The 55,543-nt window shown below is 69.0% G+C and carries 62 protein-coding genes and 4 tRNA genes (1 of these 66 cut by a window edge); 58 read left to right on the top strand and 8 right to left on the bottom strand.

The features are described from left to right. The 3 genes from IF43_RS0118735 to IF43_RS0118725 form a co-directional block, all read right to left on the bottom strand. Window positions 1–1,056 carry the 5' portion of an APC family permease gene (locus IF43_RS0118735; RefSeq protein ID WP_267884792.1) on the bottom strand. The gene continues 177 nt to the left of window position 1, outside the view, so 1,056 of the gene's 1,233 nt are visible here — the first part of the coding sequence; it begins with the start codon at window positions 1,054–1,056; its stop codon lies beyond the left edge, outside the window. A gap of 40 nt (window positions 1,057–1,096) precedes the next feature. Beyond that, window positions 1,097–2,614 (bottom strand): SulP family inorganic anion transporter, encoded by a 1,518-nt coding sequence (locus IF43_RS0118730; RefSeq protein ID WP_078910277.1) that lies wholly within the window; start codon window positions 2,612–2,614, stop codon window positions 1,097–1,099. Between the two features lie 200 nt (window positions 2,615–2,814). Beyond that, complete coding sequence (locus IF43_RS0118725) at window positions 2,815–3,303, bottom strand: YajQ family cyclic di-GMP-binding protein (protein ID WP_030201661.1); 489 nt, start codon at window positions 3,301–3,303, stop codon at window positions 2,815–2,817. 201 nt (window positions 3,304–3,504) lie between these two features. Between IF43_RS0118725 and IF43_RS0118720 the strand changes: the two genes are divergently transcribed. Together IF43_RS0118720 and IF43_RS0118715 are read left to right on the top strand one after the other, a co-directional pair. Next, window positions 3,505–3,586 (top strand) — tRNA-Tyr (locus tag IF43_RS0118720). Between the two features lie 210 nt (window positions 3,587–3,796). Then, a complete protein-coding gene (locus IF43_RS0118715) occupies window positions 3,797–4,243 on the top strand; it encodes a DUF3574 domain-containing protein (RefSeq protein WP_030201656.1) in 447 nt (148 codons plus the stop codon). Between the two features lie 29 nt (window positions 4,244–4,272). Here the strand turns inward: IF43_RS0118715 and IF43_RS0118710 are convergent, their stop codons facing one another. Both IF43_RS0118710 and IF43_RS0118705 read right to left on the bottom strand, forming a co-directional pair. Beyond that, complete coding sequence (locus tag IF43_RS0118710) at window positions 4,273–4,929, bottom strand: SDR family oxidoreductase (protein ID WP_030201652.1); 657 nt, start codon at window positions 4,927–4,929, stop codon at window positions 4,273–4,275. A 33-nt stretch (window positions 4,930–4,962) separates the two neighbouring features. Continuing rightward, the gene (locus IF43_RS0118705) at window positions 4,963–6,252 is read right to left on the bottom strand and encodes an amidohydrolase family protein (RefSeq protein ID WP_030201648.1); all 1,290 of its coding nucleotides are present in this window, start codon (window positions 6,250–6,252) and stop codon (window positions 4,963–4,965) included. 271 nt (window positions 6,253–6,523) lie between these two features. Here IF43_RS0118705 and IF43_RS0118700 point away from each other — a divergent pair. The 9 genes from IF43_RS0118700 (at window position 6,524) to IF43_RS42775 (ending at window position 12,156) form a co-directional block, all read left to right on the top strand. Further along, a tRNA-Thr gene (locus IF43_RS0118700) sits at window positions 6,524–6,596 on the top strand. 48 nt (window positions 6,597–6,644) lie between these two features. Next, window positions 6,645–6,717 (top strand) — tRNA-Met (locus IF43_RS0118695). 88 nt (window positions 6,718–6,805) lie between these two features. After that, window positions 6,806–6,970: a 50S ribosomal protein L33 gene (gene rpmG / locus IF43_RS0118690; RefSeq protein ID WP_007265873.1), complete on the top strand. Its 165-nt coding sequence runs from the start codon at window positions 6,806–6,808 to the stop codon at window positions 6,968–6,970. 102 nt (window positions 6,971–7,072) lie between these two features. Beyond that, window positions 7,073–7,525, top strand: coding sequence for a MaoC family dehydratase N-terminal domain-containing protein (locus IF43_RS0118685; RefSeq protein WP_030201646.1), 453 nt, complete (start codon window positions 7,073–7,075; stop codon window positions 7,523–7,525). Between the two features lies 1 nt (window position 7,526). Continuing rightward, complete coding sequence (locus tag IF43_RS0118680; RefSeq protein ID WP_030201643.1) at window positions 7,527–7,955, top strand: MaoC family dehydratase; 429 nt, start codon at window positions 7,527–7,529, stop codon at window positions 7,953–7,955. 207 nt (window positions 7,956–8,162) lie between these two features. Continuing rightward, window positions 8,163–8,732, top strand: coding sequence for a TetR/AcrR family transcriptional regulator (locus IF43_RS0118675; RefSeq protein WP_030201640.1), 570 nt, complete (start codon window positions 8,163–8,165; stop codon window positions 8,730–8,732). 118 nt (window positions 8,733–8,850) lie between these two features. Continuing rightward, window positions 8,851–10,368, top strand: a complete 1,518-nt coding sequence (locus tag IF43_RS0118670) for a DHA2 family efflux MFS transporter permease subunit (protein ID WP_030201637.1) — start codon at window positions 8,851–8,853, stop codon at window positions 10,366–10,368. Between the two features lie 71 nt (window positions 10,369–10,439). Beyond that, a complete protein-coding gene (locus tag IF43_RS0118665) occupies window positions 10,440–11,501 on the top strand; it encodes a UDP-N-acetylmuramate dehydrogenase (protein ID WP_078910276.1) in 1,062 nt (353 codons plus the stop codon). Between the two features lie 16 nt (window positions 11,502–11,517). Next, on the top strand, window positions 11,518–12,156 hold the full coding sequence (locus IF43_RS42775; RefSeq protein ID WP_234332307.1) for a hypothetical protein: 639 nt from the start codon (window positions 11,518–11,520) through the stop codon (window positions 12,154–12,156). Here IF43_RS42775 and IF43_RS0118655 read toward each other — a convergent pair. Continuing rightward, window positions 12,072–13,094 carry an adenosine deaminase gene (locus IF43_RS0118655; RefSeq protein WP_030201628.1) on the bottom strand — a complete coding sequence of 341 codons (1,023 nt, stop codon included), beginning with the start codon at window positions 13,092–13,094 and terminating at the stop codon, window positions 12,072–12,074. The genes IF43_RS42775 and IF43_RS0118655 overlap by 85 nt on opposite strands. 224 nt (window positions 13,095–13,318) lie before the next feature. Beyond that, entirely contained in the window at window positions 13,319–14,545 is a 1,227-nt protein-coding gene (locus tag IF43_RS0118650) for a pyridoxal phosphate-dependent aminotransferase (RefSeq protein WP_030201625.1), read from the bottom strand. 321 nt (window positions 14,546–14,866) lie between these two features. Between IF43_RS0118650 and IF43_RS0118645 the strand changes: the two genes are divergently transcribed. The 10 genes from IF43_RS0118645 (at window position 14,867) to IF43_RS0118600 (ending at window position 28,245) form a co-directional block, all read left to right on the top strand. Next, window positions 14,867–14,939 (top strand) — tRNA-Trp (locus tag IF43_RS0118645). Between the two features lie 105 nt (window positions 14,940–15,044). Then, window positions 15,045–15,326, top strand: coding sequence for a preprotein translocase subunit SecE (secE, locus tag IF43_RS0118640; RefSeq protein WP_030201624.1), 282 nt, complete (start codon window positions 15,045–15,047; stop codon window positions 15,324–15,326). An 86-nt stretch (window positions 15,327–15,412) separates the two neighbouring features. Then, on the top strand, window positions 15,413–16,342 hold the full coding sequence (gene nusG / locus IF43_RS0118635) for a transcription termination/antitermination protein NusG (protein WP_030201621.1): 930 nt from the start codon (window positions 15,413–15,415) through the stop codon (window positions 16,340–16,342). A 181-nt stretch (window positions 16,343–16,523) separates the two neighbouring features. After that, complete coding sequence (rplK, locus tag IF43_RS0118630; RefSeq protein ID WP_030201618.1) at window positions 16,524–16,958, top strand: 50S ribosomal protein L11; 435 nt, start codon at window positions 16,524–16,526, stop codon at window positions 16,956–16,958. Window positions 16,959–17,041: 83 nt separating this feature from the next. Further along, window positions 17,042–17,764, top strand: coding sequence for a 50S ribosomal protein L1 (gene rplA / locus IF43_RS0118625; RefSeq protein ID WP_030201615.1), 723 nt, complete (start codon window positions 17,042–17,044; stop codon window positions 17,762–17,764). A 136-nt stretch (window positions 17,765–17,900) separates the two neighbouring features. Continuing rightward, window positions 17,901–18,815, top strand: coding sequence for an LppX_LprAFG lipoprotein (locus IF43_RS0118620; protein ID WP_063753361.1), 915 nt, complete (start codon window positions 17,901–17,903; stop codon window positions 18,813–18,815). Window positions 18,816–19,121: 306 nt separating this feature from the next. Further along, entirely contained in the window at window positions 19,122–19,652 is a 531-nt protein-coding gene (gene rplJ, locus IF43_RS0118615) for a 50S ribosomal protein L10 (RefSeq protein WP_030201609.1), read from the top strand. 112 nt (window positions 19,653–19,764) lie between these two features. Then, a complete protein-coding gene (gene rplL / locus IF43_RS0118610; protein WP_030201606.1) occupies window positions 19,765–20,148 on the top strand; it encodes a 50S ribosomal protein L7/L12 in 384 nt (127 codons plus the stop codon). Between the two features lie 616 nt (window positions 20,149–20,764). Further along, entirely contained in the window at window positions 20,765–24,247 is a 3,483-nt protein-coding gene (gene rpoB, locus IF43_RS0118605; protein WP_030201603.1) for a DNA-directed RNA polymerase subunit beta, read from the top strand. Between the two features lie 98 nt (window positions 24,248–24,345). Continuing rightward, window positions 24,346–28,245, top strand: a complete 3,900-nt coding sequence (locus IF43_RS0118600; protein WP_030201600.1) for a DNA-directed RNA polymerase subunit beta' — start codon at window positions 24,346–24,348, stop codon at window positions 28,243–28,245. A 77-nt stretch (window positions 28,246–28,322) separates the two neighbouring features. On the opposite strand, the gene IF43_RS0118595 is transcribed toward IF43_RS0118600, so the two are convergent. Next, a complete protein-coding gene (locus IF43_RS0118595; protein ID WP_234332304.1) occupies window positions 28,323–30,851 on the bottom strand; it encodes a YfhO family protein in 2,529 nt (842 codons plus the stop codon). 314 nt (window positions 30,852–31,165) lie between these two features. Here IF43_RS0118595 and rpsL point away from each other — a divergent pair, with 314 nt between their 5' ends. The 37 genes from rpsL to truA all read left to right on the top strand — a co-directional run bounded on the left by rpsL (window position 31,166) and on the right by truA (window position 54,981). Continuing rightward, entirely contained in the window at window positions 31,166–31,537 is a 372-nt protein-coding gene (gene rpsL, locus IF43_RS0118590) for a 30S ribosomal protein S12 (RefSeq protein ID WP_030201594.1), read from the top strand. 2 nt (window positions 31,538–31,539) lie between these two features. After that, window positions 31,540–32,010 (top strand): 30S ribosomal protein S7, encoded by a 471-nt coding sequence (gene rpsG / locus IF43_RS0118585; RefSeq protein WP_030201589.1) that lies wholly within the window; start codon window positions 31,540–31,542, stop codon window positions 32,008–32,010. Between the two features lie 41 nt (window positions 32,011–32,051). Beyond that, the gene (gene fusA, locus IF43_RS0118580; protein WP_030201588.1) at window positions 32,052–34,181 is read left to right on the top strand and encodes an elongation factor G; all 2,130 of its coding nucleotides are present in this window, start codon (window positions 32,052–32,054) and stop codon (window positions 34,179–34,181) included. Window positions 34,182–34,331: 150 nt separating this feature from the next. Continuing rightward, complete coding sequence (tuf, locus tag IF43_RS0118575; protein WP_030201587.1) at window positions 34,332–35,525, top strand: elongation factor Tu; 1,194 nt, start codon at window positions 34,332–34,334, stop codon at window positions 35,523–35,525. 548 nt (window positions 35,526–36,073) lie between these two features. Then, window positions 36,074–36,382 (top strand): 30S ribosomal protein S10, encoded by a 309-nt coding sequence (gene rpsJ, locus IF43_RS0118570; protein ID WP_003948644.1) that lies wholly within the window; start codon window positions 36,074–36,076, stop codon window positions 36,380–36,382. A 14-nt stretch (window positions 36,383–36,396) separates the two neighbouring features. Further along, window positions 36,397–37,041 (top strand): 50S ribosomal protein L3, encoded by a 645-nt coding sequence (gene rplC / locus IF43_RS0118565; protein ID WP_030201586.1) that lies wholly within the window; start codon window positions 36,397–36,399, stop codon window positions 37,039–37,041. Between the two features lie 5 nt (window positions 37,042–37,046). Then, on the top strand, window positions 37,047–37,697 hold the full coding sequence (gene rplD / locus IF43_RS0118560; protein WP_030201584.1) for a 50S ribosomal protein L4: 651 nt from the start codon (window positions 37,047–37,049) through the stop codon (window positions 37,695–37,697). After that, complete coding sequence (gene rplW / locus IF43_RS0118555) at window positions 37,697–38,020, top strand: 50S ribosomal protein L23 (RefSeq protein WP_030201581.1); 324 nt, start codon at window positions 37,697–37,699, stop codon at window positions 38,018–38,020. Before rplD ends, rplW begins: the two co-directional genes overlap by 1 nt. Window positions 38,021–38,059: 39 nt before the next feature. Then, window positions 38,060–38,896, top strand: a complete 837-nt coding sequence (gene rplB / locus IF43_RS0118550; RefSeq protein WP_030201578.1) for a 50S ribosomal protein L2 — start codon at window positions 38,060–38,062, stop codon at window positions 38,894–38,896. Between the two features lie 12 nt (window positions 38,897–38,908). Next, entirely contained in the window at window positions 38,909–39,190 is a 282-nt protein-coding gene (rpsS, locus tag IF43_RS0118545; protein ID WP_007265903.1) for a 30S ribosomal protein S19, read from the top strand. Window positions 39,191–39,233: 43 nt separating this feature from the next. Next, a complete protein-coding gene (rplV, locus tag IF43_RS0118540) occupies window positions 39,234–39,581 on the top strand; it encodes a 50S ribosomal protein L22 (RefSeq protein ID WP_030201575.1) in 348 nt (115 codons plus the stop codon). Beyond that, complete coding sequence (gene rpsC, locus IF43_RS0118535) at window positions 39,581–40,411, top strand: 30S ribosomal protein S3 (protein WP_030201573.1); 831 nt, start codon at window positions 39,581–39,583, stop codon at window positions 40,409–40,411. Before rplV ends, rpsC begins: the two co-directional genes overlap by 1 nt. A gap of 5 nt (window positions 40,412–40,416) precedes the next feature. Further along, a complete protein-coding gene (gene rplP, locus IF43_RS0118530; protein WP_030201570.1) occupies window positions 40,417–40,836 on the top strand; it encodes a 50S ribosomal protein L16 in 420 nt (139 codons plus the stop codon). Next, entirely contained in the window at window positions 40,836–41,060 is a 225-nt protein-coding gene (gene rpmC / locus IF43_RS0118525; RefSeq protein ID WP_030201568.1) for a 50S ribosomal protein L29, read from the top strand. Before rplP ends, rpmC begins: the two co-directional genes overlap by 1 nt. Next, entirely contained in the window at window positions 41,060–41,344 is a 285-nt protein-coding gene (rpsQ, locus tag IF43_RS0118520) for a 30S ribosomal protein S17 (protein ID WP_030201565.1), read from the top strand. The genes rpmC and rpsQ overlap by 1 nt, the downstream gene beginning before the upstream one ends. Before the next feature lie 96 nt (window positions 41,345–41,440). Then, window positions 41,441–41,809: a 50S ribosomal protein L14 gene (gene rplN, locus IF43_RS0118515; protein ID WP_003956455.1), complete on the top strand. Its 369-nt coding sequence runs from the start codon at window positions 41,441–41,443 to the stop codon at window positions 41,807–41,809. Window positions 41,810–41,811: 2 nt separating this feature from the next. After that, window positions 41,812–42,123: a 50S ribosomal protein L24 gene (rplX, locus tag IF43_RS0118510; RefSeq protein ID WP_030201562.1), complete on the top strand. Its 312-nt coding sequence runs from the start codon at window positions 41,812–41,814 to the stop codon at window positions 42,121–42,123. Continuing rightward, window positions 42,123–42,674 (top strand): 50S ribosomal protein L5, encoded by a 552-nt coding sequence (gene rplE, locus IF43_RS0118505; RefSeq protein ID WP_030201560.1) that lies wholly within the window; start codon window positions 42,123–42,125, stop codon window positions 42,672–42,674. The genes rplX and rplE overlap by 1 nt, the downstream gene beginning before the upstream one ends. A gap of 5 nt (window positions 42,675–42,679) precedes the next feature. Next, window positions 42,680–42,865, top strand: a complete 186-nt coding sequence (locus IF43_RS0118500; RefSeq protein WP_003956452.1) for a type Z 30S ribosomal protein S14 — start codon at window positions 42,680–42,682, stop codon at window positions 42,863–42,865. 221 nt (window positions 42,866–43,086) lie between these two features. Further along, window positions 43,087–43,485, top strand: coding sequence for a 30S ribosomal protein S8 (rpsH, locus tag IF43_RS0118495; RefSeq protein WP_030201558.1), 399 nt, complete (start codon window positions 43,087–43,089; stop codon window positions 43,483–43,485). Window positions 43,486–43,505: 20 nt separating this feature from the next. Continuing rightward, on the top strand, window positions 43,506–44,045 hold the full coding sequence (gene rplF, locus IF43_RS0118490) for a 50S ribosomal protein L6 (protein ID WP_030201556.1): 540 nt from the start codon (window positions 43,506–43,508) through the stop codon (window positions 44,043–44,045). Window positions 44,046–44,049: 4 nt separating this feature from the next. Next, window positions 44,050–44,433 (top strand): 50S ribosomal protein L18, encoded by a 384-nt coding sequence (gene rplR / locus IF43_RS0118485; protein WP_030201553.1) that lies wholly within the window; start codon window positions 44,050–44,052, stop codon window positions 44,431–44,433. A 45-nt stretch (window positions 44,434–44,478) separates the two neighbouring features. After that, window positions 44,479–45,084, top strand: a complete 606-nt coding sequence (gene rpsE, locus IF43_RS0118480) for a 30S ribosomal protein S5 (RefSeq protein ID WP_030201551.1) — start codon at window positions 44,479–44,481, stop codon at window positions 45,082–45,084. Continuing rightward, window positions 45,084–45,266 (top strand): 50S ribosomal protein L30, encoded by a 183-nt coding sequence (gene rpmD / locus IF43_RS0118475; RefSeq protein ID WP_005313525.1) that lies wholly within the window; start codon window positions 45,084–45,086, stop codon window positions 45,264–45,266. Before rpsE ends, rpmD begins: the two co-directional genes overlap by 1 nt. A gap of 2 nt (window positions 45,267–45,268) precedes the next feature. Further along, window positions 45,269–45,724, top strand: a complete 456-nt coding sequence (gene rplO / locus IF43_RS0118470; RefSeq protein WP_030201548.1) for a 50S ribosomal protein L15 — start codon at window positions 45,269–45,271, stop codon at window positions 45,722–45,724. A 52-nt stretch (window positions 45,725–45,776) separates the two neighbouring features. Next, entirely contained in the window at window positions 45,777–46,298 is a 522-nt protein-coding gene (locus tag IF43_RS0118465) for a hypothetical protein (protein WP_158939394.1), read from the top strand. 207 nt (window positions 46,299–46,505) lie between these two features. Beyond that, window positions 46,506–47,303 carry a hypothetical protein gene (locus IF43_RS41690; protein ID WP_158939392.1) on the top strand — a complete coding sequence of 266 codons (798 nt, stop codon included), beginning with the start codon at window positions 46,506–46,508 and terminating at the stop codon, window positions 47,301–47,303. 344 nt (window positions 47,304–47,647) lie between these two features. Next, window positions 47,648–48,961, top strand: coding sequence for a preprotein translocase subunit SecY (secY, locus tag IF43_RS0118455; protein ID WP_030201541.1), 1,314 nt, complete (start codon window positions 47,648–47,650; stop codon window positions 48,959–48,961). Next, a complete protein-coding gene (locus tag IF43_RS0118450) occupies window positions 48,961–49,617 on the top strand; it encodes an adenylate kinase (protein WP_030201538.1) in 657 nt (218 codons plus the stop codon). The genes secY and IF43_RS0118450 overlap by 1 nt, the downstream gene beginning before the upstream one ends. 172 nt (window positions 49,618–49,789) lie before the next feature. Next, window positions 49,790–50,641, top strand: coding sequence for a type I methionyl aminopeptidase (map, locus tag IF43_RS0118445; protein ID WP_030201536.1), 852 nt, complete (start codon window positions 49,790–49,792; stop codon window positions 50,639–50,641). A gap of 173 nt (window positions 50,642–50,814) precedes the next feature. Further along, the gene (gene infA, locus IF43_RS0118440) at window positions 50,815–51,036 is read left to right on the top strand and encodes a translation initiation factor IF-1 (protein WP_003956442.1); all 222 of its coding nucleotides are present in this window, start codon (window positions 50,815–50,817) and stop codon (window positions 51,034–51,036) included. Window positions 51,037–51,108: 72 nt separating this feature from the next. Beyond that, window positions 51,109–51,222, top strand: a complete 114-nt coding sequence (gene rpmJ / locus IF43_RS0118435; protein ID WP_003956441.1) for a 50S ribosomal protein L36 — start codon at window positions 51,109–51,111, stop codon at window positions 51,220–51,222. 182 nt (window positions 51,223–51,404) lie between these two features. Then, window positions 51,405–51,785: a 30S ribosomal protein S13 gene (gene rpsM, locus IF43_RS0118430; protein WP_030201533.1), complete on the top strand. Its 381-nt coding sequence runs from the start codon at window positions 51,405–51,407 to the stop codon at window positions 51,783–51,785. A gap of 66 nt (window positions 51,786–51,851) precedes the next feature. After that, on the top strand, window positions 51,852–52,256 hold the full coding sequence (rpsK, locus tag IF43_RS0118425; RefSeq protein WP_003948617.1) for a 30S ribosomal protein S11: 405 nt from the start codon (window positions 51,852–51,854) through the stop codon (window positions 52,254–52,256). Window positions 52,257–52,435: 179 nt separating this feature from the next. Further along, window positions 52,436–53,458, top strand: coding sequence for a DNA-directed RNA polymerase subunit alpha (locus IF43_RS0118420; RefSeq protein ID WP_030201531.1), 1,023 nt, complete (start codon window positions 52,436–52,438; stop codon window positions 53,456–53,458). Between the two features lie 117 nt (window positions 53,459–53,575). Further along, window positions 53,576–54,040, top strand: a complete 465-nt coding sequence (gene rplQ, locus IF43_RS0118415; RefSeq protein ID WP_030201528.1) for a 50S ribosomal protein L17 — start codon at window positions 53,576–53,578, stop codon at window positions 54,038–54,040. An 86-nt stretch (window positions 54,041–54,126) separates the two neighbouring features. Further along, window positions 54,127–54,981: a tRNA pseudouridine(38-40) synthase TruA gene (gene truA / locus IF43_RS0118410; RefSeq protein ID WP_030201525.1), complete on the top strand. Its 855-nt coding sequence runs from the start codon at window positions 54,127–54,129 to the stop codon at window positions 54,979–54,981. The last annotated feature ends 562 nt before the right edge of the window (window positions 54,982–55,543 follow it).

Raw genomic sequence — 55,543 nt, 5'->3', positions numbered from 1 at the left:
AGCGTTCGCGATCGCGTAGTAGGCCAGCACTCCGAAGGACGAGAAACCGATCGCACCGCGCACGTCCACGGTCGCCGCCAGCACCGCCACCACCGCACCGACCGCGAGCTCCGCGTGGTGCGGGACGCCGAACCGCGGGTGCACGGCGGCCAGTCCCCGCGGCAGGTGCCCGTCGCGGGCCATCGCCAGCGTCGTCCGCGACACGCCGAGGATCAGGGCGAGCAGGGAGCCCGTGGCGGCCAGCGCCGCCCCCGCGCGCACCACCGGCACCAGGCCCGGATACCCGGCCGCCCGTACCGCGTCCGCCAGCGGGGCCGTCGCCGCGGCCAGCCCGTCCGCGCCCAGGACGGACAGCACCGCCACCGCCACGGCCGCGTACACCGCCAGCGCGACGCCCAGCGCCAGCATGACGGCCCGCGGGACGGTCCGCCGCGGGTCGCGCACCTCCTCGCCCAGGGTGGCGATGCGCGCGTACCCCGCGAAGGCGAAGAACAGCAGGCCCGCGGCCTGGAGGACGCCGCTCGGGCTCCAGCCGCCCCCGGCCAGCCGCGCGGCGTCCGCCCGCCCGGACGTCAGGCACGCCACCACGACCCCGGCCAGCACGGCCAGGACGGCCGCCACGATCACCCGCGTGACCAGCGCGGACTTCTGCACACCCCGGTAGTTCACGGCGGTCAGCGCCACCACGGCGGCCACCGCCACCGCGTGCGCGTGCCCGGGCCAGACGTACGCCCCGACCGTCAGCGCCATCGCCCCGCACGAGGCGGTCTTGCCGACCACGAAGGCCCAGCCGGCCAGGTAGCCCCAGAACGGTCCCAGTCGTTCGCGTCCGTACACGTACGTGCCGCCGGACGCCGGGTAGCGCACGGCCAGCCGGGCCGAGGAGTCCGCGTTGCAGTACGCCACGACCGCCGCCAGCCCGAGCGCCGGCAGCAGCCCCGCGCCCGCCGCCCGGGCCGCCGGCCCGAGCGCCGCGAAGATGCCCGCGCCGACCATCGACCCGAGCCCGATCACGACCGCGTCGGACACGCCCAGCGTCCGTTTCAGTTCCGCCACGGGGCGCGACCCTATCGGCCCCCCGGCCGGCTTTCCCGCCCTACCCCAGCTCCTCAGCCCTCTCCCCGACCGGCTCCCGCGCCCCCCGCACGCCTCCCGCCGTCCCCTCCCGCTGTCGCTGCCACCCCTCCAGCGCGGTCAGGCACGCATGGTCCAGGTGCCGGAGTCCGCCGAGGTCCAGGCGTACGGGTCGATCGGCGGGCAGCGCCTCCAGTGCGTCCAGCAGCTTCGGCAGCCGCAGGAAGGTCGCGTTGCCCAGCACCCGCACCCACAGCACCCCGCCCTCCGGGCCCTCCGAGCCCTCCCACCGCGTCTCCACATGCACGTGCGACGTCTCCCAGGCCGACTTCGCCACCGCCAGCCCCAGCCCCACGAGCACGCCCTCGAACAGGTTGGTCGCCACGACCGCCCCCGCGGTGACCACCAGGACCACGGCCTCCCCCCGGTGCTCGGCCCACAGCGTCCGGACCGCCCGGCCCGGCAGGAGCTTCCACCCCGCGTAGAGCAGCACCCCGGCCAGTGACGCCAGCGGCACCACCGACAGCGACGCCGGCACCAGGACCGCGAACAGCAGCAGCCAGACCCCGTGCAGCACCCGGGAGGCGCGGGTCCGGGCCCCCGCCTCCACGTTCGCCGCGCTCCGCACGATCACCGCCGTCATCGGCAGCGCCCCCAGGAGCCCGCAGACCGTGTTGCCGGCCCCCTGGGCGATCAGTTCGCGGTCGTAGTCCGTGCGGGGGCCCTCGTGCAGGCGGTCCACGGCGGCCGCGCTGAAGAGGGTCTCCGCCGACGCGATCAGCGCCAGCGCGAGGACGGTCGCCAGCGCCCCGGGGGACCACAGGGCGGCCACCTCCCCGGCCCAGGGCGGGGACACGGCTGCGAGCACCCCGGCGACCTCGACCCGGGCCACGGGAAGCTCCAGCAGCCGGCTCGCGGACGTGGCCAGGGCGACCCCCGCGAGCGCCCCGGGCACCGCGCCGGCCGGTCCGGGCAGCCGGCGCCACAGCACCATCACGGCGATCGTCCCCGCCCCGAGGGCCACCGCGGCCAGGTCGGCCTCGACGCCCAGCCGGCCCAGACCGGCCACCTTGGCGAGGGTGTGGCCCGGGGCCCGCGCGTCCCCCAGGGCGTACAACTGGCTCGCGATCAGCACCAGCCCGATGCCGGCGAGCATCCCCTGCACGACGGCCACCGAGATCGCCCGGAACCACCGCCCCAGCCGGAGGGCGCCCATCACGAGCTGGAGCAGCCCCGCGGCGCACACCAGGGCCCCGAGCGCCCCCACGCCGTACGTGCGAACGGCCTCGAAGACGAGCACCGTGAGGCCCGCGGCGGGCCCGCTGACCTGGAGCGAGCTACCGGGCAGGAAGCCGGTCACGAGGCCGCCGACCACGCCGGTGATCAGCCCGAGTTCGGCGGGCACGCCCGAGGCGACGGCGATGCCGACGCACAGCGGGAGCGCGACGAGCGCCACGACGACCGAGGCGCCGACATCGGCCCGCAGCGTGGCGGGCACGGAAGGGACCCAGGAAGCACCGGAAGTGCCGGGCCAAGGCATGGGAAAGCCCCCTGTCCACGAGGTGACGTGACGTACGTCACTCAGCGTGGTGGGCGCACGGGCCCGGCCCCAAGGGGCCACAGGGGGCTGTCGCGGAGCACACGCCGCACGCGCGCGGCGCACGGCCGCCCCGCGCCCTCCGCGTCAGCGGTCGTTCACGGCGTCAGCAGTGGTCCGCGGCTCAGCAGCGGTCCACGGCGTCAGCGGTAGTTCACGAACTGGATGGCGAAGTCGAGGTCCTTGCCCTTGAGGAGCTGCTGGACGGCCTGCAGGTCGTCGCGGCTCTTGGAGCTGACGCGCAGCTCCTCGCCCTGGACCTGCGCCTTGACGCCCTTGGGGCCCTCGTCGCGGATGATCTTGGCGACCTTCTTGGCGTTCTCCTGGGAGATGCCCTCCTGGATGGACGCGAAGATCTTGTACTCCTTGCCGGAGAGCTGCGGCTCGCCGGCGTCGAGCGCCTTGAGGGAGATCTGGCGCTTGACCAGCTTGGTCTCGAACACGTCGAGGACCGCCTTGACGCGCTCCTCGGAGTTCGCCTCCATGAGGATCTTGTCGCCGGACCAGGAGATCGAGGCGCCGGTGCCCTTGAAGTCGTAACGCTGCGAGAGTTCCTTGGCGGCCTGGTTGAGGGCGTTGTCGACCTCCTGCCGCTCGACCTTCGAGACGATGTCGAAACTGGAGTCGGCCATGCTCTGTGGCTCCTTGAAGTCGCTGGGGGGATGCTCGGGGGCGGGGACCGGTGCCCGGCCGGACCGCTTCGCAAAGCCTAGCCACCGGGGCCGCCGTACGCGCTGCTCAATCCAGGTGGCGGAGCACCCCTGAGCATCGGGTATTGTTTACGTCGTTGCCAGGGAGCACCGCGGAAACGCGGCTCCGAGGCGACATCCCATGGCGGTGTGCCCGAGTGGCCAATGGGAACGGACTGTAAATCCGTCGGCTCTGCCTACCCAGGTTCGAATCCTGGCGCCGCCACACGAGTGAGGCCCCCGTCCACTGCGGAAACGCAGCGGACGGGGGCCTTCTCGCATGTCGCGGGACGCCTCAGAAGTCCGGTCCGCCGTCCGCCGTCCGGCCCTCCGGTCCGTCCGCCGGCCCCGGTCAGCGGGCGACGGGGGCGTCACCGGTTCCGGGCATTGCGCGGGCGGCGCGCATCCCCGGGGGCGGCCGTCTCGTTGGCCCCGCATGACGCGATTCAGCAAGGGCCGGGCCCTGGCCGTGGGCGGTGCGCTGGTGGGCGCGCTGGTGGCGGGCGGCCCCGCCGCGTACGGGGCGCTGGCGGGCGAGGACACCGGGCGCGGGCAGGCGTACGTCGAGACGCACCTGTACTTCGGCACCCAGCGCTCGGACGGCGGGCCCGCCGTGACGGACCCGCAGTTCATGGACTTCATGGACCGGCGGGTCACCCCGGCCTTCCCCGAGGGCCTCACGCTCCAGCAGGGCCGCGGCCAGTGGCGCAACGCGCACGGGGTCATCGAGCGCGAGCGCAGCTACGAGCTGCTCCTGCTGTACCCGGCCGCCGAGGCGAAGGTCCGGGACCAGCGCATCGAGGCCATCAGGGAGGCGTACCAGCGCGAGTACGCGCAGGAGTCCGTCGGCCGCGCCGACGACCGCACCCGCGTGGACTTCTGACGCCGCGTCCATACGGACGCGACGGGTCGTCAGTTCCCGGCGACGGCCTTCACCGCGACCCCGGCCGGGGTCGAGCCCGACACCAGTTCCAGGGTCAGTCCGGCCGTGGCCGGCGTCTCGACCAGCTCCGCCAGGACGGCCGCGACGTCGTCGCGGGGGACCGGCCCGCGGCCCGTGCGCGCCTCCAGCCGGACCAGCCCGGTGCCCGCGTCGTCCGTCAGCTGCCCGGGCCGCAGCACGGTCCACTCCAGGCCGAGCCGGGTCCGTACGTGGTCGTCGGCCGCGCCCTTGGCCCGCAGGTACACGTCGAACACCCCGTCACCCTCGTGGTGGGCGTCCGCGCCCATCGAGGAGACGATGACGAAGCGCCGCACGCGGGCCCGTTCGGCGGCGTCGGCGAAGAGCACCGCCGCCCCGTAGTCCACGGTGTCCTTGCGTGCGGTGCCGCTGCCCGGCCCGGCGCCCGCCGCGAACACCGCCGCGTCCGCCCCCTGCAGGACCGCGGCGACCTGCTCCAGCGAGGCCGACTCCAGGTCGCAGAGGACGGGTTCGGCCCCCGCCTCCCGCAGGTCGTTGCCCTGCGCCGGATCGCGGATGATGCCCGCGACCTCGTAGCCGCGCGCGGCGAGCAGGCGCTCCAGCCGCAGCGCGATCTGACCGTGTCCACCAGCGATGACGATGCGCATGTCCCGACCGTACGACGGCGCGCCCGGCACCGCTCAGGGACCGGGCTCCATCCGGCCCTGCCGGGGCAGGTCCAGCGCCACCGCGACGGCGGAGTCGCAGTACTCGCGCACCGCGCTCGTCCGGGCCACCACGCGCCCCCGGTGGATGACGATGCGGCTGTACGCCAGCGACAGCACCCCCGAGATGCGGTCCCCGCGCACGGCCAGCAGCTCGGCGGGGAATCCGGCCTCGACGCGTACCTCCGGCAGCCCGAGCGCGGCCCGCGCGGCCCCGCTGACGGCCTCGTACGCCTCCTTCGGGCGCAGCCCGCCCTGCGAGGCGAGCAGGTAGGCGGCCTCCAGGGGGTCGCCCCGCCCCACCGGGTTCGCCGCGTCCCGCAGCGCCCCGCTCCCGGCCGCGACCCGTACGCCCGCCGCGCGCAGCAGCCGTACCGGGGCGGCCCGCAGTCCGCGCCGCTCCAGTGCCGCGCAGTCGCCCTGCGGCAGGCACACCACGGTCACCCCGGCGGCCGCCAACTGCTCGGCCGCGCGCGTCGCGACGTCAAGCGGCAGCCGTGACAGGCCCCCGCAGGGCCCGATCGACACGCCGGAGCGCAGCCCGCCGGCCATGGCGGCGAGCCGGGCCAGCCGTGCCGGGTCGTCGCCGTCGGTGTGCAGGTCCACGGGGCAGCCGTGTTCGGCGGCGACCTCCAGCACCGCCTCGGTGTACCCGGCCGGGTCGGGGTCCAGGTCGGGGCAGCCGCCGACGACGGAGGCGCCCATCTTGACCGCGTCGCGCAGCATCGACAGTCCGTCCGCCCCCGCCACCCCGGTCAGCAGCCGGGGCACCGCCACGGCGGTCAGGTCGGTGAGGCCGCGCAGCGACCGGCGGGCCTGGAGCACGGCCTCCATGGGCGCGAGGCCGTGCACGTCGCCGATGCGCACGTGGGAGCGCACCGCCGTGGCCCCGTGGCCGAGCTGGAGCAGCGCGGACTCGGTGGCCCGGCGCTGGACCTCCTCGGTCGTGTACGAGGCCGGGCCCTCGCCGTCGGCGGTCAGCGCGGTGTCGCCGTGGGCGTGCGGCTCGGCGGGGGCGGGCAGCAGCAGGTAGCCGCCGAGGTCCACCCGGGACGAGGCGAGCGGGGGCGGCAGGCTGCCGGCGGTCCCGACCGCCTCGATGCGGCCGCCGCCGAGCCGGACGTCCACCGTCCGCCCGTCGGTGAGGCGGGCGCCGGACAGCAGGAGGGTGCCGAAGTCGGCGGAGGCGCCGGCCCCGCCGCTGCCCCCCGCGCCGCTGCCGCCGCGGGGGGAGTGGGGTGGCTGCTGCGGCTGGCTGTCGGGCATCGCGCTCCTGCGGGGGGCTCGGGCGGCTCCTGGACCGGTCGGAACCCCGGGGGCCACGGCCCAAGATCACGCAGCGTGTTCCGAGCCTAGGGGCCCGTACGGCGCGCTTCGAGGAAGGGCCGAATAGTCATACCGGTGTGGTGCCCCGGCGCGGAGGGGGCGGACGTGGCCCCCGGGAAGGCCCCGGAAGGGGGCCGAACGGGCCTCCCGGAGGCCCTGCGACAACGGATTTGGGCGATCGGCGGAAGGCCGTGTAATGTCTTCCCTGCTCGCCCCAATAGCTCAGTCGGTAGAGCGTCTCCATGGTAAGGAGAAGGTCTGCGGTTCGATTCCGCATTGGGGCTCTGGTGTGAAAGGTTCCCCACCCTCGGGTGGGGGGCGGATCACATCAAAGCGGTGTAGCTCAGTCGGTAGAGCAAGCGGCTCATAATCGCTGTGTCACCGGTTCAAGTCCGGTCACCGCTACACACAGTAGCCGATTGTGGGGTCGGTCTCCCGATCGGCTACTCTTTTATGCGTTCATCCGTCCATCCGTCCGTCAAGGAGCACTCACGTGGCTGCCACCGACGTCCGCCCGAAGATCACGCTGGCCTGCGTGGAGTGCAAGGAGCGGAACTACATCACCAAGAAGAACCGGCGCAACAACCCGGATCGCATGGAGATGAAGAAGCACTGCCCGCGCTGCAACTCGCACACCGCGCACCGCGAGACCCGCTGACACCAGCGAGTCTTCGGACAAAGGCTCTGTCATGAGGTCGTCCCCTTCACGGGGGGCGGCCTCGTGTCGTTTCCGCAGTTTTCTACCAGGAGGTAGTGAGCCATGGCGCTCGACCAGTCCTTCGTGGGGCGCACCTATCCGCCCACCGATCCCTACGAGGTCGGCCGGGAGAAGATCCGCGAATTCGCGGTGGCGGTCGGGGACGCCAACCCCGCGTACACGGATCCGGAGGCCGCCAAGGCGCTCGGGCACCAGGACGTGATCGCCCCGCCGACGTTCGTGTTCGCCATCACCTTCGCGGCGGCCGGACTGGTCGTCGAGGACCCGCAGCTGGGCCTGGACTACAGCCGCGTCGTGCACGGCGACCAGAAGTTCGCCTACAGCCGGCCGGTGCGGGCGGGCGACCGGCTCTCCGTCACCTCCACGATCGAGGCGATCAAGTCGATGGCGGGCAACGACATCCTGGACATCCGGGGCGAGGTGCACGACGAGACCGGCGAGCACGTCGTGACCGCGTGGACGAAGCTGGTCGCGCGCGCGGCCGAGGAGGCCTGAGATGACTGCGAAGATCGCGTACGCGGACGTCGAGGTCGGTACCGAGCTGCCCGCCCAGAGCTTCCCCGTGACCCGCGCCACCCTCGTGCGGTACGCGGGCGCCTCGGGCGACTTCAACCCGATCCACTGGAACGAGAAGTTCGCCAAGGAGGTCGGGCTGCCGGACGTCATCGCGCACGGCATGTTCACGATGGCCGAGGCGATCCGCGTCGTGACGGACTGGGCCGGCGACCCGGCCGCAGTGGTCGAGTACGGCGTGCGCTTCACGAAGCCGGTCGTCGTCCCGAACGACGACGAGGGTGCGCTGATCGAGGTCAGCGCCAAGGTGGCGGCCCTGCTGGACGACAACCGGGTGCGGGTGGACCTCACGGCCACCAGCGCCGGGCAGAAGGTGCTCGGCATGTCCCGCGCGGTGGTCCGGCTCGCCTGACCTCCGGCCCGGTCCGGCCCGCCTGACCTCCGGCCCGGTCCGGCTCGCCTGACCTCCGGCCCGGTCCGGCCCGCCCGGCCTCCGGCTCCTCGGCCCGCTCCCGTTTCCCCGGGTGCGGGCCGAAGTGCTGTCACGGGTCGGAAGCGGGGGAGTCCGGGAGCCGGGCCGGGGGTTGTGAAGTTAGTGATTGAGTACTAACTTGGTTGCATGGTCAGGATGAGTGCGGAGGAGCGGCGCGAGAGCGTCGTACGGGCGGCCATGAGCGAGTTCGCCCGCGGCGGCTACCACGGGACCTCCACCGAGGCGATCGCCAGGCGCGTCGGGGTCTCGCAGCCGTACCTCTTCCGACTGTTCCCCAACAAGCAGGCGATCTTCCTCGCCGCGGCCATCCGCTGCACCGAGGAGATCCGCGACCTCTTCGCCCGCGTCTCCGACGGCCTGTCCGGCGAGGCGGCCAAGGAGGCGATGGCCGGCGCCTACACCCGCCTGATCGCGGAGGAGCCCGAACGGCTCCAGATGCAGATGCAGGTCTCGCTGGCCGTGGCCGACGCCGAGGCGGCCGGCGACCACGAGTTCGGCGTGCGGGTGCGCGCGACCTGGACGGACCTGTACGACACCGTGCGCATCCAGCTCGGCGGCAACGCCCGTGACGCCACGCTCTTCCTGGCGCACGGGATGCTCATCAACACCCTGTCGGCCATGGGCTTCCCGCTGGAGCACCGCGTCTGGGAGGGGCTGGCCCAGCCCGACGCGGCCCGGGGGCGGGTCGAGGGGTAAGGGCGGGCCGGGCGGCGAACCGCCCCCGGCCCTGACAGAGCGGTCCTGTGCCGCGGCTGCCCGCGCGGACGTATGCCCACAAAAGTTAGTCATCAATAACTAATCAACTGGGGGAGTCATGAAGACGCAGCACCAAGCAGAGCCCGACGGCACCGCCGCCCCGGCACCCGACCGGGCCCCCGGCGCCGCCGGACTCGGCCGGACCGCCGTGTGGGCGCTGGTCATCACCAGCGTCGCCGGCTTCATGGCGGCGCTCGACAACCTCGTCGTCACCACCGCCCTGCCCGCCATCCGCGCCGACCTCGGCGGCCGGCTCGAGGACCTCGAGTGGACGGTGAACGCCTACACCCTCACCTTCGCCGTCCTCCTCATGATCGGCGCGTCCCTCGGCGACCGCTTCGGCCGCCGCCGGCTCTTCCTCGCCGGCCTGGCCGTCTTCACCGCCGCATCCGCCGCGGCCGCCCTCTCGCCCGGCATCGACGAACTGATCGCGGCCCGCGCCGTCCAGGGCGTCGGCGCGGCCGTGATGATGCCGCTCACCCTGACGTTGCTCACCGCCGCCGTCCCGGCCGCCCGCCGGGGCATGGCCCTCGGCATCTACGGCGCCGTCTCCGGCCTCGCCGTCGCCAGCGGCCCGCTCATCGGCGGCACCCTCACCGAGCACTTCTCGTGGCAGTGGATCTTCTGGCTGAACGTGCCCGTCGGCATCGCCCTCCTCGTCCTCGCCCGGCTCCGCCTCGACGAGTCCAAGGCCCCGAACGCCCGCCTCGACATCCCCGGCACCCTGCTCGTCAGCGCCGGCCTCTTCGGCATCGTCTACGGCCTGGTCAACGCGAACTCCCACGGCTGGACCAGCGGCCGCGTCCTCACCGCCCTCATCGCCGGCGGCGTCCTCGTGCTGGCCTTCGTGCGGCACGGCACGGTCGCCCGGAACCCCATGCTCCCCATGCGGCTCTTCCGCAACCGCGGCTTCTTCGGCATCAACATCGCCAGCCTGCTGATGTTCCTGGGGATGTTCGGGTCGATCTTCCTGCTCAGCCAGTTCCTCCAGGGCGTCGCCGGCTACTCGCCCACGTCCGCCGGGCTGCACATGCTCCCGTGGACCGCCATGCCCATGGCCGTCGCCCCGCTGGCCGGCTACCTCTCCGACCGCATCGGCGGCCGCCCCGTGGTGGTCGCCGGCCTCGCCTTCCAGGCGCTGGGCCTGGGCTGGTTCGCCATGCTCCTCACGCCCGACGTCTCGTACAGCGCCCAGCTCCCGGGCCTCGTCCTCTCCGGCATCGGCATGGGCCTGTACTTCGCCCCGTCCACCAACATCCTGATGTCCTCCGTCCCCCCGGCCGAACGCGGCATCGCCTCCGGCGCCCTGAGCGCCCTGCGCGAGGTCGGCGGTGCCCTCGGCGTCGCGGTCCTGGCGTCGGTGTTCTCGGCGCAGGGCGGCTACCGCAGCCCGCAGACGTTCACCGACGGCACGGTGCCCGCGCTGTGGATCGGCGTCGCGGCGGTGGGCCTGGGCGCGCTGGCGGCCCTGCTGCTCCCCGGCAAGGCCGGCACCGCGGCCGGCGACCCCGCGGCCGGCGACCCCGCGGCCGGCGACCCGGCGGAGGCCGGCGCCCCCGCGGCCGCCCGCGTGTGACGCGTACGACACCGCGGCCCCGCAAACGGTCCGCGGCCACGCCGGTACGGCGGGCCGCGGACCGTACTCTTGTGCACGTGCAGGTACTCCACGACGCCCCCCTCGCCCCCCTGACCACCTTCCGCCTCGGCGGTCCGGCGGCCCGTCTGGTCACCGCCACCACCGACGCCGACGTGGTCGCCGCCGTCCGCGCGGCCGACGAGAGCGGCACCCCGCTCCTGGTCATCGGCGGCGGCAGCAACCTGGTCATCGGCGACAAGGGCTTCGACGGCACCGCACTGCGCATCGCCACCACCGGCTTCGCCCTCGACGGCACCGACCTCGAACTCGCCGCCGGCGAGAACTGGAGCGACGCCGTCGCCCGCACCGTCGATGCCGGCCTCGCCGGCATCGAGTGCCTCGCCGGCATCCCCGGCTCCGCCGGCGCGACCCCGATCCAGAACGTCGGCGCGTACGGCCAGGAGGTCTCCAGCACGATCACCGAGGTCGTCGCCTACGACCGCACCCTCGGCGAGACCGTGACCCTCACCAACGCCGAGTGCGCCTTCTCGTACCGCCACAGCCTCTTCAAGGACCGGCCCGAGCGGTACGTCGTCCTGCGCGTCCGGTTCCGCCTGGAGGACGCCGGGGGCCTGTCCGCGCCGATCAAGTACGCCGAGACCGCCCGCGCCCTCGGCGTCGGTGCCGGCGACCGCGTGCCCGCCGCCGCCGCCCGCGAGACCGTACTGAAGCTGCGCGCGGGCAAGGGCATGGTCCTCGACCCGGCCGACCACGACACCTGGTCCGCCGGCTCGTTCTTCACCAACCCGATCCTCACGGACGCGGCGTACGAGGCGTTCCTCGGCCGGGTGCGCGACCGCCTGGGCGCCGAGGCCGTACCGCCCGCATACCCCGCGGGCGAGGGGCGCACGAAGACTTCCGCGGCCTGGCTCATCGACAAGGCCGGCTTCACGAAGGGCTACGGCGCCGGCCCGGCCCGCATCTCGACCAAGCACACCCTCGCCCTGACCAACCGCGGCGAGGCCACCACCGAGGACCTCCTGGCCCTCGCCCGCGAGGTCGTGGCGGGCGTGCACGCGGCCTTCGGCGTGACCCTCGTCAACGAGCCGGTCACGGTCGGCGTCAGCATCTGACAGGTCCCCGCCACCGATGCGCTGTCCGCTGCACGGGTCCGGCGCGGACCCCACGCGCCTGGTCGGGCGCACGCTCCGGCGCGTCACGGCCTCCTGGCACAGCGCCGACGGAGAGCGCTCCGAGGCGCCGCTGGACGTCTGGCTGACCGACGGCGAGGGCGAGACGACCCGGATCACCACCGGGTCGGACCACTGCCTGATCGTCGAGCACGCGGCACCCCACGAGCCCTACGACATGGGGGAGTGGGGGCGCATCGAGGTCGGCGAGGACCTCGGCGACCACCCGTTCCTGAGGTGCCTGGGCCGGCCCGTGGTCTCGGTCGCGGAGTTCGCGCTGCCGGAGACCGGGCGCAGCCGCCTCGACGTGGTCTTCCCGGGCGGCCGGGTGATCTGCGACTGCCACGACGGGGACCTGCGGCTCACGTGGGCTCCGGCCCCCGGCGCGGGCGGCGTCCCGGGCGACGCGGCGGCCGGCGTCGCGGGCGACGGCGCGACCGAGGAGGGCCCGGGCGCGACCGAGGTGGGCCCGGGCGTGGCCGAGGACGGCCGGGGCGGGGGCGCCGTCCCGGCTCAGGGCGCCGTCAGCCAGTCGTCGATCCCCGCCAGCAGCTTCGCCCGGACGTCCGCCGGCGCCGCCGAGCCGCGCACCGACTGACGGGCCAGCTCCGCCAGCTCCGCGTCGGTGAACCCGTGGTGCGTCCGGGCGATCTCGTACTGGGCCGCCAGCCGCGAACCGAACAGCAGCGGGTCGTCCGCCCCCAGGGCCATCGGCACGCCCGCCTCGAACAGCGTGCGCAGCGGCACGTCCTCGGGCTTCTCGTACACGCCCAGGGCCACGTTCGACGCCGGGCACACCTCGCATGTCACCTGCCGGTCCGCCAGCCGCTCCAGCAGCCGCGGGTCCTCCGCGGCCCGTACGCCGTGCCCGATGCGCGCCGCGTGCAGGTCGTCCAGGCAGTCCCGGACGGACGCCGGGCCGGTCAGCTCGCCGCCGTGCGGGGCCGCCAGCAGACCGCCCTCACGGGCGATCGCGAAGGCCCGGTCGAAGTCGCGGGCCATGCCGCGCCGCTCGTCGTTGGAGAGCCCGAAGCCGACGACGCCGCGGTCGGCGTACCGGACGGCCAGGCGGGCCAGGGTGCGGGCGTCGAGGGGGTGCTTCATGCGGTTGGCGGCGATCAGCACCCGGATCCCGAGGCCGGTGTCCCGCGAAGCGGAATCCACCGCGTCGAGGATGACCTCCACGGCCGGGATCAGTCCGCCGAGGTGGGGGGCGTACGAGGTGGGGTCGACCTGGATCTCCAACCAGCCGCTGCCGTCGCGGACGTCCTCCTCGGCTGCCTCGCGGACCAGGCGCTGGATGTCCTCGGGACGGCGCAGGCACGAGCGGGCGGCGTCGTAGAGGCGCTGGAAGCGGAACCAGCCGCGCTCGTCGGTGGCGCGGAGCTTGGGCGGCTCGCCGGCGGTCAGCGCGTCGGGGAGCCGGACGCCGTACTTGTCGGCGAGCTCCAGCAGCGTCGAGGGGCGCATGGAACCGGTGAAGTGCAGGTGCAGGTGGGTCTTCGGCAGAAGCGTGAGATCGCGTGCGTGCTCCATTTGGTGATCCTGCCGTACCGCTGCGCTCGGCGGGAGGGGGTTTCCCGATTCGGGGACGTCCCCGAACGCGCTACCGGCTCCCGCGGGCCGGGGCGGAGGTGCCTGTGGCGCTGGTCCCCTCCCCGGCCCGTTCCGAAACCGGGGGCTCCGCCCCCGGACCCGTGCGCCTCGAACGCCGGCGGGGCTGGAGAAGCTCCAGCCCCGCCGTGTCTCGAAGGAGTGCGTCAGGCCTTGGCCTCGCCCAGGAGCTTCTGGATGCGGGAGACGCCCTCGACCAGGTCCTCGTCGCCGAGCGCGTACGACAGGCGCAGGTAGCCTGGGGTGCCGAAGGCCTCGCCCGGGACGACCGCGACCTCGGCCTCGTCCAGGATCAGGGCGGCGAGCTCGACGGAGCTCTGCGGGCGCTTGCCGCGGATCTCCTTGCCGAGCAGGCCCTTGACCGACGGGTACGCGTAGAAGGCGCCCTCGGGGGTCGGGCAGTACACGCCCTCGATGTCGTTGAGCATCTTGACCATCAGCTGGCGGCGGCGGTCGAAGGCCTTGCGCATCTCCGCGACGGCGTCCAGGTCGCCCGAGACGGCGGCGATGGCGGCGACCTGCGCCACGTTGGACACGTTGGACGTGGCGTGCGACTGCAGGTTGGTCGCGGCCTTGATGACGTCCTGCGGGCCGATGACCCACCCGACGCGCCAGCCCGTCATGGCGTACGTCTTGGCCACGCCGTTGACGACGATGCACTTGTCGCGCAGCGCCGGCACGACCACCGGCAGCGAGGTGAACTTCGCGTCGCCGTAGACGAGGTGCTCGTAGATCTCGTCCGTCATGACCCACAGGCCGTGCTCGGCGGCCCACTCGCCGATCGCGCGGGTGTCCTCCTCGCTGTACACGGCGCCGGTGGGGTTCGACGGCGACACGAACAGGACGACCTTGGTGCGCTCGGTGCGCGCGGCCTCCAGCTGCTCCACGCTGACGCGGTAGCCGGTGGTCTCGTCGGCGACGACCTCGACCGGGACGCCGCCCGCGAGCTTGATCGACTCGGGGTACGTGGTCCAGTACGGGGCCGGGACGATGACCTCGTCACCCGGGTCCAGGATCGCCGCGAAGGCGTTGTAGATCGCCTGCTTGCCGCCGTTGGTGACGAGGACCTGGGACGCCTCGACCTCGTAGCCGGAGTCGCGCCGGGTCTTCTCGGCGATGGCCTTCTTCAGCTCGGGCAGGCCGCCGGCCGGCGTGTAGCGGTGGAACTTGGGGTCGCGGCAGGCCTCGACCGCGGCCTCGACGATGTAGTCGGGCGTCGGGAAGTCGGGCTCGCCGGCGCCGAAGCCGATGACCGGGCGCCCGGCGGCCTTGAGGGCCTTGGCCTTGGCGTCGACGGCGAGCGTGGCGGACTCGGAGATGGCGCCGATGCGGGCGGAGACGCGGCGCTCGGAAGAAGGCGTTGCAGAGGTCATGGGGCCAATCGTCCCAGACGCCACAAGGGTGCGCGGCATCGTTTCAAGCAGCGGACGAACCGCTTTCCGACGCTCCTGCGGACGGACTTTCGAAGGCGGGTCCGCAGGGGGCCCGAAAGTCCTGCGGGACCCGGGGCCGGCGGGCCCCGCCGGGCTCCGCGGAGCGGGGCGCGGCAACCGTCGGACCACGTCCGGCCCCTTTCTGTTCGACGCGGCGACCAAGACCACGTACACTCACCTCTCGTTGGCCCTCACCGGGCCGCTCCGACGGCGGGCACTCCGTGCACCCGGCCGGATGCGGTAGGTTGGGGGACGCAACAAAGGGTCGTAGCTCAATTGGTAGAGCACTGGTCTCCAAAACCAGCGGTTGGGGGTTCGAGTCCCTCCGGCCCTGCTCCACACTCCTTCGCCGGATGTGTGCGCAGGTACGTACTTCGATGCACCGCCGTGCGGCTCAACCGGGCGCGGCACGGCCATGACCCGGATTCAGGTGAGAGACGTGACGGACGCCCTGGGCTCCATCGACATGCCTGATGCCGAGGACGAGACCCGCGAGAAGAAGGCCCGCAAGGGCGGCAAGCGCGGCAAGAAGGGCCCCCTGGGCCGCCTCGCGCTCTTCTACCGCCAGGTCGTGGCGGAACTCCGCAAGGTTGTCTGGCCGACTCGTAGCCAGCTGACGACGTACACCACTGTGGTGATTGTCTTCGTTGCCATCATGATCGGTCTGGTTACCGTGATTGACTATGGGTTCCAGGAAGCCATCAAGTACGTCTTCGGCTGATCCCCGCGGAGGGCGGCGCCTTGATGAGGCGACCGCCCGTTTTCGCATGTTCCACCCCTCTTTGTATCCAGGAAGAAGCAGCCACCGTGTCTGACCCGAACCTGAACGTGAGCCCCGACTCCGTCGAGTCCGTCGAGGACGAGCTCGACATCGTCGAGGCGGCGGACGCTGTGGACCCTGACGAGGCCGAGGCCGCCGACGCCGCAGAGGCCGGCGAAGCCGCCGAGGAAGCGGCCCTGCACGTCGAGGACGAGGACGAGGACGGGGACGTCTCCGAGGCCGAGCTCGAGGACGAGGCCGTCGTGGCCGAGGACGAGGCCGTCGAGGCCGACGTCGACGCCGAGGTCGCCGAGGGGGAGGAGGAGGAGGAGGCCGCCCCGGCCGCCCCCGCCGAGCCGGTCGACCCCATCCAGGCGCTCCGCGAGGAGCTCCGTACGCTGCCCGGCGAGTGGTACGTGATCCACACCTACGCGGGCTACGAGAAGCGCGTGAAGGCGAACCTCGAGCAGCGTGCCGTCTCGCTGAACGTCGAGGAGTTCATCTACCAGGCCGAGGTGCCCGAGGAAGAGATCGTCCAGATCAAGAACGGCGAGCGCAAGAACGTCCGGCAGAACAAGCTGCCCGGCTACGTGCTCGTCCGCATGGACCTGACGAACGAGTCCTGGGGCGTCGTCCGCAACACGCCGGGCGTCACCGGCTTCGTCGGCAACGCGTACGACCCGTACCCGCTGACCCTGGACGAGATCGTCAAGATGCTCGCCCCGGAGGCCAAGGAGAAGGCCGAGCGCGCCGCCGCGGAGGAGGCCGGTCTGCCCGCCCCCGCCGTCAAGCGCACCATCGAGGTCCTGGACTTCGAGGTCGGCGACTCGGTCACCGTCACCGACGGCCCGTTCGCCACGCTCCAGGCGACCATCAACGAGATCAACCCCGACTCGAAGAAGGTCAAGGGCCTCGTCGAGATCTTCGGTCGCGAGACCCCGGTCGAGCTGAGCTTCGACCAGATCCAGAAGAACTGAGTCCCTTCGGGACGGATCTTCCGGACCACACGCTTCCGGTCAGGTCAGACAGCCCGTCGAGGGCGGTCTGACCTGCTCGGTTTTAAGCCCCGCACCGATACCCGTTATCGTGGTGCGGTATGCCTCCATCCGGATGACCGGTTGGCGGCTGGAAAACTCTCACTAGGACCCGGAGAGAGCAATGCCTCCCAAGAAGAAGAAGGTCACGGGGCTTATCAAGCTCCAGATCAACGCCGGTGCGGCCAACCCGGCCCCGCCGGTCGGCCCCGCGCTGGGTCAGCACGGCGTCAACATCATGGAGTTCTGCAAGGCCTACAACGCCGCGACCGAGTCGCAGCGTGGCATGGTCGTGCCGGTGGAGATCACGGTCTACGAGGACCGCTCCTTCACCTTCGTCACCAAGACCCCGCCGGCCGCGCGCCTGATCCTCAAGGCCGCTGGTGTGGAGAAGGGCTCCGGCGAGCCGCACAAGACCAAGGTCGCCAAGCTGACGCGCGACCAGGTCCGCGAGATCGCCACCACCAAGATGCCCGACCTGAACGCCAACGACCTGGACGCCGCCGAGAAGATCATCGCCGGCACCGCCCGTTCCATGGGCATCACGGTCGAGGGCTGATCAGCTCTTCGTACGCCCCCAGTGGTAGGGCCGGCGCTGGCCCGCACCACGACTCCACGCCTGAAGAACACACAGGAGCAGAAGTGAAGCGCAGCAAGTCCCTCCGCGCTGCGGACGCCAAGGTCGAGGCGGGCAAGCTCTACGCCCCGCTCGAGGCCGTCCGTCTCGCCAAGGAGACCTCCACCACCAAGTTCGACGCGACCGTCGAGGTTGCCTTCCGCCTGGGTGTCGACCCGCGCAAGGCCGACCAGATGGTCCGCGGCACCGTGAACCTCCCGCACGGCACCGGCAAGACCGCCCGGGTCCTGGTCTTCGCGACCGGTGACCGTGCTGCGGCCGCGGAAGCCGCTGGCGCCGACATCGTCGGCTCCGACGAGCTGATCGACGAGGTGGCGAAGGGCCGTCTGGACTTCGACGCCGTCGTCGCCACCCCGGACCTCATGGGCAAGGTCGGCCGCCTCGGCCGCGTGCTCGGTCCGCGTGGTCTGATGCCGAACCCGAAGACCGGCACGGTCACGATGGACGTGGCGAAGGCTGTCACCGACATCAAGGGCGGCAAGATCGAGTTCCGCGTCGACAAGCACTCGAACCTGCACTTCATCATCGGCAAGGTCTCCTTCTCCGATGAGCAGCTGGTCGAGAACTACGGCGCGGCCCTGGAGGAGATCCTCCGTCTGAAGCCGTCCGCCGCCAAGGGCCGCTACCTGAAGAAGGCCGCCCTGGCCACCACGATGGGCCCCGGCATCCAGCTGGACCCGAACCGCACCCGCAACCTCCTCGTCGAGGAGGACCCGGCCGCGGTCTGAGCCTGACGGCTCGCTTTGTGGCGTGAAGAGGCCCCCCGCTCCCGAAAAGGGAGTGGGGGGCCTCTTCGTGCGTCCGTACCATCGGGTGCGCAGACCAAGATCACGCAGCGTCCGCTGCGAAAGGGGTGGGGGAACGATGAAGGAGTACCGCAGGAAAACCGTGGGCGCCGTCCTGGCGGCCGTCCTGCTGGCCGCCGGCGCCACGGCCTGCGACGACGGCGAGAAGGCCGACACGGGGGCCGTACGGCCGTCGCGGGCCGCCGGCCGGGCCGGGGCGGGGGGAGCGGGGGACATGGCTCCGGTCGCCTACCTGGAGCGCGTCCAGAAGAAGTCGGAGGGAATCACCTCCCTGCGCTACACCATGTCGGGCACCGCGGCCGGGCAGACGATCTCCGGCGAGGTGGCCATGCGGCTCAAGCCGCAGGTGGCGATGTCCATGGTGATGGCCGACCCGCGGAAGGCCGGCGAGAAGATCGACATCCGCCTCCTCGACGGCGCGATGTACATGGGCGCCCAGGGCAAGTGGCTCAAGTTCGACCTCAAGGCCGCGAACCCGCAGGCCGCCGGGCAGCTGGAGGCCCTGTCCAACGCCGGTCAGGGCGCCGAGAACCCCGGGGACCGGGCTGGCGCGCTCAGGGCCTCCAAGGACCTGAAGAAGGTCGGCGAGGAGACCGTGGACGGGCAGCGCACCACGCACCTGGCCGGCACCGTCACCCTGGACCAGATGCGAGCGGCGGCGGCCGCCGCCGCCACGCCCGAGGCCAAGGAGCGCCAGGAGGCGCAGGTCAAGCAGCTCGAGAAGCAGGGCGTGACCAGCCTGCAGATGGACATGTGGATCGACGGCAGCGACCACACCAAGCAGGTGCGCGTGCAGGGCCGGACCCAGCAGGGCCCCATGGACCTGACGATGAAGTTCACGGGCCTGAACGAGCCGGTCCGGATCAGCGCTCCGCCGGCGGACCAGGTCGTGGACCTCTCCGAGGCGATGAAGAAGCGCGGGGCCACGGCCGGCGCCACGGCCGGCGCGGCGTCCGCGGGCGCCGCGGGCTGACCCGCCGCCCCGCCGCCCCGCCGGGTCCGCGACGCCCGCAGGCCCGGCGGGGGGCGATTTGCTTCGGCTCGGGCGCTTCACGTACAGTCTCCGGGAAGCCAAAGACCGCTGGTCGTCGCCTTGCCCCCGGGCATGGCGGCCGAAGGATCCGCTGAAATGCGGACGACCCGCGCAGGTGACACCGGAGAGAAGCTCCCGGATCCTCGTCGATCAGGTTGAGCCACGCCCTGTGCGCCCTGCGCCGGGGCGTTTCGTTTTACATGCCCCTTCCGCGCGGTCCCATCACCCGGAAGGAGGCCGACGCTTATGGCAAGGCCCGACAAGGCTGCCGCGGTAGCCGAGCTGGAGGACATGTTCCGCAGCTCGGGCGCCGTTGTGCTGACCGAGTACACGGGTCTCACCGTCGCGCAGCTCAAGACGCTGCGTCGTTCGCTCGGTGAGAACGCCCAGTACGCCGTGGTGAAGAACACGCTGACCAAGATTGCGGCCAACTCGGTCGGGATCTCCGCGCTGGACGAGCACCTCGCTGGTTCGACCGCGGTCGCCTTCGTCACCGGTGACCCGGTGGAGTCGGCGAAGGCTCTGCGTGACTTCGCCAAGGACAACCCCAAGCTCGTCATCAAGGGCGGTGTCCTTGACGGCAAGGCGCTGTCCGCCGACGAGATCAAGAAGCTTGCGGACCTCGAGTCCCGCGAGGTTCTGCTCAGCAAGCTGGCCGGCGCGTTCAAGGGCAAGCAGTCCCAGACTGCCTCGCTCTTCCAGGCGCTGCCGTCGAAGCTCGTCCGCACCGTGGACGCGCTGCGCGCCAAGGCGGCCGAGCAGGGCGGTGCCGAGTAATTCGGCTCGCGCATTGATCCGCGCCGCCTAGTGCGCGGGTCGTAGCGGGCCGACTACGCCCGCCTTTCGATACATCTCGGCACCAGCCGAATTAGTGGAAGGATCGCCCATCATGGCGAAGCTGTCTCAGGAAGACCTGCTCGCGCAGTTCGAGGAGATGACCCTCATCGAGCTCTCCGAGTTCGTGAAGGCGTTCGAGGAGAAGTTCGACGTCACCGCCGCCGCGGCCACCGTCGCCGTTGCCGCCGGTGTCCCGGGCGCCCCGGCCGAGGCCGTCGAGGAGAAGGACGAGTTCGACGTCATCCTCACCGGCGCCGGCGACAAGAAGATCCAGGTCATCAAGGTCGTGCGTGAGCTGACCTCCCTGGGCCTGAAGGAGGCCAAGGACCTCGTCGACGGCACCCCGAAGCCGGTCCTCGAGAAGGTCAACAAGGAGGCCGCTGACAAGGCCGCCGAGTCCCTCAAGGCCGCTGGCGCCTCGGTCGAGGTCAAGTAAGACCTTCCGAGCGTCCACGCACCGCTGACCGCCCCCTGAGGGCGTCCGGCGGGGACTGCTTGTGACGAAGGGCGATCACCCGCAAGGGTGGTCGCCCTTCGGCGTTCCCGTGACCGTCGGCTTGCCCTCTCGTTCCCGGGGAGTAAGGTGATCTTCGTCGTGCCCCCGCGCACGGCCCGGCGATGGCCCGCACGGGCCCGCTGACGGCCCGTACGGGGCGGGGGGCCTTGACGAACGGCACGCGGCGCGCAATTCTCAGGACGCGTCGCTACGCCGATCCAAGTCCGAGGCATGGATCGGTTACGAAGAGGGCAGTACTGATACGCGCTCTGCACACGAGGGCTGCAGCGTGGACGGTGTGAACAACGTGGGGAAGGGCCTGTTGCCGGACTCCGGAAACCTGGTCTGGACATCAGTGAGCCAAGTGGCTACACTGACCCTTTGCGCTGCCTGTTAGCTGCCCCCTGCCCGTCGCCAGGGGCATGCCCACGCTCGAGCACACCGGATGGATAGTCCCTGACCTGGCCTTTTCCGCCAGCTGAGGGGTACCTCGTCTTCTGTGTCGGCTGGGACCGGTACGCGCGTAGTGAGTCCGAGCCCTCGGAAGGACCCCCTCTTGGCCGCCTCGCGCAACGCCTCGACCAATACGAACAACGGCGCCAGCACTGCCCCGCTGCGCATCTCCTTTGCAAAGATCAAGGAGCCCCTCGAGGTTCCGAACCTCCTGGCGCTGCAGACCGAGAGCTTTGACTGGCTGCTCGGCAACGCCGCCTGGAAGGCTCGCGTCGAGGCCGCTCTCGAGAGTGGACAGGACGTCCCCACCAAGTCCGGTCTGGAAGAGATCTTCGAGGAGATCTCGCCGATCGAGGACTTCTCCGGGTCGATGTCGCTGACCTTCCGCGACCACCGCTTCGAGCCGGCGAAGAACTCCGTCGACGAGTGCAAGGAGCGCGACTTCACGTACGCGGCCCCGCTCTTCGTCACGGCCGAGTTCACCAACAACGAGACCGGTGAGATCAAGTCCCAGACGGTCTTCATGGGCGACTTCCCGCTCATGACGAACAAGGGCACCTTCGTCATCAACGGCACCGAGCGTGTCGTGGTGTCGCAGCTCGTCCGTTCGCCCGGTGTCTACTTCGACTCCTCCATCGACAAGACGTCCGACAAGGACATCTACTCCGCCAAGATCATCCCGTCCCGGGGTGCCTGGCTGGAGATGGAGGTCGACAAGCGCGACATGGTCGGTGTCCGCATCGACCGCAAGCGCAAGCAGTCCGTCACCGTCCTCCTGAAGGCGCTCGGCTACACCACCGAGCAGATCCTCGAGGAGTTCGGCGAGTACGAGTCCATGCGCGCCACCCTGGAGAAGGACCACACCCAGGGCCAGGACGACGCGCTGCTCGACATCTACCGCAAGCTGCGCCCGGGCGAGCCCCCGACCCGTGAGGCCGCGCAGACGCTGCTGGAGAACCTGTACTTCAACCCGAAGCGCTACGACCTGGCCAAGGTCGGCCGCTACAAGGTCAACAAGAAGCTCGGTGCCGACGAGCCGCTCGACGCCGGCGTGCTGACGGTCGACGACGTCATCGCGACGATCAAGTACCTGGTCAAGCTGCACGCGGGCGAGACCGAGACGATCGGCGAGAACGGCACCAGCATCGTCGTCGAGGTCGATGACATCGACCACTTCGGCAACCGTCGTCTGCGCAACGTCGGCGAGCTCATCCAGAACCAGGTCCGTACGGGTCTGGCCCGTATGGAGCGCGTCGTGCGCGAGCGCATGACCACCCAGGACGTCGAGGCGATCACGCCGCAGACCCTGATCAACATCCGGCCGGTCGTCGCCTCCATCAAGGAGTTCTTCGGCACCAGCCAGCTGTCGCAGTTCATGGACCAGAACAACCCGCTGTCGGGCCTGACCCACAAGCGTCGTCTCTCGGCGCTGGGCCCCGGCGGTCTGAGCCGTGAGCGGGCCGGCTTCGAGGTCCGTGACGTGCACCCGTCCCACTACGGACGCATGTGCCCGATCGAGACCCCCGAAGGCCCGAACATCGGTCTGATCGGTTCGCTCGCCTCGTACGGCCGCGTCAACGCGTTCGGCTTCATCGAGACGCCGTACCGCAAGGTCGTCGACGGCCAGGTCACCGACGAGGTCGACTACGTCACCGCCGACGAGGAGGACCGCTTCGTCATCGCCCAGGCGAACGCCCGCCTGGACGAGAACCTGCGCTTCACCGAGAACCGCGTCCTGGTCCGCAAGCGTGGCGGCGAGGTCGACTACGTCGAGCCGTCCGACGTGGACTACATGGACGTCTCGCCGCGCCAGATGGTGTCCGTCGCGACCGCGATGATCCCCTTCCTCGAGCACGACGACGCCAACCGTGCCCTCATGGGCGCGAACATGATGCGCCAGGCCGTTCCGCTCATCAAGGCGGAGGCCCCGCTGGTCGGCACCGGCATGGAGTACCGCTGTGCGGTCGACGCCGGCGACAGCATCAAGGCGGAGAAGGACGGTGTCGTCCAGGAGGTCTCGGCCGACTACGTCACCGTCGCCAACGACGACGGCACGTACACCACGTACCGCGTCGCCAAGTTCTCCCGCTCGAACCAGGGCACCTCGGTCAACCAGAAGGTCGTCGTCAACGAGGGCGACCGCGTCGTCGAGGCCCAGGTCCTCGCCGACGGCCCGGCGACCGAAGAGGGCGAGATGGCCCTCGGCAAGAACCTGCTCGTGGCGTTCATGCCGTGGGAGGGCCACAACTACGAGGACGCGATCATCCTGTCGCAGCGCCTCGTGCAGGACGACGTCCTCTCCTCGATCCACATCGAGGAGCACGAGGTCGACGCCCGTGACACCAAGCTGGGCCCCGAGGAGATCACCCGGGACATCCCGAACGTCTCCGAGGAGGTCCTCGCCGACCTCGACGAGCGCGGCATCATCCGCATCGGTGCGGACGTCGTCGCCGGCGACATCCTGGTCGGCAAGGTCACGCCCAAGGGTGAGACCGAGCTGACCCCCGAGGAGCGCCTGCTCCGCGCGATCTTCGGTGAGAAGGCCCGCGAGGTGCGTGACACCTCGCTCAAGGTCCCTCACGGTGAGATCGGCAAGGTCATCGGTGTCCGCGTCTTCGACCGCGAGGAGGGCGACGAGCTTCCTCCGGGCGTGAACCAGCTGGTCCGCGTCTACGTCGCCCAGAAGCGCAAGATCACCGACGGTGACAAGCTCGCCGGCCGCCACGGCAACAAGGGTGTCATCTCCAAGATCCTCCCGATCGAGGACATGCCCTTCCTCGAGGACGGCACCCCGGTCGACATCATCCTCAACCCGCTCGGTGTCCCGTCCCGAATGAACCCGGGACAGGTCCTCGAGATCCACCTCGGCTGGCTCGCCAGCCGCGGCTGGGACGTCTCCGGCCTGGCCGACGACTGGGCCCAGCGCCTGCAGGCCATCGGTGCCGACCAGGTCGCCCCCGGCACCAACGTCGCGACCCCGGTCTTCGACGGTGCCCGCGAGGACGAGCTGGCCGGTCTGCTGCAGCACACGATCCCGAACCGCGACGGCGAGCGCATGGTGCTCCCGTCCGGCAAGGCGCGCCTGTTCGACGGCCGCTCCGGTGAGCCGTTCCCGGACCCGATCTCGGTCGGGTACATGTACATCCTCAAGCTCCACCACCTGGTCGACGACAAGCTCCACGCCCGCTCGACCGGTCCGTACTCGATGATCACGCAGCAGCCGCTGGGTGGTAAGGCGCAGTTCGGTGGCCAGCGCTTCGGTGAGATGGAGGTGTGGGCGCTCGAGGCTTACGGCGCCGCGTACGCCCTCCAGGAGCTGCTGACCATCAAGTCCGACGACGTCACCGGCCGAGTGAAGGTCTACGAGGCCATCGTCAAGGGCGAGAACATCCCCGAGCCGGGCATTCCCGAGTCCTTCAAGGTGCTCATCAAGGAAATGCAGTCGCTCTGCCTCAACGTGGAGGTGCTGTCCTCGGACGGCATGTCCATCGAGATGCGCGACACCGACGAGGACGTCTTCCGCGCGGCGGAGGAGCTCGGTATCGACCTGTCCCGGCGCGAGCCGAGCAGCGTCGAAGAGGTCTGACGGGCCCGGCGGGGGCTCCCACGAGGAGCCCCCGCCGCCCGGGACCGTTTCAGACCACTGATCAAGAGACACGACCCCGAAAGAGGGATTGACGCACAGTGCTCGACGTCAACTTCTTCGACGAGCTGCGGATCGGCCTTGCCACCGCGGACGACATCCGTACCTGGTCCCACGGCGAGGTAAAGAAGCCGGAGACCATCAACTACCGCACCCTGAAGCCCGAAAAGGACGGACTCTTCTGCGAGAAGATCTTCGGTCCGACCCGGGACTGGGAGTGCTACTGCGGCAAGTACAAGCGTGTCCGCTTCAAGGGCATCATCTGTGAGCGGTGTGGCGTCGAGGTCACCCGCGCCAAGGTGCGCCGCGAGCGGATGGGCCACATCGAGCTCGCCGCTCCCGTCACCCACATCTGGTACTTCAAGGGCGTCCCGTCGCGCCTGGGCTACCTGCTGGACCTGGCGCCGAAGGACCTCGAGAAGGTCATCTACTTCGCCGCGTACATGATCACGTTCGTGGACGAGGAGCGTCGTACCCGCGACCTGCCGTCCCTGGAGGCCCACGTCTCCGTCGAGCGCCAGCAGATCGAGAACCGCCGCGACGCCGACCTCGAGGCCCGCGCCAAGAAGCTCGAGACCGACCTGGCCGAGCTGGAGGCCGAGGGCGCCAAGGCCGACGTGCGCCGCAAGGTGCGCGAGGGCGCCGAGCGCGAGATGAAGCAGCTGCGCGACCGCGCGCAGCGCGAGATCGACCGCCTGGACGAGGTCTGGAACCGCTTCAAGAACCTCAAGGTCCAGGACCTCGAGGGCGACGAGCTGCTCTACCGCGAGCTGCGTGACCGCTTCGGCACGTACTTCGACGGCTCGATGGGTGCCGCGGCGCTGCAGAAGCGCCTGGAGTCCTTCGACCTCGAGGAGGAGGCCGAGCGCCTCCGCGAGATCATCCGCACCGGCAAGGGCCAGAAGAAGACCCGTGCGCTCAAGCGCCTCAAGGTCGTCTCCGCGTTCCTGCAGACCAGCAACAGCCCCAAGGGCATGGTCCTGGACTGCGTCCCGGTCATCCCGCCGGACCTGCGTCCGATGGTGCAGCTGGACGGTGGCCGCTTCGCGACCTCCGACCTGAACGACCTGTACCGCCGCGTCATCAACCGCAACAACCGCCTGAAGCGCCTGCTCGACCTCGGTGCCCCCGAGATCATCGTGAACAACGAGAAGCGGATGCTCCAGGAGGCGGTCGACGCCCTCTTCGACAACGGCCGTCGCGGTCGCCCGGTCACGGGCCCCGGCAACCGTCCGCTGAAGTCCCTCAGCGACATGCTGAAGGGCAAGCAGGGTCGATTCCGTCAGAACCTGCTCGGCAAGCGAGTCGACTACTCGGCGCGTTCCGTCATCGTCGTCGGCCCGCAGCTCAAGCTGCACCAGTGCGGTCTGCCCAAGGCCATGGCGCTGGAGCTCTTCAAGCCGTTCGTGATGAAGCGCCTGGTCGACCTGAACCACGCGCAGAACATCAAGTCGGCCAAGCGCATGGTCGAGCGCGGCCGCACCGTCGTGTACGACGTCCTCGAAGAGGTCATCGCCGAGCACCCGGTGCTGCTGAACCGTGCGCCCACGCTGCACCGCCTCGGCATCCAGGCCTTCGAGCCGCAGCTGGTCGAGGGCAAGGCCATCCAGATCCACCCGCTCGTCTGCACCGCGTTCAACGCGGACTTCGACGGTGACCAGATGGCCGTCCACCTGCCGCTCTCCGCGGAGGCGCAGGCCGAGGCCCGCATCCTGATGCTGTCCTCGAACAACATCCTCAAGCCCGCCGACGGCCGTCCGGTGACGATGCCGACCCAGGACATGGTCCTCGGTCTGTTCTTCCTCACCACCGACGGTGAGCTGCGCGACGTCAAGGGCGAGGGCCGTGCCTTCGGCTCCACCGCCGAGGCGATCATGGCCTTCGACGCCGGCGAGCTGTCGCTGCAGTCGCAGGTCGACATCCGCTTCCCGGTGGGCACCATCCCGCCGCGCGGCTGGGTCCCCCCGGTCGCCGAGGAGGGCGAGCAGGAGTTCCAGCCGGGCGACAGCTTCCGTCTGAAGACCACGCTGGGTCGTGCGCTCTTCAACGAGCTGCTGCCGGAGGACTACCCGTTCGTCGACTACTCGGTGGGCAAGAAGCAGCTCTCCGAGATCGTCAACGACCTGGCCGAGCGCTACCCCAAGGTCATCGTGGCGGCGACGCTCGACAACCTGAAGGCGTCCGGCTTCTACTGGGCGACCCGTTCCGGCGTCACCGTGGCCATCTCCGACGTCGTGGTCCCCGAGGCCAAGCGCGAGATCGTCGCGGGCTACGAGGCCCAGGACGAGAAGGTCCAGAAGCAGTACGAGCGCGGTCTGATCACCAAGGACGAGCGCACGCAGGAGCTCATCGCGATCTGGACCAAGGCGACCAACGAGGTCGCCGAGGCGATGAACGCGAACTTCCCCAAGACCAACCCCATCTTCATGATGGTTGACTCGGGTGCCCGAGGAAACATGATGCAGATGCGGCAGATCGCCGGTATGCGTGGTCTGGTGTCGAACGCGAAGAACGAGACCATCCCGCGTCCGATCAAGGCCTCGTTCCGCGAGGGCCTCTCCGTGCTGGAGTACTTCATCTCCACCCACGGTGCCCGTAAGGGTCTCGCCGACACCGCCCTGCGTACCGCCGACTCGGGTTACCTGACCCGTCGTCTGGTGGACGTCTCGCAGGACGTGATCATCCGCGAGGAGGACTGCGGCACCGAGCGCGGTCTGAAGCTGAAGATCGCGTCCCGCGACGAGACCGGTGTGCTGCGCAAGGCCGACGACGTCGAGACGTCGGTGTACGCGCGCATGCTCGCCGAGGACGTCGTCGTCGACGGCAAGGTCCTGGCCCCCGCCAACGTCGACCTGGGCGATGTCCTCATCGACCAGCTCGTCCTCGCGGGCGTCGAGGAGGTCAAGACCCGCTCCGTGCTGACCTGTGAGTCCGCCGTCGGTACCTGTGCGTACTGCTACGGCCGCTCGCTGGCCACCGGCAAGCTGGTCGACATCGGTGAGGCGGTCGGCATCATCGCCGCCCAGTCCATCGGTGAGCCCGGTACCCAGCTGACGATGCGTACCTTCCACACCGGTGGTGTGGCCGGTGACGACATCACCCAGGGTCTGCCCCGTGTCGTCGAGCTCTTCGAGGCCCGTACCCCGAAGGGTGTCGCCCCGATCTCCGAGGCCGCCGGCCGGGTGCGGATCGAGGAGACCGAGAAGACCAAGAAGATCGTCATCACGCCGGACGACGGCTCCGACGAGACCGCCTTCCCGATCTCGAAGCGTGCGCGCGTCGAGGTCGCCGAGGGCGACCACGTCGAGGTCGGCCAGAAGCTCACCGCCGGTGCGACCAACCCGCACGACGTGCTGCGCATCCTCGGCCAGCGTGCGGTCCAGGTCCACCTGGTGGGCGAGGTCCAGAAGGTCTACAACTCGCAGGGCGTGTCGATCCACGACAAGCACATCGAGATCATCATCCGGCAGATGCTGCGCCGCGTGACGATCATCGAGTCCGGCGACGCCGAGCTGCTCCCGGGCGAGCTCGTCGAGCGTTCGAAGTTCGAGACCGAGAACCGTCGTGTGGTCACCGAGGGCGGTCACCCCGCCTCCGGCCGTCCGCAGCTGATGGGTATCACCAAGGCCTCGCTGGCGACGGAGTCCTGGCTGTCGGCCGCCTCCTTCCAGGAGACGACCCGAGTCCTGACGGATGCGGCGATCAACGCCAAGTCCGACAGCCTCATCGGCCTCAAGGAGAACGTCATCATCGGTAAGCTCATCCCGGCCGGTACGGGTCTGTCCCGCTACCGCAACATCCGGGTCGAGCCCACCGAGGAGGCGAAGGCCGCGATGTACTCGGCCGTCGGCTACGACGACATCGACTACTCGCCCTTCGGCACCGGCTCCGGCCAGGCGGTCCCGCTGGAGGACTACGACTACGGCCCGTACAACGGCTAGGAGTCACCGAGAAGCCCCCCGTCGCTCCGTGGAGCGGCGGGGGGCTTCCGCGTGCCCGGGGGTCCCGGGGGCGGTGGTCAGGGCAGTCGGGCCGCGCGCCGGCGGCGCAGCAGCGGGGCCGCGGCCACGGCGGTGAGGGCGAGCAGGCCGAGGGCGGCGCCGGCGAGGGCGGGGACGAGGCCGGGCGGGGTGAAGGAGCAGGAGACCCGGTCGGTGCCGGGGGCGAGGCGCACGGCGAGGAGGCCGTGGAAGGGGGTGGCCGGGCCGGAGCAGTGCCAGCCCGGTACGGCCGTGGTGGCGACGACCGCCGTGGCCGGCGCGGACGCGGGGGCGGCGGTTCGGGTGGTCCGGGCCGCGGTGCCGGCGGTCCGCGGCGGGAGGGTCGCGGTGAGGGAGTGGCCGGCGACGGCGACGCGGGTGGCGCCGGTGGCGGTCAGGTGCCGGACGGCCCGCCCGAGCGCGGTCGGGTCGAGGCAGGCCAGCGGGTGGGCGGGGGTCCCGCCGCGGGCCCGTACGGAGATCTCGACGCGGCCCGAGGCGGGCACGGTGCCCAGCCGCAGCACGCCCGTCCGGCGGGCGGCGAGCGGGTGGGAGGCGCCGGCCGCGGTCAGGGTGCCGGTCAGGCCGGGGGAGTACCAGAAGGCCTCGGTGCCGGGGGTGCAGCGGGCGGTGTACGCCGGCAGGTGCGCGGGACCCGCCGGGACCTCGTAGACCGTGGCGCCGAGGACCTCTTCGCGGCGGGACCAGACGCCCGCCGGGTGGGGGGAGGCGTACGGGGCGGTGCGCACGGTCACCAGCGGGGGAGCGGGGAAGACCGAGCCGGTCCAGGCCGCTGGGGCGCCGGCGGCGGGGCGGACCCGGGCGCCGATGGAGAAGACCGCGTCCAACACGGGGTCGTCGGCGCCGAAGAACGTGCGCCCGTCGTTCTTGAAGCCGTAGCCGAGCGGCTCCAGCGCCCGGTACGTGGCCCGGGAGAGGTAGCTGCTGTAGTACTGCGGCCCCTCCGCCCGGAAGCCGAGGGCGTCGTTGTACGCGTTCTGCGGCAGGCCCGAGTCGGTGCGGTAGCGCGGCCAGCCGTCGACCCGGTCCACGGCGGCCAGCCGGTGGTCGAAGGAGGCCCCGGCGGTGGCGGCCGGCTGCGCCCACCGCTCCCGCGCCCGGCGGGTGTCCGCCACGGTGGCCGCGAGGGCGGACTCGGCCAGCACGACCGCCGCCATCAGGACGGCGGCGACCGGCAGCAGCCGCCGCCCCCCGTGCAGGTACAGGAGCAGTGCGGCCAGCGAGAGCGCGCCGCCGCCGAGCACCGCGACCCAGGTGGCGGATCCGAAGTCGTCCGTGCGGCGGAGCAGGAAGGTCGCGCCGACGAGGACGCCGAGGCCCGCCGCGAGCTGCGCGGGGCGCGGCCGGCCGGCCAGGGCCATCCAGGCCACGATCACGACCAGGGCGCTGAAGACGAAGGCCTCGCGGTACGGGTTGCCGTTCGGCACCGCCAGTCCGTGCCAGACGAACTGGGTGGGCGGGAACTGGAAGGAGGCGGCGACCAGCACCAGCGCCGCTCCCCAGACCAGCCGGGTGCGGCCGGCCGTGCGCCGGTCGAAGAAGAACGAGAGGGCCAGGACCAGCGCGAGCGAGGCGACGTACAGCCGCGGTCGGCCGCCCCACAGGTGGGTGGCCGGCAGCATCCCGGTGAGGAAGACGTCCAGGGGCTGCGGGTCGAAGCTGCCCACCCCGGTCGGCTGGGAGGCCTTGCTGGCGAGGTAGGACGGCAGCAGCAGCGGCAGGACCAGCAGGATGCCGGTGCCGGCCGCGGTGTACGCGCGTACGAGCGCCCGGCCCCGCTCCCGCCCGGTCAGCGGCAGCGTCAGCAGGCGGACGGCCAGCAGCACGGTGGCGGCGATCGTGGCCATCATCCCGGTGTAGAAGTTGCCGGCCCAGGCGAGCGCCACCAGCAGTGCGGCGGCCGGCCAGCGCCGGCCCTCGACGCACCACTCGACGGCGATGCCCAGCAGCGGGAGTGCGGCCAGGCCCCAGAGCCACATGGGGATGTAGGAGGCGTCGCTGAGCGCCCAGCCGCACAGGCCGTAGCAGGCGCCGAGCACGCCGCGCTGCCACCAGGAGCCGGGAGCGAGCCGGCCCAGGTAGACGGCCATCAGGGCGGCGGCCAGGCCCATGGTCAGGGGGCTCAGGGCGAAGACGGCGATGTCGACGTGGCGGCGGGGGACCAGGACGGTCAGCCACGAGAAGGGGTTGCCCAGGTAGGTGGCGTAATCGGCCAGGTACTGCTGGCCGAAGCCGCCGCGCCAGTTGAAGAGGAGGTCGCCGGCGCCGTGGCCGTGGACGAGGTCCCACAGTCCCTTGTGGAACGGGACGTACTGGTTCGCCTGGTCGTTGACGGCGCGCGGCCGGGCGCCGAAGGGGGTCTGGCCGCGCAGTGCCCAGGCGGTGCAGAAGGCGGCCGTGGTGAGCACGAAGGCGAGGGCCGGGGCGTACAGCGGCTCCGCCGCCGGTGGTGACCAGCGGCGGCGGGGATCGTTGGGTCTTGTCGGGAGGGCAGGATCCAGCGGTACGGACCCGGCCCGACGGGCCCCTGACGTCGTGATCCCCACGATGTTCCCCTCCGTAGCCCTTTATGGCATGCGATAGGGGAGTCTAGGGTGTTATGTCCAGCGGACGCTGGGGCTCCTGCGGGGCGTGGGCATTTGTTTTGACCGGAGTGGATGGGATAGGTACGCTCAGACCTTGTGCCTGGGGTGTGCCTGGGCTCCTGTGCGTGTCCATCGCCGCACACGAGGAGCCGCAGCCACCGCAATCTGTTCGTCCCCGCCCCGTGCGGAGACCTACAGCATTCGACACGCCCGACCGCGTGGGTCGGAGATGTTCCAGGTTAGTTTTACGACGGCACACAGAAACCGGAGAAGTAGTGCCTACGATCCAGCAGCTGGTCCGAAAGGGCCGGCAGGACAAGGTCGAGAAGACGAAGACGCCCGCGCTGAACGCCTCGCCGCAGCGCCGCGGCGTCTGCACGCGTGTCTTCACCACCACCCCGAAGAAGCCGAACTCGGCCCTCCGTAAGGTCGCGCGTGTGCGTCTGACCTCGGGTATCGAGGTCACGGCCTACATCCCGGGTGAGGGTCACAACCTGCAGGAGCACTCGATCGTGCTCGTGCGTGGTGGCCGTGTGAAGGACCTGCCGGGTGTTCGTTACAAGATCATCCGCGGTGCGCTTGACACGCAGGCTGTCAAGAACCGCAAGCAGGCCCGCAGCCGCTACGGCGCCAAGAAGGAGAAGTAAGAATGCCTCGTAAGGGCCCCGCCCCGAAGCGCCCGGTCATCATCGACCCGGTCTACGGCTCTCCTCTGGTGACGTCGCTGATCAACAAGATCCTGCTGGACGGCAAGCGCTCCACCGCCGAGCGCATCGTCTACGGCGCCATGGAAGGCCTCCGTGACAAGACCGGCAACGACCCGGTCATCACGCTGAAGCGCGCGCTGGAGAACGTCAAGCCGTCCCTCGAGGTCAAGTCCCGCCGTGTCGGTGGCGCGACCTACCAGGTCCCGGTCGAGGTCAAGCCGGGTCGCCAGTCGACCCTGGCCCTCCGCTGGCTCGTGGGTTACTCCCGCGCCCGCCGCGAGAAGACCATGACCGAGCGCCTCATGAACGAGCTGCTGGACGCCTCGAACGGCCTCGGCGCTGCTGTCAAGAAGCGCGAGGACACGCACAAGATGGCCGAGTCCAACAAGGCCTTCGCGCACTACCGCTGGTAGTCGCAACCCACATCGAGAGACCGAGAGAAGACTGAAGCCTTATGGCTACCACTTCGCTTGACCTGGCCAAGGTGCGCAACATCGGCATCATGGCTCACATCGACGCGGGCAAGACGACCACCACCGAGCGCATCCTGTTCTACACCGGTGTGTCTTACAAGATCGGTGAGGTCCACGACGGCGCCGCCACGATGGACTGGATGGAGCAGGAGCAGGAGCGCGGCATCACGATCACGTCCGCCGCGACGACCTGCCACTGGCCGCTCGAGGACGTCGACCACACGATCAACATCATCGACACCCCGGGTCACGTGGACTTCACGGTCGAGGTGGAGCGTTCGCTCCGCGTCCTCGACGGTGCCGTCACCGTGTTCGACGGTGTTGCCGGTGTCGAGCCGCAGTCCGAGACGGTGTGGCGTCAGGCCGACCGTTACGGCGTCCCGCGCATCTGCTTCGTCAACAAGCTCGACCGCACCGGTGCCGAGTTCCACCGCTGCGTCGACATGATCAAGGACCGCCTGGGCGCGGTTCCGATCGTGATGCAGCTGCCCATCGGTGCCGAGGCCGACTTCCAGGGTGTCGTCGACCTCGTCACGATGAAGGCGTTCGTCTGGTCCGCCGAGGCGACCAAGGGCGAGATGTACGACATCGTCGACATCCCGGCCACGCACGCCGAGGCCGCCGAGGAGTGGCGCGGCAAGCTGGTCGAGACCGTCGCCGAGAACGACGACGAGATCATGGAGCTGTACCTGGGCGGCGAGGAGCCGTCCGTGGAGCAGCTGCACGCCGCCGTCCGTCGCATCATCCTCAGCTCCGGCAAGGGTGGCGGCACGACCGTCACCGCGGTGTTCTGTGGCACGGCGTTCAAGAACAAGGGTGTTCAGCCCCTGCTCGACGCCGTCGTCCGCTACCTGCCGTCGCCCCTGGACATCGAGGCCATCGAGGGCCACGACGTCAAGGACGCCGAGGTCGTCGTGAAGCGCAAGCCGTCCGACGAGGAGCCCCTCGCGGCGCTGGCGTTCAAGATCATGAGCGACCCGCACCTCGGCAAGCTCACCTTCGTCCGGGTCTACTCGGGCCGCCTGGAGGCCGGCACCTCGGTGCTGAACTCCGTCAAGGGCAAGAAGGAGCGCATCGGCAAGATCTACCGCATGCACGCGAACAAGCGTGAGGAGATCGACTCGGTGGGCGCCGGCGACATCGTCGCCGTCATGGGCCTGAAGCAGACCACCACCGGTGAGACGCTGTGCGACGAGAAGGCCCCGGTCATCCTGGAGTCCATGGACTTCCCGGCCCCGGTCATCCAGGTCGCCATCGAGCCCAAGTCCAAGGGTGACCAGGAGAAGCTGGGTGTCGCCATCCAGCGTCTCGCGGAGGAGGACCCCTCCTTCCACGTTCACTCGGACGAGGAGACGGGCCAGACCATCCTCGGCGGTATGGGCGAGCTGCACCTCGAGGTGCTGGTCGACCGTATGAAGCGCGAGTTCAAGGTCGAGGCCAACGTCGGCAAGCCGCAGGTCGCGTACCGCGAGACGATCCGCAAGGCCGTCGAGCGCATCGACTTCACCCACAAGAAGCAGACCGGTGGTACCGGTCAGTTCGCCAAGGTGCAGATCGCGATCGAGCCGATCACGGACGCCGACGGTCCGGCGTACGAGTTCGTGAACAAGGTCACCGGTGGCCGCATCCCGAAGGAGTACATCCCTTCGGTCGACGCCGGTGCGCAGGAGGCCATGCAGTTCGGCATCCTGGCCGGCTACGAGATGACCGGCGTCCGCGTCATCCTCCTCGACGGTGGCTACCACGAGGTCGACTCCTCCGAGCTCGCCTTCAAGATCGCCGGTTCGCAGGCGTTCAAGGAGGGTGCGCGCAAGGCCAGCCCCGTGCTGCTCGAGCCGATGATGGCCGTCGAGGTCACCACGCCCGAGGACTACATGGGTGAGGTCATCGGCGACATCAACTCCCGCCGTGGCCAGATCCAGGCCATGGAGGAGCGTCACGGCGCCCGCGTCGTGAAGGGCCTCGTGCCGCTTTCGGAGATGTTCGGCTACGTCGGCGACCTCCGCAGCAAGACCTCGGGTCGCGCAAGCTACTCGATGCAGTTCGACTCCTACGCCGAGGTTCCGCGGAACGTCGCCGAGGAGATCATCGCGAAGGCCAAGGGCGAGTAACTCTTCCGAGTACACGCTTTAGGCTTGTCACCGGAGTCCCTGGGGCAACACGGCAACCGTCGACGTTGCCCCGGGGGAGCCGGCATCCCAGCAAAGATCACCTGGCGCCGATGAGTAAGGCGTACAGAACCACTCCACAGGAGGACCCCAGTGGCGAAGGCGAAGTTCGAGCGGACTAAGCCGCACGTCAACATCGGCACCATCGGTCACATCGACCACGGTAAGACGACCCTCACGGCCGCCATTACCAAGGTGCTGCACGACGCGTACCCCGACCTGAACGAGGCCTCGGCCTTCGACCAGATCGACAAGGCTCCTGAGGAGCGCCAGCGCGGTATCACCATCTCCATCGCGCACGTCGAGTACCAGACCGAGGCGCGTCACTACGCCCACGTCGACTGCCCGGGTCACGCGGACTACATCAAGAACATGATCACCGGTGCCGCGCAGATGGACGGCGCCATCCTCGTGGTCGCCGCCACCGACGGCCCGATGCCGCAGACCAAGGAGCACGTGCTCCTGGCCCGCCAGGTCGGCGTCCCCTCCATCGTCGTCGCCCTGAACAAGGCCGACATGGTGGACGACGAGGAGATCCTGGAGCTCGTCGAGCTCGAGGTCCGTGAGCTCCTGTCCGAGTACGACTTCCCGGGCGACGACGTCCCGGTCGTCCAGGTCTCGGCGCTCAAGGCCCTCGAGGGTGACAAGGAGTGGGGCGAGAAGCTCCTCGGCCTCATGACGGCCGTGGATGACTTCATCCCGACCCCCCCGCGTGACACCGAGAAGCCGTTCCTGATGCCCGTCGAGGACGTCTTCACCATCACCGGTCGCGGTACGGTTGTCACCGGCCGCATCGAGCGTGGTGTCCTGAAGGTCAACGAGACCGTTGACATCATCGGCATCAAGCAGGAGAAGACCACCACCACGGTCACCGGCATCGAGATGTTCCGCAAGCTGCTCGACGAGGGCCAGGCCGGTGAGAACGTCGGTCTGCTGCTCCGCGGCATCAAGCGCGAGGACGTCGAGCGCGGCCAGGTCATCATCAAGCCCGGTTCGGTCACGCCGCACACCGAGTTCGAGGCCCAGGCCTACATCCTGTCCAAGGACGAGGGTGGCCGCCACACGCCGTTCTTCAACAACTACCGTCCGCAGTTCTACTTCCGTACCACGGACGTGACGGGCGTTGTGACCCTCCCCGAGGGCACCGAGATGGTCATGCCGGGCGACAACACCGAGATGTCGGTCGCGCTGATCCAGCCGGTCGCCATGGAGGAGGGCCTGAAGTTCGCCATCCGTGAGGGTGGCCGGACCGTCGGCGCCGGCCAGGTCACCAAGATCACGAAGTAATTCGTGCTCTGACCTGGTAGCTCCCCGGAGCATCCACTGAGGGGCCCCGGCCCGCCGCGCGAGCGGTGGACCGGGGCCTCTCGGCATGTCGCGAGCGGTGGGAGGGGGTCGGTCGGCATGTCGCATGCGCCTGCGAAATGTGACTTGGAGTACCCTTCCCGCTTGCGATTGGCGCCCTCTGCGTGATGTATGGCAGACTGTTCAAGTTGCTCGGTTGAGTACCGATGCTGCGCGCCTCCCGCCGGGAGGACCGGAAGCGAGTCCCACAGTACTCGTCGCCTTTATCTGCCCCAGGGCAGCAATGGGGCGGACGTACGGGAATCTTCCGGGAAGCGTGGGCGGGGTACCGACCAGGCACTCGGTGGGTGTTTCTCCCCCGAAGCGTGGTCCGGGAAAGGATCGCAAACCCTCAAGCAGGGAATTTCCGTATGGGAATTTTCGAAGAGGGGGCGCGACACGCCCGACCGCGTGGGTCGGAGAGAAGCGGCGGAGACGCAGCTTGCCGAGTACCAGAGCGTTCCATTGAGACAAAGGACTACGAAGTAGCCATGGCGGGACAGAAGATCCGCATCCGGCTCAAGGCCTACGACCACGAGGTCATCGACTCCTCGGCGAAGAAGATCGTCGAGACGGTGACCCGCACTGGTGCGTCGGTCGCGGGCCCGGTGCCGCTGCCCACTGAGAAGAACGTGTACTGCGTCATCAAGTCGCCGCACAAGTACAAGGACTCGCGCGAGCACTTCGAGATGCGCACGCACAAGCGCCTGATCGACATCCTCGACCCGACGCCCAAGACCGTTGACTCGCTGATGCGCCTGGACCTTCCGGCCGGCGTTGACATCGAGATCAAGCTCTGAGAGGCGCGGAGAAGATGGCTAAGCAGATCAAGGGCGTCCTGGGCGAGAAGCTCGGCATGACCCAGGTCTGGGACGAGAACAACCGTGTCGTCCCGGTGACCGTCGTCAAGGCCGGACCCTGCGTTGTCACCCAGGTCCGTACGAACGACATCGACGGCTACGAGTCGGTCCAGATCGCCTTCGGCGAGATCGACCCGCGCAAGGTGAACAAGCCCCTCAAGGGCCACTTCGCCAAGGCCGACGTGACCCCGCGCCGCCACCTGGTGGAGATCCGCACCTCCGACGCCAGCGAGTACACGCTGGGCCAGGAGGTCACTGCCGAGGTGTTCGAGTCCGGCGTCAAGGTTGACGTCACGGGCACGAGCAAGGGCAAGGGCTTCGCCGGTGTCATGAAGCGCCACAACTTCCGTGGTGGCAAGGCTTCGCACGGTGCCCACCGCGTGCACCGCAAGCCCGGTTCGATCGGTGGCTGCGCCACCCCGGGCCGTGTCTTCAAGGGCATGAAGATGGCCGGCCGCATGGGTAACGACCGAGTCACCACCCAGAACCTGACCGTTCACGCCGTTGACGCGGAGAAGGGCCTGCTCCTCATCAAGGGCGCGGTTCCTGGTCCGAACGGCGGCCTCGTCCTGGTCCGCACTGCGGCCAAGGGGGCCTGAGGACTATGAGCACCATTGACATTCTGTCGCCTGCCGGCGACAAGACCGGGACCGTTGAGCTCCCGGCCGAGATCTTCGACGCCAAGGTCAGCGTTCCGCTGATCCACCAGGTCGTCGTCGCGCAGCTGGCCGCCGCCCGTCAGGGTACGCACAAGGTCAAGTCGCGTGGCGAGGTCCGCGGTGGTGGTAAGAAGCCGTACCGCCAGAAGGGCACCGGCCGCGCCCGTCAGGGTTCGACCCGTGCGCCGCAGTTCGCCGGCGGTGGCGTCGTGCACGGCCCCGTGCCGCGTGACTACTCGCAGCGGACCCCGAAGAAGATGAAGGCCGCCGCCCTCCGCGGTGCCCTCACCGACCGGGCCCGTCACTCCCGCATCCACGTCGTCTCCGGCGTGGTCGAGGGTGCCGCTTCCACCAAGGCCGCCAAGACGCTGTTCGGCAAGATCTCGGAGCGCAAGAACCTGCTCCTGGTCGTCGACCGTGCCGACGAGGCCGCGTGGCTGTCCGCCCGCAACCTGCCCCAGGTGCACATCCTGGAGCCGGGCCAGCTGAACACGTACGACGTGCTCGTCTCGGACGACGTGGTCTTCACCCAGGCCGCTTTCGAGTCCTTCGTGTCTGGCCCCAAGGCCGCTGAGACCGAAGGGAACGAGGGCTGATGTCTGAGGCCACGATCACCAGCAAGACCTTCACGGACCCGCGCGACATCCTTGTCCGCCCGGTCGTCTCCGAGAAGAGCTACGCGCTGCTGGACGAGAACAAGTACACGTTCATCGTCGACCCCCGTGCCAACAAGACCCAGATCAAGCAGGCCGTCGAGGCGGTCTTCTCGGTCAAGGTCACCGGGGTGAACACGATCAACCGCCAGGGCAAGCGCAAGCGCACCCGCACCGGTTTCGGTAAGCGCGCCAACACCAAGCGCGCCATCGTCACCCTTGCCGAGGGCGCCCGTATCGACATCTTCGGCGGCCCGGTCTCCTAACGGAGTCCGAGTCGTCCGGAATCGGACGAGGACTGAGAAATGGGTATCCGCAAGTACAAGCCGACGACCCCGGGCCGTCGTGGCTCCAGCGTCGCCGACTTTGTCGAGATCACGCGGTCCACGCCGGAGAAGTCGCTGGTCCGCCCCCTGCACAGCAAGGGCGGCCGTAACAACGCCGGTCGTGTGACCGTTCGCCACCAGGGCGGTGGCCACAAGCGCGCCTACCGTGTGATCGACTTCCGTCGTCACGACAAGGACGGCGTGCCGGCCAAGGTCGCTCACATCGAGTACGACCCGAACCGCACCGCGCGCATCGCTCTCCTGCACTACGCGGACGGCGAGAAGCGCTACATCATCGCTCCGCGCGGCCTGAACCAGGGCGACCGGATCGAGAACGGCCCGACGGCCGACATCAAGCCCGGTAACAACCTGGCGCTCCGCAACATCCCGGTCGGTACCACGATCCACGCGATCGAGCTCCGTCCCGGTGGCGGTGCCAAGTTCGCCCGTTCTGCGGGTGCCTCCGTGCAGCTGCTGGCGAAGGAGGGCACGCACGCCCACCTTCGTATGCCGTCCGGTGAGATCCGCCTGGTCGACGTGCGCTGCCGCGCCACCGTCGGCGAGGTCGGCAACGCCGAGCAGTCGAACATCAACTGGGGCAAGGCCGGCCGCATGCGCTGGAAGGGCGTCCGCCCGACCGTCCGCGGTGTCGCGATGAACCCGGTTGACCACCCGCACGGTGGTGGTGAGGGCAAGACCTCCGGTGGTCGCCACCCGGTCTCCCCGTGGGGTCAGAAGGAGGGTCGTACTCGTTCGCCGAAGAAGGCTTCGAACAAGTACATCGTCCGCCGCCGCAAGACGAACAAGAAGCGCTAGGAGCGGGTTTAGATGCCGCGCAGTCTCAAGAAGGGGCCCTTCGTCGACGACCACCTCGTAAAGAAGGTGGACGCCCAGAACGAAGCCGGCACCAAGAACGTCATCAAGACCTGGTCCCGTCGCTCGATGATCATCCCCAGCATGCTGGGTCACACCATCGCGGTGCACAACGGCAAGACCCATGTCCCGGTGTTCGTCACCGAGTCCATGGTCGGCCACAAGCTCGGCGAGTTCTCGCCGACTCGCACCTTCCGCGGCCACGTCAAGGACGACCGGAAGTCGAAGCGCCGCTAATCGCGGGGTGGGAACGACTATGACTTACACCGAAGGGACAACCATGGAAGCCAGGGCCCAGGCGCGGTACATCCGCGTCACGCCCATGAAGGCCCGCCGTGTGGTGGACCTCATCCGTGGCATGGACGCCACGGAGGCCCAGGCGGTCCTGCGTTTCGCCCCGCAGGCCGCATCTGTGCCGGTCGGCAAGGTGCTCGACAGCGCCATCGCCAACGCCGCGCACAACTACAACCACACGGACGCCTCCTCGCTCTTCATCAGCGAGGCGTTTGTTGACGAGGGCCCGACCCTGAAGCGGTTCCGTCCGCGTGCCCAGGGCCGTGCCTACCGGATCCGCAAGCGGACCTCCCACATCACCGTGGTCGTCAGCAGCAAGGAAGGAACCCGGTAATGGGCCAGAAGGTAAACCCGCACGGGTTCCGGCTCGGCATCACCACCGACTTCAAGTCGCGCTGGTACGCCGACAAGCTGTACAAGGACTACGTCAAGGAAGACGTCGCCATCCGTCGGATGATGACGTCCGGCATGGAGCGCGCCGGCATCTCGAAGGTTGAGATCGAGCGCACCCGTGACCGCGTCCGCGTGGACATCCACACCGCCCGTCCGGGCATCGTCATCGGCCGCCGTGGCGCCGAGGCCGACCGCATCCGCGGCGACCTCGAGAAGCTCACGGGCAAGCAGGTCCAGCTGAACATCCTCGAGGTCAAGAACCCCGAGGTCGACGCTCAGCTCGTGGCCCAGGCCGTTGCCGAGCAGCTCTCCTCCCGCGTCTCCTTCCGTCGGGCCATGCGCAAGAGCATGCAGTCCGCCATGAAGGCCGGCGCCAAGGGCATCAAGATCCAGTGTGGTGGCCGTCTCGGCGGCGCCGAGATGTCCCGCTCGGAGTTCTACCGCGAGGGTCGTGTGCCGCTGCACACGCTGCGCGCGAACGTCGAGTACGGCTTCTTCGAGGCCAAGACCACCTTCGGCCGCATCGGCGTGAAGGTCTGGATCTACAAGGGCGACGTCAAGAACATCGCCGAGGTCCGCGCCGAGAACGCTGCCGCCCGTGCCGGCAACCGTCCGGCCCGTGGCGGTGCTGACCGCCCGGCCGGCCGCGGTGGCCGTGGTGGCGAGCGTGGCGGCCGCGGCCGCAAGCCGCAGCAGAGCGCCGCTGCCGAGGCCCCCAAGGCCGAGGCCGCTGCCGCTGCTCCGGCCGAGAGCACCGGAACGGAGGCCTGACCGACATGCTGATCCCCCGTAGGGTCAAGCACCGCAAGCAGCACCACCCGAAGCGCAACGGTATGGCCAAGGGCGGTACTGAGGTCGCATTCGGCGAGTACGGCATCCAGGCCCTCACCCCGGCCTACGTGACGAACCGTCAGATCGAGTCCGCTCGTATCGCGATGACCCGTCACATCAAGCGTGGCGGCAAGGTCTGGATCAACATCTACCCGGACCGTCCGCTGACGAAGAAGCCCGCCGAGACCCGCATGGGTTCCGGTAAGGGTTCCCCGGAGTGGTGGATCGCGAACGTCAAGCCCGGTCGGGTGATGTTCGAGCTGTCCTACCCGAACGAGAAGATTGCGCGTGAGGCTCTGACTCGTGCGGCCCACAAGCTGCCGATGAAGTGCCGGATCGTCAAGCGCGAGGCAGGTGAGTCGTGATGGCGGCCGGTACCAAGGCGTCGGAGCTGCGCGAGCTGGGCAACGAGGAGCTCGTTGCCAAGCTTCGTGAGGCCAAGGAAGAGCTGTTCAAGCTCCGTTTCCAGGCGGCCACGGGCCAGCTGGAGAACAACGGTCGGCTCAAGTCCGTCCGTAAGGACATCGCCCGGATCTACACCCTGATGCACGAGCGCGAGCTCGGCATCGAGACGGTGGAGAGCGCCTGATGAGCGAGAACAACGTGACTGAGAACAAGACCGAGCGCGGCTTCCGCAAGACCCGCGAGGGTCTGGTCGTCAGCGACAAGATGGACAAGACCGTCGTCGTCGCCGTCGAGGACCGCGTGAAGCACGCCCTGTACGGCAAGGTCATCCGCCGTACGAACAAGCTCAAGGCGCACGACGAGCAGAACGCTGCGGGCGTCGGCGACCGCGTCCTCCTCATGGAGACCCGGCCGCTGTCCTCGACGAAGCGCTGGCGCGTCGTCGAGATCCTCGAGAAGGCCAAGTAATTACCTGAGGGGTTTCCCTCAGGTCAGTTCCGCCAGGCTCGGCAGGGGCTTCGCTGAAGCCCCTGCCGGGAACCGGCAGACAAACAGGAGATAGACGTGATCCAGCAGGAGTCGCGGCTTCGTGTCGCCGACAACACTGGTGCCAAGGAGATCCTTTGCATCCGTGTTCTCGGTGGCTCCGGCCGCCGCTACGCGGGCATCGGTGACGTCATCGTCGCCACCGTCAAGGACGCGATCCCCGGTGGCAACGTGAAGAAGGGTGACGTCGTCAAGGCGGTCATCGTTCGCACCGTCAAGGAGCGCCGCCGCCAGGACGGCTCGTACATCCGCTTCGACGAGAACGCCGCCGTCATTCTGAAGAACGACGGCGACCCTCGCGGCACCCGCATCTTCGGCCCGGTCGGCCGTGAGCTGCGCGAGAAGAAGTTCATGAAGATCATCTCGCTCGCGCCGGAGGTGCTGTAAGCATGAAGATCAAGAAGGGCGACCTGGTCCAGGTCATCACCGGCAAGGACAAGGGCAAGCAGGGCAAGGTCATCCAGGCCCTGCCGGCTGAGAACCGTGTCCTGGTCGAGGGTGTCAACCGGGTCAAGAAGCACACCAAGGCTGGTCCGAACCAGGCCGGCGGCATCGTGATCACCGAGGCCCCCGTCCACGTTTCGAACGTCCAGCTGGTCGTGGAGAAGGACGGCAAGAAGGTCGTCACCCGCGTCGGTTACCGCTTCGACGACGAGGGCAACAAGATCCGCGTTGCCAAGCGCACGGGTGAGGACATCTGATGGCTACCACTCCGCGTCTGAAGACGAAGTACCGCGAGGAGATCGCGGGCAAGCTGCGTGACGAGTTCAAGTACGAGAACGTCATGCAGACCCCCGGCCTCGTGAAGATCGTGGTCAACATGGGTGTCGGCGACGCCGCCCGTGACTCGAAGCTGATCGAGGGCGCTGTCCGCGACCTCACCACGATCACCGGCCAGAAGCCGGCCGTGACCAAGGCCCGCAAGTCCATCGCGCAGTTCAAGCTGCGCGAGGGTCAGCCGATCGGCTGCCACGTCACCCTCCGTGGTGACCGCATGTGGGAGTTCCTGGACCGTACGCTGTCGCTCGCGCTGCCGCGCATCCGCGACTTCCGTGGTCTGTCGCCGAAGCAGTTCGACGGCCGTGGCAACTACACCTTCGGTCTCACGGAGCAGGTCATGTTCCACGAGATCGACCAGGACAAGATCGACCGTACCCGGGGTATGGACATCACCGTGGTCACCACGGCGACCAACGACGCTGAGGGCCGCGCGCTCCTTCGTCACCTCGGCTTCCCCTTCAAGGAGGCGTGAGCGAGATGGCGAAGAAGGCTCTCATCGCGAAGGCTGCCCGCAAGCCCAAGTTCGGCGTGCGCGCGTACACCCGCTGCCAGCGCTGCGGTCGTCCGCACTCCGTGTACCGCAAGTTCGGCCTCTGCCGCGTGTGCCTCCGTGAGATGGCTCACCGTGGCGAGCTGCCGGGCGTGACCAAGAGCTCCTGGTAAATCCCTTCACCCACTGGGTGTTGAGGGTTTCCGAGCGCTCTCGGTAAGCAACTGGTCGGCGGACCGCCCGTCCCGCATGCCGTAGGCTTGTGGGGTTGGGCGTCCGCCGCCCTACCGACTTACTACGCCGTAGGTCCCCGCGCCGCACCCGTCCCGCCTCTGAGTGGGGAGAGGGATGGCGCATACAGGAAACCCCGGCGAGAGAGGCCGAAGGCCAATTCATGACCATGACTGACCCCATCGCAGACATGCTCACGCGTCTGCGTAACGCAAACTCGGCGTACCACGACACCGTCGTGATGCCGCACAGCAAGATCAAGTCGCACATCGCGGAAATCCTCAAGCAGGAGGGTTTCATCACCGGCTGGAAGGTCGAGGACGCCGAGGTCGGTAAGAACCTCGTTCTCGAGCTGAAGTTCGGTCCGAACCGCGAGCGCTCGATCGCCGGCATCAAGCGCATCTCGAAGCCGGGTCTGCGCGTGTACGCGAAGTCCACCAACCTGCCGAAGGTCCTCGGCGGCCTGGGCGTGGCGATCATCTCCACGTCCCACGGTCTCCTGACCGGCCAGCAGGCGCAGAAGAAGGGCGTGGGTGGGGAAGTCCTCGCCTACGTCTGGTAGTCGGGAACGGAGGAAAAGCTATGTCTCGTATTGGCAAGCTCCCCATCCCGGTTCCCGCCGGCGTGGACGTCACCATCGAGGGCCGCACGGTCACCGTCAAGGGCTCCAAGGGCTCCCTGACCCACACCGTTGCCGCTCCGATCGAGATCGTTAAGGGCGAGGACGGCGTTCTGAACGTCACCCGTCCGAACGACGAGCGTCAGAACAAGGCCCTCCACGGCCTGTCCCGCACGCTGGTGGCCAACATGATCACCGGTGTGACCCAGGGATACACGAAGGCGCTCGAGATCAGCGGTGTCGGTTACCGCGTGGCCGCGAAGGGCTCCGACCTGGAGTTCCAGCTCGGCTACAGCCACCCGATCCTGGTGGAGGCCCCCGAGGGCATCTCCTTCAAGGTCGAGTCGCCGACCAAGTTCTCGGTCGAGGGCATCGACAAGCAGAAGGTCGGCGAGGTCGCCGCCAACATCCGCAAGCTGCGGAAGCCCGACCCGTACAAGGCCAAGGGTGTCAAGTACGCGGGCGAGGTCATCCGCCGCAAGGTCGGAAAGGCTGGTAAGTAAAGCCATGGCATACGGTGTGAAGATCGCCAAGGGCGACGCTTACAAGCGGACCGCTAAGCAGCGCCGCCACATCCGCATCCGCAAGACCATCTCCGGTACGGCCGAGCGTCCGCGCCTGGTCGTCAACCGGAGCAACCGCGGCATCACCGCCCAGGTGATCGACGACCTCAAGGGTCACACCCTGGCGTCGGCGTCCCACCTGGACGCGTCGATCCGCGGTGGCGAGGGTGACAAGTCCGCGCAGGCCAAGCAGGTCGGTGCCCTGGTCGCTGAGCGCGCCAAGGCCGCCGGCGTCGAGGCCGTCGTGTTCGACCGTGGTGGCAACAGGTACGCCGGGCGCATTGCCGCTCTGGCTGACGCCGCCCGCGAAGCCGGGCTGAAGTTCTAAGCCCCGGTTCCGGGACTAACGGACGTAACAGAGAGAGGTAATCCAATGGCTGGACCCCAGCGCCGCGGCAGCGGTGCCGGTGGCGGCGAGCGGCGGGACCGGAAGGGTCGCGACGGTGGCGCTGCTGCCGCCGAGAAGACCGCGTACGTTGAGCGCGTAGTCGCGATCAACCGCGTCGCCAAGGTTGTCAAGGGTGGTCGTCGTTTCTCCTTCACCGCGCTGGTCGTGGTGGGTGACGGTGACGGCACCGTGGGTGTCGGTTACGGCAAGGCCAAGGAGGTGCCGGCCGCCATCGCCAAGGGTGTTGAGGAGGCCAAGAAGCACTTCTTCAAGGTCCCCCGTATCCAGGGCACCATCCCCCACCCGATCCAGGGTGAGAAGGCGGCGGGCGTCGTCCTGCTGAAGCCTGCTTCCCCCGGTACCGGTGTTATCGCCGGTGGCCCGGTGCGCGCCGTCCTGGAGTGCGCCGGCGTTCACGACATCCTGTCGAAGTCGCTCGGCTCCGACAACGCGATCAACATCGTGCACGCGACCGTGGAGGCCCTGAAGGGCCTGCAGCGTCCCGAGGAGATCGCGGCCCGCCGCGGTCTGCCGCTCGAGGACGTCGCCCCCGCGGCTCTGCTTCGTGCGCGTGCGGGAGCGGGTGCGTAATGGCTCGCCTCAAGATCACGCAGACGAAGTCGTACATCGGCAGCAAGCAGAACCACCGCGACACCCTGCGTTCGCTCGGGCTCAAGCGCCTGAACGACGTGGTCGTCAAGGAGGACCGCCCCGAGTTCCGCGGCATGGTGCACACCGTCCGCCACCTCGTGACGGTTGAGGAGGTCGACTGATCATGGCGGAGAACAACCCGCTCAAGATCCACAACCTCCGTCCCGCCCCGGGCGCCAAGACCGCCAAGACCCGTGTGGGTCGTGGTGAGGCGTCCAAGGGTAAGACGGCCGGTCGTGGTACCAAGGGCACGAAGGCCCGCTACCAGGTTCCGGAGCGCTTCGAGGGTGGCCAGATGCCGCTCCACATGCGCCTCCCGAAGCTGAAGGGCTTCAAGAACCCGTTCCGCACCGAGTTCCAGGTCGTGAACCTGGACAAGCTCGCGGCCCTGTACCCGCAGGGTGGCGAGGTCACCGTGGCCGACCTGGTCGCCAAGGGTGCCGTGCGCAAGAACCAGCTCGTCAAGGTCCTGGGCCAGGGCGAGATCTCCGTGGCGCTGCAGGTTTCGGTTGACGCCGTTTCCGCCTCCGCCAAGGAGAAGATTGCCGCCGCCGGCGGCACCGTCACCGAGCTCGTCTGAATCACGGACGCCATCGGCTGACAGCTAGTACCAGAGAACTGGGGATGCCTCTTTGAGGCATCCCCAGTTTTTTGTTGGCCTGGACGGCGCAGGGTGTAATGCAGGCCACAGTAAAGCTGTTGGTGCAATTCCGCTTTCCTTCGCGTTGGCTGAATCTTTTTCAATTCCTGGGCGCCGTGCGGATCTGGGAATGGCCATGGCTTCTGCGGCTGCCGCGGCAGCCGTGTTCGGCGTCGCCGCGCCGGCCGTCGCCGCGGACGGCTCCTGCACTACGACCGAATTCTGTGCGTACAGCAAGGCGGACCGCCACCCGTCCGAGGGGTACTACGACCTGAGTACTCCTGACGCGAACTTCACGGACAATTACTACTACAGGACCGGCGGCAACCTCAACGATTCCATTTCCTCGTACACCGCGGGGACCGGTACGTCTTGCGCCGGCTACAGCCTCTTTTTTGACAAGGACTTCCATGGGCCGAAGTTGAGCATCCCGAAGGGCTGGGGCGGGAACCTCGCCGGTGTGTACGCGATGTACAACGACGAGTTCTCTTCTTATTCGAAGTACGGTTGCTAGTGGATTGATCTGGTGGGGTGGCCGATTCGTTGGGATCGGCCACCCCACTCGTTTGGGTGAGAGGTGATGAACATGCGTGTGTGGGGACGACGCGTTGCCGTGTCTGTGGCGCTCATTGCCGTCAGCGGGTGCTCGTCCGGGGCGGTGGGCCGGACCGGCGGACCCGCAGCTGCTTCTGTTCCTCCGCGCAGTGCGGTGGCCACTCCGTTGGATGCGTTCCTGCCGTCCCCTCAGGAGACGCTCACGCTCCAGCGAGGCGAGGCGGTGCTGACGAATTCCTGTTTGGGCAGGCTTGGATTCAATCAAAATCCGATGCCGTTGCCGTCGAGCATGCGCCCCACCGAGCGGCACCCCGAATTCATTGACGTTCCCTTGAGGCAGGCGCAGAGGATTGGCTACAGCCGTTCCGACGCTCCGGCCGAGAACACGCGCAGCGCCTGGGACGAGAAGTCGTCAAAGGTGCAACAGGATCTTCTTTTCGGGCGTGTCAAGTCATACGGCGGCAGAGTCGTACCCGCCGGTGGCTGCATACGGGAGGTCGCCGAGAAGATCACGAGCGGAACTCGGATTCCCAGAAAGATTGTAGGCGGTGGGGTCGAGCTGAATCGGATGGCGGATGCTTCCCCTACTGGCCTGGCAGAAGCTCATATCGATGTCGTCAGGTTGGATGCCATTGCCCAGGCCAAGCGGGATGGGCGGGTCAGGGATTCTGCAAGCAGGTGGGCTGCTTGCATGGCTCGACATGGGATGAGATACCGGTCACCGGATGAGTCCGCGAACGATCCGCGCTGGTCTGGGGATTCTGTGAGTAGTCTTGAGAGAGAGACCGCGGTCGCTGACATGAAATGCCAGGCGGAAGTGCGGTACCGGCAGACGATGATTGCCGTGCAGTCGGTCTATGAGGAGCGGGTCATCAAGGCCCGCGCATCGGAACTAGGCACCCTGCGTTCCAACCTCAAGAGGTGGGTGGCCAACTCCGCCGAGGCCGTACGTGCCGCAAGCTGATTCCGCAGGGATGTCGATCAGGGGGACCGGCGGCAGTAGGGGTGCCCAGTCGGTGCGGCCAGGAGGGAGGGCTCCGGGCCGTGACCGCGGGGTGGGGCCCGCTCTGTCAACGTCCACGTCCACACAGCACCGTCGTCCCGCGGCGGCTCTCAAATGGGGCATCTCAGGTCGGTCGTTCCTTGTCGGCGGTACACGCCGGTAAGGTAGCTCGTGGTGTGCTGTACAGGGCGGGGGCACAGCCCCCACCGGGGGGCGCGTTCCGTGACCCCTGCACCTATTTGTCACATTTTTCGGACCCTTAGACCGTCACCCTCACGCGAAACGCGGGGGTCGCAGGAGGCACCGTGCTCACCGCGTTCGCCCGGGCGTTCAAGACGCCCGACCTGCGCAAGAAGCTGCTCTTCACGCTCGGCATCATCATGCTGTTCCGGCTCGGTTCCCACGTGCCGGTTCCCGGCGTGGACTACGAAGCCGTGCAGTTCTGCGTGAACCAGGCAGGCAACACCAACGGCCTGTTCGGGCTGGTCAACATGTTCAGCGGCGGCGCGCTGCTGCAGATCACCATCTTCGCGCTCGGCATCATGCCGTACATCACGGCGAGCATCATCCTGCAGCTCCTGACCGTGGTGATCCCCCGGCTGGAGAACCTCAAGAAGGAGGGGCAGGCCGGCACTGCGAAGATCACGCAGTACACGCGCTACCTGACGGTGGCTCTCGCCATCCTGCAGGGCACGGGTCTCGTGGCCACCGCCCGCAGTGGCGCTCTGTTCGGCAACTGCGCCCGGGCGGGCCAGATCGTCCCCGACCAGTCGATCTTCAGCACCGCTGTCATGGTCATCACGATGACCGCCGGTACCTGTGTCGTCATGTGGCTCGGCGAGCTCATCACCGACCGCGGCGTCGGCAACGGCATGTCGATCCTGATGTTCATCTCGATCGCCGCCGGCTTCGTCGGCGCCCTCTGGCAGATCAAGCTCCAGGGCAAGATCGCCGACGGCTGGGTCGAGTTCGGCGTGGTGATCCTCGTCGGCCTCGCGATGGTGGCCCTCGTGGTCTTCGTCGAGCAGGCCCAGCGCCGCATCCCGGTCCAGTACGCGAAGCGCATGATCGGCCGGCGCGCGTACGGCGGCACCTCGACCTACATCCCGCTGAAGGTCAACCAGGCGGGTGTGATCCCGGTCATCTTCGCCTCGTCGCTGCTCTACATCCCGGCGCTGATCGTCCAGTTCTCCGGCTCCACCGCGGGCTGGGCCACCTGGATCTCCAAGCACTTCGTCAAGGGCGACCACCCGTACTACATCGCCGCCTACTTCCTCCTGATCGTTTTCTTCGCGTTCTTCTACGTGGCGATTTCTTTCAACCCCGAGGAAGTAGCCGACAACATGAAGAAGTATGGTGGCTTCATCCCGGGCATCCGGGCTGGTCGACCTACTGCCGAGTACCTGAGCTACGTGCTCAACCGGATCACCTGGCCGGGGTCGCTGTACCTGGGTCTCATCGCTCTTGTGCCGACGATGGCGTTGGCGGGCTTCGGCGCGAACCAGAACTTCCCGTTCGGCGGGACGAGCATCCTCATCATCGTGGGTGTGGGCCTGGAGACCGTGAAGCAGATCGAGAGCCAGCTCCAGCAGCGCAATTACGAAGGGTTCCTCCGCTGATGCGTATCGTCCTCGTCGGGCCGCCTGGTGCGGGCAAGGGAACGCAGGCCGCGTTCCTCGCGAAGAATCTGTCGATCCCGCACATCTCCACGGGCGACCTCTTCCGCGCCAACATCAGCCAGGGCACCGAGCTCGGCAAGAAGGCGAAGGCGTACATGGACGCCGGCGACCTGGTGCCGGACGAGGTCACCATCGGCATGGCCAAGGACCGCATGGAGCAGCCGGACGCCGTGAACGGCTTCCTGCTCGACGGTTTCCCGCGCAACGTGTCGCAGGCCGAGGCCCTCGACTCGATGCTCCAGGGCGCCGACATGAAGCTGGACGCCGTGCTCGACCTGGAGGTCCCCGAGGACGAGGTCGTCAAGCGCATCGCCGGCCGCCGGATCTGCCGCAACGACTCGGCGCACGTCTTCCACGTGTCGTACAAGGCGCCGAAGACCGAGGGCGTCTGCGACGTCTGCGGCGGCGAGCTGTACCAGCGTCCGGACGACACCGAGGACACCGTCCGCAACCGGCTGGACGTGTACCACACCCAGACCGAGCCGATCATCGACTACTACAAGGCCCAGGGCCTCGTCGTCACGATCTCGGCGCTGGGCGAGGTCCAGGACGTCACGAAGCGCGCGATGGACGCCCTGAACAAGTCCGAGGGCTGATCTCGCGATCGCCCGACCGGGTGAGCTCCCGGCGGCGCGGTCCGCGACCGGAGTACCCGCTCGCCTCCGATCGCCCGTAGTACCCCGTACGGCCGCGGTGTCCGCTGGACGCCGCGGCCGTACTGTTGAGCAGAGCAGCCGAGACACCCCGTCACACCCGGAAGGCAAGGGCATGGTCCAGATCAAGACCCCGGAGCAGATCGCGAAGATGCGCGAGGCGGGGCTGGTCGTCGCCGCCATCCACGCGGCCACCCGTGAGGCGGCCGTGCCCGGCGCCACCACGAAGGACCTGGACGAGGTCGCCCGCAAGGTGATCGCCGACCACGGCGCGAAGTCGAACTTCCTGGGGTACGGGGGCTTCCCCGCGACCATCTGCACCTCCGTGAACGAGGTCGTGGTCCACGGCATCCCCGACGAGAAGACCGTCCTCAAGGACGGCGACATCATCTCGATCGACTGCGGCGCGATCGTGGACGGCTGGCACGGCGACGCGGCGTACACCGCCTTCGTGGGCACGGGCCACGCGCCGGAGCTGCTGGAGCTGTCGCGGGTGACCGAGGAGTCCATGTGGGCCGGCATCGCGGCCATGAAGCTGGGCAACCGGCTGGTGGACATCTCCAAGGCCATCGAGTCGTTCATCAAGCGCCAGCCGCGGCCGGCCACCGGTGACCACAGCCTCGGCCGGTACGGGATCATCGAGGACTACGGCGGCCACGGCATCGGTTCCGAGATGCACATGGACCCGCACCTGCTGAACTACGTCTCGCGCAAGCGCGGCAAGGGCATCAAGCTGGTCCCGGGCGTGTGCCTGGCCATCGAGCCGATGGTCTCGCTGGGTACCGCGCAGACCGAGGTGCTCGCGGACGACTGGACCGTCATCACCACGGACGGCACCTGGTCCTCGCACTGGGAGCACTCGATCGCCCTGACCGAGGCCGGCCCGATCGTCCTGACCTCGCCCGACTGCGGCAAGGCGAAGCTGGCGGAGTACGGCGTGTCGACCGCGCCCGATCCGCTGGGCTGAAGCCGCCCCTGCCGGGCCGGGCGGGCCGCTTAGTGATCTATGTTGGTGGGCAAACTCTCCGGATTCGTCTTTCTGGGTGCCCTGACGTAGACTGACTCGTCGGCTCCTTTGCATCCGCATGTCCGCATGCGTCGCGAGGAGCTGATCAAGGTAGCCGATTCGAAAGGCGAAGCGTGGCCAAGAAGCAAGGTGCCATCGAGATCGAGGGCACCGTGATCGAGTCCCTCCCGAACGCCATGTTCAAGGTGGAGCTCCAGAACGGTCACAAGGTCCTCGCGCACATCTCCGGAAAGATGCGGATGCACTACATCCGAATCCTCCCGGACGACCGGGTCGTGGTGGAGCTCTCTCCCTACGACCTGACGCGTGGCCGGATCGTCTACCGGTACAAGTAGATCTTGTCGCACTCCCGTGCGGGCATTCGCCCCTGCGGGGTGGTGGCACTGACCCGGAGAACCTCACATCCCATGAAGGTCAAGCCGAGCGTCAAGAAGATCTGCGACAAGTGCAAGGTGATCCGCCGTCACGGCCGGGTCATGGTCATCTGCGACAACCTGCGCCACAAGCAGCGCCAGGGCTGACGCACGCCGACCTGCACTTCGCAGTTCTTCGCGCGACGTAAGTAACAACGTAAAAACGCAGAGCCCGCCCAGCCCGCAAGGGTCGGCGGCACCTCCGGCGGGGGCCGGGGACCCGATACGTACCTCATACGGCGGTCGGGAGCGGCTCTGTGGCAGACCCCCGAACACACAGGAGCCATTGAATGGCACGCGTTTCCGGTGTTGACATCCCGCGCGAAAAGCGTGTGGAGATCGCACTCACCTACGTCTTCGGTATCGGGCGCACCCGGTCCAAGGAGATCCTCGCCTCCACCGGCGTGGACCCGAACACCCGCGTTCGCGACCTGGCCGAAGAGGACCTCGTCAAGATCCGCGAGTACGTGGACGCCAACCTCCAGACCGAGGGTGACCTCCGCCGCGAGATCCAGGGCGACATCCGCCGCAAGATCGAGATCCAGTGCTACCAGGGCATTCGGCACCGCCGTGGCCTGCCGGTCCACGGTCAGCGCACCAGCACGAACGCCCGTACCCGCAAGGGCCCGCGTCGCGCCATCGCCGGTAAGAAGAAGCCGGGCAAGAAGTAGTCCTCAGCGGACTCGCTTTCCAGCGGTCTTGCTATAGGACCGACCACCTCCCTGTAGGAGTAAGAGATGCCCCCCAAGGGTCGTCAGGGCGCTGCCAAGAAGGTGCGCCGCAAGGAAAAGAAGAACGTCGCTCACGGGCACGCCCACATCAAGAGCACGTTCAACAACACGATCGTGTCCATCACGGACCCGACCGGCAACGTGATCTCCTGGGCCTCCGCCGGCCACGTCGGCTTCAAGGGCTCGCGCAAGTCCACCCCGTTCGCCGCGCAGATGGCCGCCGAGTCGGCCGCCCGCCGCGCGCAGGAGCACGGCATGCGCAAGGTCGACGTCTTCGTCAAGGGTCCCGGCTCCGGCCGTGAGACCGCGATCCGCTCCCTCCAGGCCACCGGCCTCGAGGTGGGTTCGATCCAGGACGTCACCCCCACCCCGCACAACGGCTGCCGCCCGCCGAAGCGCCGCCGCGTCTGACCCCGTTCTGCGGGTCCGACCAGCGCGTTTCGACGCACTGAGCTCAGTGTCCGGGCGGTACGGCCCCCTCGGGGGGCGTGCCGCCCGTACGCTTGCAGTACCGCCGCTGTCGCGCCGTAGGGCGTGCAGCGACCCGTCGGACGTCAAATAGTGGGCGTCCACGACTGAAGGAAAAAGACATGCTTATCGCTCAGCGTCCTTCGCTGACCGAAGAGGTCGTCGACGAATACCGCTCGCGGTTCGTGATCGAGCCGCTGGAGCCGGGCTTCGGCTACACCCTCGGCAACTCCCTGCGCCGTACCCTCCTGTCCTCCATCCCGGGTGCCGCCGTCACCAGCATCCGCGTGGACGGCGTCCTGCACGAGTTCACCACCGTGCCGGGTGTCAAGGAGGACGTCACCGACATCATCCTGAACATCAAGCAGCTGGTCGTCTCCTCGGAGCACGACGAGCCCGTCGTGATGTACCTGCGCAAGCAGGGCCCCGGTCTGGTGACCGCCGCCGACATCGCGCCCCCGGCCGGTGTCGAGGTGCACAACCCGGACCTGGTCCTCGCCACGCTGAACGGCAAGGGCAAGCTGGAGATGGAGCTGACCGTCGAGCGCGGTCGCGGCTACGTCTCCGCCGTCCAGAACAAGCAGGTGGGCCAGGAGATCGGCCGCATCCCGGTCGACTCCATCTACAGCCCGGTCCTCAAGGTCACCTACAAGGTCGAGGCGACCCGAGTCGAGCAGCGCACCGACTTCGACAAGCTGATCGTCGACGTCGAGACCAAGCAGGCGATGCGCCCGCGCGACGCCATGGCGTCCGCCGGTAAGACCCTGGTCGAGCTGTTCGGTCTGGCCCGCGAGCTCAACATCGACGCCGAGGGCATCGACATGGGCCCGTCCCCGACGGACGCCGCCCTGGCCGCCGACCTGGCGCTGCCGATCGAGGAGCTCGAGCTCACGGTCCGCTCGTACAACTGCCTCAAGCGCGAGGGCATCCACTCCGTGGGTGAGCTCGTCGCCCGCTCCGAGGCCGACCTGCTCGACATCCGCAACTTCGGTGCGAAGTCGATCGACGAGGTCAAGGCGAAGCTGGCCGGCATGGGCCTGGCCCTGAAGGACAGCCCGCCCGGGTTCGACCCGACCGCCGCCGCCGACGCGTTCGGCGCGGACGACGACGCCGACGCCGGCTTCGTCGAGACCGAGCAGTACTGATCCACGCTTGCGGGAGGCCCGGGCACTGCCCGGGCCCCCCGTACACCCTCCGGCAAAAGTCGGTAGGGACTGCCACCGGTACCTGACACGGCCGGTGCAGCACAGAGGAGAAACACCATGCCGCGTCCCGCTAAGGGCGCCCGCCTCGGCGGCTCCGCCGCGCACGAGAAGCTGCTGCTCGCCAACCTGGCGAAGTCGCTCTTCGAGCACGGCCGCATCACCACGACCGAGGCCAAGGCCCGCCGCCTGCGTCCGGTCGCCGAGCGCCTGATCACCAAGGCGAAGAAGGGCGACATCCACAACCGTCGCCTGGTGCTGCAGACGATCACCGACAAGGGCGTCGTCCACACGCTCTTCACCGAGATCGCGCCGCGCTACTCGGAGCGTCCGGGTGGTTACACCCGCATCACCAAGATCGGCAACCGTCGTGGCGACAACGCCCCGATGGCCGTGATCGAGCTGGTCGAGGGCGAGATCGCCAAGAAGGCGACCGTTGCCGAGGCCGAGGCCGCCACCAAGCGCGCCGTCAAGGAGGCCGACGAGGCCACCGAGACCGCCGCTGAGGAGACCACGGAGGCCTGAGCCCCCTAGGTCGCCGCGAGGCTGGTGAACGGGCCCGTCCCCTTTGCGGGGGCGGGCCCGTTCCGTCGTTCTGAGAGGATTCTGGGGTGAGTGACGAGGTGGAGCCCGGTTTCGTCCGGGTGCGGCTGGACCTGTCGTACGACGGCAAGGAGTTCTCCGGCTGGGCGAAGCAGACGGCGCGCCGGACGGTGCAGGGCGAGCTGGAGTCCGCCCTGCAGACCGTGATGCGGCTGGCCGAGCCGGTGGACCTGACGGTGGCCGGTCGTACGGACGCGGGCGTGCACGCCCGCGGGCAGGTGGCGCACCTCGACCTGCCGGAGGAGGTGTGGGCCGAGCACGCCGACAAGCTGCTGCGGCGGCTCGCCGGACGTCTCCCGCACGACGTGCGGGTCTGGAAGGTGGCCGAGGCCCCGGCCGGCTTCAACGCCCGGTTCTCGGCGATCTGGCGCCGCTACGCCTACCGCGTGGGCGACCAGAAGGGCGGGGTGGACCCGCTGCGCCGCGGGCACGTGCTGTGGCACGACTGGACGCTGGACGTGGACGCCATGAACGAGGCCTCGAAGGCGCTGCTCGGCGAGCACGACTTCGCCGCGTACTGCAAGAAGCGCGAGGGCGCGACGACCATCCGCACGCTCCAGCAGCTGAGCTGGGAGCGCGCCGAGGACGGGATCGTCACGGCCACCGTCCGCGCCGACGCCTTCTGCCACAACATGGTGCGCTCGCTGGTGGGCGCGCTGCTGCACGTCGGTGACGGGCACCGGCCGGTGGAGTGGCCAGGGAAGGTGCTGGCCGCGGGCGTTCGGGACTCCTCCGTGCACGTCGTACGGCCGCACGGGCTGACCCTGGAGGAGGTCGGCTACCCGGCCGACGACCAGCTGGCCGAGCGCAGCCGGCAGGCGCGCAACGTGCGGACGCTGCCGGGGGCGGCTGGCTGCTGCTGAGGGGGCCGGTGTCGGGGCTTGCTCGCTTCGGGGAGGGGCCCGGTGTTGGGGCCTGCTGCTCGCTTCGGGGGTGGGTCCCGTGGTGTGTGGGTCCCCTCGGCGCTTGACAGGGGCGGCCTGCAGGCCCTGCGGCAGGCCCACCCCGGAGGCTTTGGGGCTTCGCCCTGGCCTGCGGCCACCTCCGGCCCGGGCCTGCCTCCGGTCCAGCCTGCCACCCCTGTCAAGCGCCTCCCCCACACACCACGGGACCCACCAGGCACCGCCAAGGAGGCGTGCGGCTGCTGCATGCTCCGGCCGCGTCACCAGACCCCACTTGTCACGACCCGGGTCGCCAGGACCCCCTCACCACACCCCGGGTCGCCAGGACACTCACCACGACCCGGGTCGCCCGCGTCCTCCCTGCAGCAGGGCGGACTGAGCCGGTTCGCTGCGGTCCAGGTCACCGTTGCGCAGCTCCTGTCGGGCCGTCCCGTGGTGTGTGGGGGAGCCTCTTGAGGCGTCATGGCAGGCTGGTCCGGAGGCAGGCCCGGGCCTGGGGTGGCCGCAGGCCAGGGGCGGAGCC

Source organism: Streptomyces sp. NRRL S-87, assembly GCF_000719335.1.
Lineage (GTDB): Bacteria > Actinomycetota > Actinomycetes > Streptomycetales > Streptomycetaceae > Streptomyces.
Note: the sequence above shows the minus strand (reverse complement) of the source record. Positions and strands in the feature narration are given on the sequence as shown.

Coding starts and splice junctions, on each gene's coding strand:
- IF43_RS0118730 (WP_078910277.1), bottom strand. CDS start 2,614: ATGCCTTGGCCCGGCACTTCCGGTGCTTCCTGGGTCCCTTCCGTGCCC.
- IF43_RS0118725 (WP_030201661.1), bottom strand. CDS start 3,303: ATGGCCGACTCCAGTTTCGACATCGTCTCGAAGGTCGAGCGGCAGGAG.
- IF43_RS0118715 (WP_030201656.1), top strand. CDS start 3,797: ATGACGCGATTCAGCAAGGGCCGGGCCCTGGCCGTGGGCGGTGCGCTG.
- IF43_RS0118710 (WP_030201652.1), bottom strand. CDS start 4,929: ATGCGCATCGTCATCGCTGGTGGACACGGTCAGATCGCGCTGCGGCTG.
- IF43_RS0118705 (WP_030201648.1), bottom strand. CDS start 6,252: ATGCCCGACAGCCAGCCGCAGCAGCCACCCCACTCCCCCCGCGGCGGC.
- IF43_RS0118685 (WP_030201646.1), top strand. CDS start 7,073: ATGGCGCTCGACCAGTCCTTCGTGGGGCGCACCTATCCGCCCACCGAT.
- IF43_RS0118680 (WP_030201643.1), top strand. CDS start 7,527: ATGACTGCGAAGATCGCGTACGCGGACGTCGAGGTCGGTACCGAGCTG.
- IF43_RS0118675 (WP_030201640.1), top strand. CDS start 8,163: ATGGTCAGGATGAGTGCGGAGGAGCGGCGCGAGAGCGTCGTACGGGCG.
- IF43_RS0118670 (WP_030201637.1), top strand. CDS start 8,851: ATGAAGACGCAGCACCAAGCAGAGCCCGACGGCACCGCCGCCCCGGCA.
- IF43_RS42775 (WP_234332307.1), top strand. CDS start 11,518: ATGCGCTGTCCGCTGCACGGGTCCGGCGCGGACCCCACGCGCCTGGTC.
- IF43_RS0118655 (WP_030201628.1), bottom strand. CDS start 13,094: ATGGAGCACGCACGCGATCTCACGCTTCTGCCGAAGACCCACCTGCAC.
- IF43_RS0118650 (WP_030201625.1), bottom strand. CDS start 14,545: ATGACCTCTGCAACGCCTTCTTCCGAGCGCCGCGTCTCCGCCCGCATC.
- rplK (WP_030201618.1), top strand. CDS start 16,524: ATGCCTCCCAAGAAGAAGAAGGTCACGGGGCTTATCAAGCTCCAGATC.
- IF43_RS0118620 (WP_063753361.1), top strand. CDS start 17,901: ATGAAGGAGTACCGCAGGAAAACCGTGGGCGCCGTCCTGGCGGCCGTC.
- rplJ (WP_030201609.1), top strand. CDS start 19,122: ATGGCAAGGCCCGACAAGGCTGCCGCGGTAGCCGAGCTGGAGGACATG.
- rplL (WP_030201606.1), top strand. CDS start 19,765: ATGGCGAAGCTGTCTCAGGAAGACCTGCTCGCGCAGTTCGAGGAGATG.
- rpsG (WP_030201589.1), top strand. CDS start 31,540: ATGCCTCGTAAGGGCCCCGCCCCGAAGCGCCCGGTCATCATCGACCCG.
- fusA (WP_030201588.1), top strand. CDS start 32,052: ATGGCTACCACTTCGCTTGACCTGGCCAAGGTGCGCAACATCGGCATC.
- rpsJ (WP_003948644.1), top strand. CDS start 36,074: ATGGCGGGACAGAAGATCCGCATCCGGCTCAAGGCCTACGACCACGAG.
- rplC (WP_030201586.1), top strand. CDS start 36,397: ATGGCTAAGCAGATCAAGGGCGTCCTGGGCGAGAAGCTCGGCATGACC.
- rplD (WP_030201584.1), top strand. CDS start 37,047: ATGAGCACCATTGACATTCTGTCGCCTGCCGGCGACAAGACCGGGACC.
- rplW (WP_030201581.1), top strand. CDS start 37,697: ATGTCTGAGGCCACGATCACCAGCAAGACCTTCACGGACCCGCGCGAC.
- rplB (WP_030201578.1), top strand. CDS start 38,060: ATGGGTATCCGCAAGTACAAGCCGACGACCCCGGGCCGTCGTGGCTCC.
- rpsS (WP_007265903.1), top strand. CDS start 38,909: ATGCCGCGCAGTCTCAAGAAGGGGCCCTTCGTCGACGACCACCTCGTA.
- rplV (WP_030201575.1), top strand. CDS start 39,234: ATGGAAGCCAGGGCCCAGGCGCGGTACATCCGCGTCACGCCCATGAAG.
- rpsC (WP_030201573.1), top strand. CDS start 39,581: ATGGGCCAGAAGGTAAACCCGCACGGGTTCCGGCTCGGCATCACCACC.
- rplP (WP_030201570.1), top strand. CDS start 40,417: ATGCTGATCCCCCGTAGGGTCAAGCACCGCAAGCAGCACCACCCGAAG.
- rpmC (WP_030201568.1), top strand. CDS start 40,836: ATGGCGGCCGGTACCAAGGCGTCGGAGCTGCGCGAGCTGGGCAACGAG.
- rpsQ (WP_030201565.1), top strand. CDS start 41,060: ATGAGCGAGAACAACGTGACTGAGAACAAGACCGAGCGCGGCTTCCGC.
- rplX (WP_030201562.1), top strand. CDS start 41,812: ATGAAGATCAAGAAGGGCGACCTGGTCCAGGTCATCACCGGCAAGGAC.
- rplE (WP_030201560.1), top strand. CDS start 42,123: ATGGCTACCACTCCGCGTCTGAAGACGAAGTACCGCGAGGAGATCGCG.
- IF43_RS0118500 (WP_003956452.1), top strand. CDS start 42,680: ATGGCGAAGAAGGCTCTCATCGCGAAGGCTGCCCGCAAGCCCAAGTTC.
- rpsH (WP_030201558.1), top strand. CDS start 43,087: ATGACCATGACTGACCCCATCGCAGACATGCTCACGCGTCTGCGTAAC.
- rplF (WP_030201556.1), top strand. CDS start 43,506: ATGTCTCGTATTGGCAAGCTCCCCATCCCGGTTCCCGCCGGCGTGGAC.
- rplR (WP_030201553.1), top strand. CDS start 44,050: ATGGCATACGGTGTGAAGATCGCCAAGGGCGACGCTTACAAGCGGACC.
- rpsE (WP_030201551.1), top strand. CDS start 44,479: ATGGCTGGACCCCAGCGCCGCGGCAGCGGTGCCGGTGGCGGCGAGCGG.
- rpmD (WP_005313525.1), top strand. CDS start 45,084: ATGGCTCGCCTCAAGATCACGCAGACGAAGTCGTACATCGGCAGCAAG.
- rplO (WP_030201548.1), top strand. CDS start 45,269: ATGGCGGAGAACAACCCGCTCAAGATCCACAACCTCCGTCCCGCCCCG.
- IF43_RS0118450 (WP_030201538.1), top strand. CDS start 48,961: ATGCGTATCGTCCTCGTCGGGCCGCCTGGTGCGGGCAAGGGAACGCAG.
- map (WP_030201536.1), top strand. CDS start 49,790: ATGGTCCAGATCAAGACCCCGGAGCAGATCGCGAAGATGCGCGAGGCG.
- rpmJ (WP_003956441.1), top strand. CDS start 51,109: ATGAAGGTCAAGCCGAGCGTCAAGAAGATCTGCGACAAGTGCAAGGTG.
- rpsM (WP_030201533.1), top strand. CDS start 51,405: ATGGCACGCGTTTCCGGTGTTGACATCCCGCGCGAAAAGCGTGTGGAG.
- rpsK (WP_003948617.1), top strand. CDS start 51,852: ATGCCCCCCAAGGGTCGTCAGGGCGCTGCCAAGAAGGTGCGCCGCAAG.
- IF43_RS0118420 (WP_030201531.1), top strand. CDS start 52,436: ATGCTTATCGCTCAGCGTCCTTCGCTGACCGAAGAGGTCGTCGACGAA.
- rplQ (WP_030201528.1), top strand. CDS start 53,576: ATGCCGCGTCCCGCTAAGGGCGCCCGCCTCGGCGGCTCCGCCGCGCAC.